Annotated in this window: 43 protein-coding genes and 4 pseudogenes; 18 read left to right on the forward strand and 29 right to left on the reverse strand. The window is 68.5% G+C overall.

Annotated features, from left to right (window positions below):
- Nucleotides 1-336: 336 nt before the first annotated feature.
- Nucleotides 337-1,767, forward strand: coding sequence for an MFS transporter (locus tag ACJQWM_RS12450; RefSeq protein ID WP_332706461.1), 1,431 nt, complete (start codon nt 337-339; stop codon nt 1,765-1,767).
- 183 nt (nt 1,768-1,950) lie between these two features.
- On the opposite strand, the gene ACJQWM_RS12455 is transcribed toward ACJQWM_RS12450, so the two are convergent.
- From ACJQWM_RS12455 to ACJQWM_RS12495, 9 genes and pseudogenes are all read right to left on the reverse strand, one after another.
- Nucleotides 1,951-2,682 carry a sensor histidine kinase gene (locus ACJQWM_RS12455; RefSeq protein ID WP_411306872.1) on the reverse strand — a complete coding sequence of 244 codons (732 nt, stop codon included), beginning with the start codon at nt 2,680-2,682 and terminating at the stop codon, nt 1,951-1,953.
- A gap of 30 nt (nt 2,683-2,712) precedes the next feature.
- Nucleotides 2,713-3,480: pseudogene (locus ACJQWM_RS12460) on the reverse strand (PAS domain-containing protein); the annotation flags it as partial.
- Between the two features lie 9 nt (nt 3,481-3,489).
- A pseudogene (locus tag ACJQWM_RS12465) lies at nt 3,490-3,885 on the reverse strand (PAS domain-containing protein); the annotation flags it as partial.
- A 42-nt stretch (nt 3,886-3,927) separates the two neighbouring features.
- Nucleotides 3,928-5,277, reverse strand: a pseudogene (locus ACJQWM_RS12470) (GAF domain-containing protein); the annotation flags it as partial.
- A gap of 374 nt (nt 5,278-5,651) precedes the next feature.
- Nucleotides 5,652-7,499 carry a DUF885 domain-containing protein gene (locus ACJQWM_RS12475; RefSeq protein ID WP_332706464.1) on the reverse strand — a complete coding sequence of 616 codons (1,848 nt, stop codon included), beginning with the start codon at nt 7,497-7,499 and terminating at the stop codon, nt 5,652-5,654.
- A gap of 308 nt (nt 7,500-7,807) precedes the next feature.
- Nucleotides 7,808-8,647, reverse strand: a complete 840-nt coding sequence (locus tag ACJQWM_RS12480; protein ID WP_332706467.1) for a DUF2382 domain-containing protein — start codon at nt 8,645-8,647, stop codon at nt 7,808-7,810.
- 248 nt (nt 8,648-8,895) lie between these two features.
- Nucleotides 8,896-9,480, reverse strand: a complete 585-nt coding sequence (locus ACJQWM_RS12485) for a hypothetical protein (protein ID WP_332706470.1) — start codon at nt 9,478-9,480, stop codon at nt 8,896-8,898.
- 132 nt (nt 9,481-9,612) lie between these two features.
- A complete protein-coding gene (locus ACJQWM_RS12490; protein WP_332706473.1) occupies nt 9,613-10,299 on the reverse strand; it encodes a DUF502 domain-containing protein in 687 nt (228 codons plus the stop codon).
- 160 nt (nt 10,300-10,459) lie between these two features.
- Nucleotides 10,460-11,416, reverse strand: a complete 957-nt coding sequence (locus ACJQWM_RS12495; protein ID WP_332706476.1) for a cytochrome c oxidase assembly protein — start codon at nt 11,414-11,416, stop codon at nt 10,460-10,462.
- 134 nt (nt 11,417-11,550) lie between these two features.
- Here ACJQWM_RS12495 and ACJQWM_RS12500 point away from each other — a divergent pair, with 134 nt between their 5' ends.
- The gene (locus tag ACJQWM_RS12500) at nt 11,551-12,012 is read left to right on the forward strand and encodes a CopD family protein (RefSeq protein ID WP_332706479.1); all 462 of its coding nucleotides are present in this window, start codon (nt 11,551-11,553) and stop codon (nt 12,010-12,012) included.
- A gap of 22 nt (nt 12,013-12,034) precedes the next feature.
- Here ACJQWM_RS12500 and ACJQWM_RS12505 read toward each other — a convergent pair whose 3' ends face one another.
- The 6 genes from ACJQWM_RS12505 to trxA all read right to left on the reverse strand — a co-directional run bounded on the left by ACJQWM_RS12505 (nt 12,035) and on the right by trxA (nt 20,419).
- On the reverse strand, nt 12,035-12,568 hold the full coding sequence (locus ACJQWM_RS12505) for a DUF2231 domain-containing protein (protein WP_332706482.1): 534 nt from the start codon (nt 12,566-12,568) through the stop codon (nt 12,035-12,037).
- An 8-nt stretch (nt 12,569-12,576) separates the two neighbouring features.
- Complete coding sequence (locus ACJQWM_RS12510) at nt 12,577-12,966, reverse strand: hypothetical protein (RefSeq protein ID WP_332706485.1); 390 nt, start codon at nt 12,964-12,966, stop codon at nt 12,577-12,579.
- Nucleotides 12,963-15,482, reverse strand: a complete 2,520-nt coding sequence (gene ctaD / locus ACJQWM_RS12515; protein WP_332706488.1) for a cytochrome c oxidase subunit I — start codon at nt 15,480-15,482, stop codon at nt 12,963-12,965. The genes ACJQWM_RS12510 and ctaD overlap by 4 nt, the downstream gene beginning before the upstream one ends.
- The gene (coxB, locus tag ACJQWM_RS12520) at nt 15,479-16,222 is read right to left on the reverse strand and encodes a cytochrome c oxidase subunit II (protein WP_332706491.1); all 744 of its coding nucleotides are present in this window, start codon (nt 16,220-16,222) and stop codon (nt 15,479-15,481) included. Before coxB ends, ctaD begins: the two co-directional genes overlap by 4 nt.
- Before the next feature lie 834 nt (nt 16,223-17,056).
- On the reverse strand, nt 17,057-19,075 hold the full coding sequence (locus tag ACJQWM_RS12525; protein WP_332706494.1) for a bifunctional serine/threonine-protein kinase/formylglycine-generating enzyme family protein: 2,019 nt from the start codon (nt 19,073-19,075) through the stop codon (nt 17,057-17,059).
- A gap of 468 nt (nt 19,076-19,543) precedes the next feature.
- The gene (trxA, locus tag ACJQWM_RS12530; RefSeq protein WP_332706497.1) at nt 19,544-20,419 is read right to left on the reverse strand and encodes a thioredoxin; all 876 of its coding nucleotides are present in this window, start codon (nt 20,417-20,419) and stop codon (nt 19,544-19,546) included.
- Nucleotides 20,420-20,520: 101 nt separating this feature from the next.
- Here trxA and ACJQWM_RS12535 point away from each other — a divergent pair, with 101 nt between their 5' ends.
- Nucleotides 20,521-21,144, forward strand: a complete 624-nt coding sequence (locus tag ACJQWM_RS12535) for a DUF998 domain-containing protein (RefSeq protein ID WP_332706500.1) — start codon at nt 20,521-20,523, stop codon at nt 21,142-21,144.
- A gap of 55 nt (nt 21,145-21,199) precedes the next feature.
- On the opposite strand, the gene ACJQWM_RS12540 is transcribed toward ACJQWM_RS12535, so the two are convergent.
- On the reverse strand, nt 21,200-21,451 hold the full coding sequence (locus ACJQWM_RS12540; protein ID WP_332706503.1) for a SemiSWEET transporter: 252 nt from the start codon (nt 21,449-21,451) through the stop codon (nt 21,200-21,202).
- A 7-nt stretch (nt 21,452-21,458) separates the two neighbouring features.
- Entirely contained in the window at nt 21,459-22,799 is a 1,341-nt protein-coding gene (locus ACJQWM_RS12545) for a metal-dependent hydrolase family protein (protein WP_332706506.1), read from the reverse strand.
- Nucleotides 22,800-23,077: 278 nt separating this feature from the next.
- On the opposite strand from ACJQWM_RS12545, the gene leuS reads away from it, so the two are divergent.
- The 6 genes from leuS (at nt 23,078) to rlmH (ending at nt 29,603) form a co-directional block, all read left to right on the forward strand.
- A complete protein-coding gene (gene leuS / locus ACJQWM_RS12550; protein WP_332706509.1) occupies nt 23,078-25,936 on the forward strand; it encodes a leucine--tRNA ligase in 2,859 nt (952 codons plus the stop codon).
- On the forward strand, nt 25,933-26,682 hold the full coding sequence (locus ACJQWM_RS12555) for an LPS-assembly lipoprotein LptE (RefSeq protein WP_332706512.1): 750 nt from the start codon (nt 25,933-25,935) through the stop codon (nt 26,680-26,682). The genes leuS and ACJQWM_RS12555 overlap by 4 nt, the downstream gene beginning before the upstream one ends.
- A gap of 2 nt (nt 26,683-26,684) precedes the next feature.
- Nucleotides 26,685-27,803, forward strand: a complete 1,119-nt coding sequence (gene holA, locus ACJQWM_RS12560; protein ID WP_332706515.1) for a DNA polymerase III subunit delta — start codon at nt 26,685-26,687, stop codon at nt 27,801-27,803.
- 15 nt (nt 27,804-27,818) lie between these two features.
- Nucleotides 27,819-28,523: a nicotinate-nucleotide adenylyltransferase gene (gene nadD / locus ACJQWM_RS12565; protein ID WP_411306868.1), complete on the forward strand. Its 705-nt coding sequence runs from the start codon at nt 27,819-27,821 to the stop codon at nt 28,521-28,523.
- A gap of 95 nt (nt 28,524-28,618) precedes the next feature.
- A complete protein-coding gene (rsfS, locus tag ACJQWM_RS12570) occupies nt 28,619-29,056 on the forward strand; it encodes a ribosome silencing factor (RefSeq protein WP_332706331.1) in 438 nt (145 codons plus the stop codon).
- 76 nt (nt 29,057-29,132) lie between these two features.
- A complete protein-coding gene (gene rlmH / locus ACJQWM_RS12575; protein WP_332706334.1) occupies nt 29,133-29,603 on the forward strand; it encodes a 23S rRNA (pseudouridine(1915)-N(3))-methyltransferase RlmH in 471 nt (156 codons plus the stop codon).
- Between the two features lie 124 nt (nt 29,604-29,727).
- Here rlmH and ACJQWM_RS12580 read toward each other — a convergent pair whose 3' ends face one another.
- A complete protein-coding gene (locus ACJQWM_RS12580) occupies nt 29,728-29,922 on the reverse strand; it encodes a hypothetical protein (protein WP_332706337.1) in 195 nt (64 codons plus the stop codon).
- Between the two features lie 187 nt (nt 29,923-30,109).
- Between ACJQWM_RS12580 and ACJQWM_RS12585 the strand changes: the two genes are divergently transcribed.
- The 4 genes from ACJQWM_RS12585 (at nt 30,110) to tldD (ending at nt 38,408) form a co-directional block, all read left to right on the forward strand.
- Nucleotides 30,110-30,724, forward strand: a complete 615-nt coding sequence (locus ACJQWM_RS12585; RefSeq protein ID WP_332706341.1) for a Maf family protein — start codon at nt 30,110-30,112, stop codon at nt 30,722-30,724.
- A 316-nt stretch (nt 30,725-31,040) separates the two neighbouring features.
- On the forward strand, nt 31,041-32,603 hold the full coding sequence (locus tag ACJQWM_RS12590; protein ID WP_332706344.1) for an Rne/Rng family ribonuclease: 1,563 nt from the start codon (nt 31,041-31,043) through the stop codon (nt 32,601-32,603).
- 186 nt (nt 32,604-32,789) lie between these two features.
- Complete coding sequence (locus ACJQWM_RS12595) at nt 32,790-36,839, forward strand: YhdP family protein (RefSeq protein ID WP_332706347.1); 4,050 nt, start codon at nt 32,790-32,792, stop codon at nt 36,837-36,839.
- 132 nt (nt 36,840-36,971) lie between these two features.
- The gene (tldD, locus tag ACJQWM_RS12600) at nt 36,972-38,408 is read left to right on the forward strand and encodes a metalloprotease TldD (protein WP_332706350.1); all 1,437 of its coding nucleotides are present in this window, start codon (nt 36,972-36,974) and stop codon (nt 38,406-38,408) included.
- A gap of 218 nt (nt 38,409-38,626) precedes the next feature.
- Here the strand turns inward: tldD and yjgA are convergent, their stop codons facing one another.
- Complete coding sequence (yjgA, locus tag ACJQWM_RS12605; RefSeq protein WP_332706386.1) at nt 38,627-39,178, reverse strand: ribosome biogenesis factor YjgA; 552 nt, start codon at nt 39,176-39,178, stop codon at nt 38,627-38,629.
- Between the two features lie 170 nt (nt 39,179-39,348).
- Here yjgA and pmbA point away from each other — a divergent pair, with 170 nt between their 5' ends.
- Both pmbA and ACJQWM_RS12615 read left to right on the forward strand, forming a co-directional pair.
- Complete coding sequence (gene pmbA / locus ACJQWM_RS12610) at nt 39,349-40,665, forward strand: metalloprotease PmbA (RefSeq protein WP_332706389.1); 1,317 nt, start codon at nt 39,349-39,351, stop codon at nt 40,663-40,665.
- A gap of 104 nt (nt 40,666-40,769) precedes the next feature.
- Nucleotides 40,770-41,192, forward strand: a complete 423-nt coding sequence (locus ACJQWM_RS12615; RefSeq protein ID WP_332706352.1) for a DUF4870 domain-containing protein — start codon at nt 40,770-40,772, stop codon at nt 41,190-41,192.
- Nucleotides 41,193-41,350: 158 nt separating this feature from the next.
- Here the strand turns inward: ACJQWM_RS12615 and ACJQWM_RS12620 are convergent, their stop codons facing one another.
- The 6 genes from ACJQWM_RS12620 to ACJQWM_RS12645 form a co-directional block, all read right to left on the reverse strand.
- Nucleotides 41,351-42,232 carry a polyprenyl synthetase family protein gene (locus ACJQWM_RS12620; RefSeq protein ID WP_332706355.1) on the reverse strand — a complete coding sequence of 294 codons (882 nt, stop codon included), beginning with the start codon at nt 42,230-42,232 and terminating at the stop codon, nt 41,351-41,353.
- The gene (locus ACJQWM_RS12625; RefSeq protein ID WP_411306869.1) at nt 42,225-42,494 is read right to left on the reverse strand and encodes an exodeoxyribonuclease VII small subunit; all 270 of its coding nucleotides are present in this window, start codon (nt 42,492-42,494) and stop codon (nt 42,225-42,227) included. The genes ACJQWM_RS12620 and ACJQWM_RS12625 overlap by 8 nt, the downstream gene beginning before the upstream one ends.
- A 273-nt stretch (nt 42,495-42,767) precedes the next feature.
- Nucleotides 42,768-44,162, reverse strand: coding sequence for a tRNA lysidine(34) synthetase TilS (gene tilS, locus ACJQWM_RS12630; protein ID WP_332706361.1), 1,395 nt, complete (start codon nt 44,160-44,162; stop codon nt 42,768-42,770).
- A gap of 62 nt (nt 44,163-44,224) precedes the next feature.
- Nucleotides 44,225-44,458, reverse strand: coding sequence for a hypothetical protein (locus ACJQWM_RS12635; RefSeq protein ID WP_330970754.1), 234 nt, complete (start codon nt 44,456-44,458; stop codon nt 44,225-44,227).
- Nucleotides 44,459-44,460: 2 nt separating this feature from the next.
- Nucleotides 44,461-45,420: an acetyl-CoA carboxylase carboxyltransferase subunit alpha gene (locus ACJQWM_RS12640; RefSeq protein ID WP_332706366.1), complete on the reverse strand. Its 960-nt coding sequence runs from the start codon at nt 45,418-45,420 to the stop codon at nt 44,461-44,463.
- Nucleotides 45,421-45,610: 190 nt separating this feature from the next.
- Nucleotides 45,611-46,819 carry an NRAMP family divalent metal transporter gene (locus tag ACJQWM_RS12645; RefSeq protein WP_332706369.1) on the reverse strand — a complete coding sequence of 403 codons (1,209 nt, stop codon included), beginning with the start codon at nt 46,817-46,819 and terminating at the stop codon, nt 45,611-45,613.
- A 439-nt stretch (nt 46,820-47,258) separates the two neighbouring features.
- On the opposite strand from ACJQWM_RS12645, the gene ACJQWM_RS12650 reads away from it, so the two are divergent.
- Nucleotides 47,259-47,465, forward strand: coding sequence for a DUF2795 domain-containing protein (locus ACJQWM_RS12650; RefSeq protein WP_332706372.1), 207 nt, complete (start codon nt 47,259-47,261; stop codon nt 47,463-47,465).
- A gap of 261 nt (nt 47,466-47,726) precedes the next feature.
- On the opposite strand, the pseudogene ACJQWM_RS12655 reads toward ACJQWM_RS12650, so the two are convergent.
- Nucleotides 47,727-48,142 (reverse strand): annotated as a pseudogene (locus ACJQWM_RS12655) (IS4 family transposase); the annotation flags it as partial.
- A 315-nt stretch (nt 48,143-48,457) separates the two neighbouring features.
- Here ACJQWM_RS12655 and ACJQWM_RS12660 point away from each other — a divergent pair.
- On the forward strand, nt 48,458-49,336 hold the full coding sequence (locus ACJQWM_RS12660; protein ID WP_332706375.1) for an ATP-grasp fold amidoligase family protein: 879 nt from the start codon (nt 48,458-48,460) through the stop codon (nt 49,334-49,336).
- A 421-nt stretch (nt 49,337-49,757) separates the two neighbouring features.
- On the opposite strand, the gene dnaE is transcribed toward ACJQWM_RS12660, so the two are convergent.
- The 3 genes from dnaE to ACJQWM_RS12675 form a co-directional block, all read right to left on the reverse strand.
- Nucleotides 49,758-53,417 (reverse strand): DNA polymerase III subunit alpha, encoded by a 3,660-nt coding sequence (gene dnaE / locus ACJQWM_RS12665; protein WP_411306870.1) that lies wholly within the window; start codon nt 53,415-53,417, stop codon nt 49,758-49,760.
- A 467-nt stretch (nt 53,418-53,884) separates the two neighbouring features.
- Nucleotides 53,885-54,514, reverse strand: a complete 630-nt coding sequence (locus ACJQWM_RS12670) for a hypothetical protein (RefSeq protein ID WP_332706377.1) — start codon at nt 54,512-54,514, stop codon at nt 53,885-53,887.
- Between the two features lie 465 nt (nt 54,515-54,979).
- Nucleotides 54,980-55,621 carry a YkvA family protein gene (locus ACJQWM_RS12675; protein ID WP_332706380.1) on the reverse strand — a complete coding sequence of 214 codons (642 nt, stop codon included), beginning with the start codon at nt 55,619-55,621 and terminating at the stop codon, nt 54,980-54,982.
- 141 nt (nt 55,622-55,762) lie between these two features.
- On the opposite strand from ACJQWM_RS12675, the gene ACJQWM_RS12680 reads away from it, so the two are divergent.
- A partial coding sequence (locus ACJQWM_RS12680) for a winged helix-turn-helix domain-containing protein (protein WP_411306871.1) occupies nt 55,763-56,407 on the forward strand: 645 nt, incomplete at its 3' end.

Consider the following 56,407-nt stretch of genomic DNA (forward strand, 5'->3'; position numbering starts at 1 on the left):
CCGCGCCATGCGCATGCCGGCCCGCAGCGCCGCGGCGGGCCGGGCGGGCGCACCGGCTCGGGTTCGCGCAGCGGCTCCACCGCCAGCTGATCGCACCTGGTCCGGGGTACAACGGAAGGGCCGGCATTGCCGGCCCTTCCTGTTTTTGCGAGCGCATCACCCGCCCACGTTGAGCTCGCCCGACCGCGCCGAGCTGTGTTCGCCGGCCTTGGCTCACACGACATGGCGGCGCCCATGCCGGCGGCCGCGGATGGCGCGCGGGTTCCGCTCACGCCGGCCAACGCACCGGCCAGCGAAAATGACGCCCTTGTTTCCTGACAGGACCCTGCACCAACGGTGAGACGCGAACGCCTGCTGCCGCTGATCGTCGCGACCGCGTTGTTCATCGAGAACATGGATTCCACCGCGATCACCACCTCGCTGCCGGTGATCGCACGCGACCTGGGGGTGGAGGCGGTGGCGCTGCAACTGGCGCTGATCACCTACATGCTGGCCCTGGCGGTGTTCATTCCGGTCAGCGGCTGGGTGGCGGATCGCTTCGGGGCGCGGCCGACGTTCATGGCCGCGATCGCGGTGTTCCTGCTCGGCTCGTTGGGCTGCGCGGCCGCCGGTTCGCTGGGCAGCCTCGTCGCCGCGCGCTTCCTGCAAGGCATGGGCGGGGCGATGATGGTGCCGGTGGGGCGGCTGGTGCTGCTGCGCACGGTACCCAAGTCGCAACTGGTGCAGGCCCTGAGCTGGCTGACCATTCCGGCGCTGCTGGGGCCGGTGCTAGGGCCGGTGCTGGGCGGTCTGATCACCACCTACGGCAACTGGCGTTTCATCTTCCTGATCAACCTGCCGATCGGGCTGCTCGGCATCTACCTGGCCTGGCGCCACATCCCGTTGCTGCGGCAGCCGGTGAAGCCGCTGGACTGGCGCGGCTTCGGGCTGTCGGCGAGCGGTCTGGCGCTGACGATCTTCGGATTCTCGACCCTCGGCCGACACCTGGTGAGCACGTCGCTGGCGCTGGTCTGTCTGCTGGTTGGCCTGGCGGCCCTGGGCCTATATGTCGGCCACGCGCGCCGCCACGCCCATCCGCTGATCGACCTGGGGCTGTTGAGGCTGTCGACCTTCCGCATCGGCGTGCTGGGCGGCTCGCTGTTCCGCATCGGTATCGGCGCGACCCCTTTCCTGCTGCCGCTGATGCTGCAATTGAGCTTCGGCCTGACGCCGCTGCAATCGGGCCTGCTGACCTTCACCTCCGCGGTCGGCGCGATGTTCATGAAGACTATCGCCGCGCGCGTTCTTCATCGGTTCGGGTTCCGGCCGGTGCTGGTGGCCAACGCCTTGCTCGCCTCGCTGCTGTTGTGCGGCTTCGGATTGTTCCGCGCGGAGACGCCGTATCCGCTGATCGTCGGGGTGCTGCTGGTCAGTGGCTGTTTCCGTTCGCTCCAGTTCACCAGCCTCAATGCGATCGTCTACGCCCAGGTCGAACCGGCGCGAATGGGCCAGGCCAGCGGCTTCGCGGCGATGGCGCAGCAGGTGTCGCTGGCGATCGGGGTGACGATCGGCGGTTATGCGCTGGGCGTGGCCAGCGCCGCCACCGGGCAGCCGATCGAGGCGGCGATCAACTTCGGGTTCGCCTTCCTCACTGTCGGACTGGTCTCGGCCAGCTCGGCCTGGATGATGGCGCGGCTGGCGCCGGATGCCGGCGCGGAGATGGCCGGCCGTGCCGAAGCCGGCAGGGAAGTCAGCGAGCCGAAGCCGGCGCAGCGGCCGGGCACGTGATGCCGGACATTGGGCTGGCAAGCGGAGCGTTTTCGGTGCGAGGCAGGCGTAGGGTGGGCACGTTTTTTTGTGCCCACCGTGCTGGCGATGGTGGGCACGGAAAGCGTGCCCACCCTACAGCTGGCAAGCCCCGCGCTTTCGGTGCGAATCCGCGGCGTTGGCAGCCCAGCCTACGAGTTCCGCCTACGAGGGGCAGTCAGGCGCGATCGGCAGGCGCAGGATGAATTCGCTGCCTTGCCCGGCGCCGGCGCTGTGGGCGTCCACCGTGCCGCCATGCAGTTCCACCAGGCGCTTGACCAGCGACAGGCCGATGCCCAGCCCGCTGACCGACCGCTCCAGTGAGGTGTCGAGCTGGGTGAAGGCCTCGAAGATGCGGGTGAGCTGCCCGGCAGCGATGCCGATGCCGTCGTCCCGCACCCGGATGACCGCCTGCCCTCCGTCGCGTTCCAGGGCCAAATTGATGTGACCGCCGCGATCGGTGAACTTGCACGCGTTGGTGAGCAGGTTGCCGAGGATCTGGGCCAGGCGGGTCGGGTCGGCATCCACGTGAAGCGGCTCGGGCGGCAGCGTGACGGTGAGTGTGTGGTCCATGCATTCGGTCAGCGGCCGGGAGGCATCGACCGCGCCGTTCATTGCGGCGGCCAGTTCGATCCGCTCGCGCCGCAGTTCGATCTTGCCGCGGCTGATGCGACTGACGTCGAGCAGGTCATCGACCAGGCGGACCAGTTGGCCGACCTGGCGTTCAAGCACCTGAAGCATCGACCCGGAGCCCTCGCCCGGACGGTCCTGCAGCCGCAGTACCTGCAAGGCGTTGCTGATCGGCGCCAGCGGATTGCGCAGCTCATGGGCCAGCATCGCGATGAACTCGTCCTTGCGCCGGTCGGCCTCGGACAACTCCGAAGCCACCTGGCGCATCTCGTTGGCGCTCTGCTGGAGCGCCTCCTCGTTGCGCTTGCGCTCGGTGATGTCGACCACGATGCCGAGCATCCGGGTCGGCGTGTCGGCCGGGTCGCCGCTGGGGCGATACAGGCTGCCGTGCGCGGCGATCCAGTGCACGCTGCCGTCCGGCCATACCACGCGGCACTCGAAGTGGCATTCCTTCAGCTCGGTCAGCGCTTCGCGGAACTCGCGCTCGATGTTCGCGCGGTCCTCCGGATGCACATGCCGGATGAACGCCTCGAAGCCCCACTGACCTTCCGGTATCGGTTGCCGGTAGCCGAAGCAGCGGTCATGGCGCAGCGAACGTCGCGAGGTGTCGGTGACCAGGTCCAGGTCCCAGTCGCCGACCTGTGCCGATTCGAGGGTGAACTCCAGCGCAGCGCGGCTCTTGCGCAGCGATTCCTCGGCCGTGACGCGCTCGGTGAGGTCGATGCCGTGCGCCAGCACGCCCGAGACGGTGCCGTCGGGCTCGCGCAGGGGCTCGTAAACGAAGTCCACCCAGCGCTCCTCCAGCGGCCCGCCGGAACGTTGCAGCAGCACACGCACCCCCGTGCCGCGGAACGCTTCGCCGGTCTCCATCACCCCGCGGAGAATCGACGGAAACGGCTGGTCCGCGATCTCGGGCAATGCTTCCAACAGTGGCTTGCCGACCATCGCGCGGCCTTCGCCGACCAGCTTGGAATAGGCCGGATTGGTTTTCTCGAATACCAGCTGCGGCCCGCGCAGCACCGCCATGAACGCCGGCGCCGCGTCGAACACCTCGGCCAATATCCGTTCGCTCTCCCGAAGCGCTTCTTCGGCGAGCTTGCGCTCGGTGGTGTCGCGGGTGGTGCCGGCGACGGCTTCGACCTCGCCGTCTGCGCCCAGGATCGGCACGAAAATGTAGTCGTAGACCCGGCGCCCCTGGGTGCCGGTGAACGGCACCTCGCCGCGAACCGGCTGTTTACTGGCGATCACCTGGTCGATCTCGCGGTCGTGCATCGCGGCATGCCACGGCTCATAGCCGAGTTCCAGGCAGGTCTTGCCCGCCGCGGCGTCCCACGACAAGCCCCACGTCGCGAGCAGCGCCTTGTTGGCGTAGGCGAACCGATGGTCGAGGTCGAACACGTAGACCAGGTCGGGCGTGTGCGACAGGATGGTGTCGTACAACCGCCGCTGCCGCTCGGATTCGGCGCTCATCCGCTCCAGCGCCTTGCGGCCCCGCACGATCTCCGAGATGTTCTGGAAGTAGCAGACCACGCCGTGCTCGCCGCCGCTTTGCTCGTCCCGGGCGTGCCCAACGTGGGTCAATCCGATGCGGCTGATCTGCCAGTGGTAATACTCGGTGGTGTCGTGGCGTTGCTCAGCGAATTCGGGCACCACGTACGATTCGCCGGTTTCCAGCGTGTGGTGGACACGCGCGACGACTTCGTCGGCCACCGCCTGCGGTTGCAGGATCCGGATCACCTCCTCGAGATCGCGGCCGACCGGGTCGGGGATCGCGCCGAACACCTGGAGCGCTTCGGGATTGATTTCGCGAATGCGCAGATCTCCGTCGACCAGGAACATCCCCAGCGGTGCTTCGTTGAGCAGGGTCTGGAACTGGCTGGTGCGTCGGCGCAGGGCCTGCGCGCCGCGGTCGCGCTCGATCGCGATCGCCGCGATGTGCGCGCCGAATTCGGCGATGCGTCGTTCCCATTCGCTCGGCTCGCGCGCCTCCTTGAAGCAAAGCATGACCGAGGCGAGCGGCCGGCCGTCAGTGCCAATGGCCGGCTCGCAATGGCACGCGCGGATGCCGTGGGCGATGCACAGCTCGCGCCATGGCTGCGACCAGTGTCGGTCCTTCTCGATATCGGGGCAGGCAATGGGTTTGCCGCAATAGACCGCATCGCCGCAGGTGCCGGTGGCCAGGTCACCGATTGGCGCGTCCTTCAGGCCGGCACAGAAGGACGGTGGGAGGTCGATGGCATGGCAACTGGTAAACCGCGTGTGCGCCTCGTCTGCCAGCAGGATGCAGGCGCGCGTGTTGGGCTGCAGTCGCCCCACCGCTTGGGCCACCGCGGCCAGGCAGTCGGGCAGCGATTTGGAGTCGCTGACCAGCTCCAGCAGACGGCCCTGCTCGGCCACCAGGGTCTGATCCTGTTTGCGCTCGCTGATGTCGTCGAAGGTGGTCATCACGCCCTCAACCTGTCCGTGCGCGTCCCTCAGCGGACAGAAGTTGGCGATGACCGGGAGCCGCGACCCGTCCGGCCGCTCTATCGAGACTTCGACGCTCCGGCACTCTTCGCCGGTGCGCAGGACCTCGACCATGGGGCTGCACGCATGCGGCAGATGGGTGCCGTCGGGCAGCCACAGCCTGATCGAGCCGCAGTGGCGCTCGACGCCGGTCTCCGGTTCACGCTGCCACAATTCAGCAGCGCGCTGATTGTAGTTCTGGATCACCGCATCGCGGTCACAGACGAACACCGCGACCGGGAGCGCCGCATACAGCGTGCGGTAGTGCGCGTCACCTTCTGGCGGGGCTTCGCGCTCCTGCCCGGAAACGGGGCGGGCATGATCCTGTTGTAAAGAAACCTTGCCGCGTCGAGTCATTTATTTTCCGTGTCCCCGGCCGCTTCCCCGCGCGCCTCTAGGTAGGTTATTCCAAGCGCGGTTAGGTCTACGTGATTCAAAGGCGCCCCGGGCCGGCCGAGCTGCCCCCGATTGCAGGCAATACTGTGACAGCCATCCCGGGATCAGCCCATCGGCTGCGCGGGGGCGGTGGCGGAGCATTCAGGCGCCTCCGGCGGTTTGCGTGACGCGGGCTGGGGCGAGGCCATGCGAGCTGCGCTCGCAGCGAGCGCCGGGTCGTCCGGGGCTCTTCACACCCTGGTAGAGCCGAGCTTGCTCGGCTGCTCTAGCCCAGGGACGAGGACGCAGCGGAGCAAGCTCCGCTCTACCCGCGCAGCGCCGCGGGGCCGCGCGGCTCAGGCCTTCTTCGCGTCGATCCAGCGCTCGATCTTGCCCTCGAGGATCTCCAGCGGCACCGAGCCGTCCTTGAGCACCTCGGCGTGGAACTCGCGGATGTCGAAATCGGCACCGAGTTCGCGCTCGGCCCGCTCGCGCAGCTCCTGGATCTTCAGCTCGCCGATCTTGTAGGCCAGCGCCTGGCCGGGGATCGCCATGTAGCGCTCGGTCTCGGAGATGGCCGAGGTTTCGCTGGTGGCGGAGTTCTCCAGCATGTAGGCGATCACCTGTTCGCGGGTCCAGCCCTTGCTGTGCAATCCGGTGTCGACCACCAGGCGGATCGCACGCCACAGCTCGTTCTGCAGGTAGCCAAAGTAGCTGTACGGGTCCTGGTACAGGCCCAGATCGCGGCCCAGCGACTCGGCATACAGCCCCCAGCCTTCGGTGAACGCCGTTTCGCCACCGAAGCGGCGGAACATCGGCAGGTCAGTCAGCTCCTGCTGCAGCGCGATCTGGAAGTGGTGGCCGGGGATCGCTTCGTGCAGGAACAGGTCCTCGGCATCCCAGGTGCTGCGGGTGGGCAGGTCGTAGGTGTTGACGTAGAAGATGCCGGGACGGCTGCCGTCCTCGCTGGGCCGCATGTACGAGCCGCCGGCGGCCGACTGTGCGCGGAACGCCTCCACCGGGCGGATCTCGAAGCCGGCGCGGGGCGTCAGCGAGAACAGCTCCGGCACCTTCTGGTTGACCTTGTCCTCCAGCGAACGGTAATAGGCCAGCAGGGCCTCTTCGGTTTCGAAGGTGAACTGCGGGTCGGTCTTCATGAACTCGAAGAACTCCTGCATCGTGCCTTCGAACCCGACGGTCTCCATCACGCCGCGGATCTCGCCGTGGATCCGTTCGACCTCGTCCAGGCCGATCTGGTGGATCTGCGCCGGCGTCAGGTCGGTGGTGGTCGAGTTGCGCGCATTGAACGCGTACCACGCCTCGCCGCCGGGCAGCGCCGCCATGCCGGAGCTCGCGCGCGTGGCCGGCAGGTATTCCTGCGCGATGAACTCGCGCATCTCGCGGTAGGCGGGCATCAGCTCGTCCTCGATCATCGTCCGGTACTCGGCGGTGATGCGCTGTTTCTCGGCGTCGGAGAAATCCTCGGGCAGGGTTTCGATCGGTCGCCAGAACAGGGTGTCCTCGGCGTCGTCCTTGATCAGCGCGTCGAGCTGCGGGATCACCTTCTCCATCAGTGCACGCGGCTGCACCACGCCGGTCTGCATGCCGATACGGCTGTTAGCGATGGCCTGGTCGAACAGCACCGGGATCCTGGAGGCGCGCTGGCGCCAGTTGTCGTAATCCTCGGCCGTGTCGAACGGCTGCGCACCGGTGCCGGAGCCGAGCTGCACTGCGGTGGAGGCGAAGTTGTAGAACTGGTTGATCGGCTGCTGCCAGCCGGGGTACTGGTCCGATTCCAACGAGTTCTTCGCATCGCGCACGAAGATCTGGTAGCTCAGCAGGTCCTGGCCCTCCAGTCCCTCCGGGCCGACGCTCTGGATGGTCTCCAGCCAGCGCTGGGTGAACGCGCGCGACTTGTCGCGGTGTTGCTCGGAGAGGAAATTCGGCAGGCGGTCGTTGTAGCGGTCATCGCCCTGGTAGGTGGCGGCCAGCGGGTTGAGCTCGAGCATCTCCTCCCAGTACTGCGCGTAAAGCGCGTCGAGCCGCTCGGCCTTGTCGTCGGCGACCTGGGCAGCGGTATCGGCGCCGGCCGCGGTTGCGGCGGTGCCGGTTCCGTTTCCGGCAGGCAGGGTCGAGGCGCAGCCGGCCAAAGCGGCCGCAAGCGCGAATGCGAGCAGGGAGCGATGTGCGTCACGGGTATTCATCACGATCTCCGGTTCCAGGGCTTGATGGGGTGAAAGCAGCATAGACCGAGGGCAGTGGGGTTTGCGGTGAACGATGTGCGGTGAAAGCGACGGCGTCGCGCTGCGGTCATCACGCCGCAGCGCTCAGGCAGGCGCCCGGAACTCTGCCACGCTGCCGCGCATGCAAAGCCGCGGAGGACGGTCGTAGGCCTCCGATTGTTCCGGCTGGCGGATGCTGTTTTCCCGCTGTCGGAAGCGCCGGATGCGCAGAAGGCCGACATCGCTGCCGGCCTTGCGCCCTGGATCGTATCGATTGGACCGATGTGGGGCTAGTGCCGTCGCTTGTCCTGGTCCTTGGCACCGCCGCTGCGGTCGACATCGACGCGTTCCTTCTTGAGGTCCGCTTCGACGTTCTGCTCGCCCTGTACCTGCTTCTTCCGGATCACGACTTCTTCCTTGGGTACGGTGCGCTTCTCGACCACGGCTTCCTCGGCGCTCACGGGTATGCGCACCTCGTCTTCGGCGATCCTGCTACCCGCCCGTGGGGTGTCGCCCGATACGGGCTGGCGTTCGACCGAGACCTCCTCGTGCGAGACCGGGACCCGCTTGGACACGTGCTCGGATTCGACCGACTTGTGGACGTCGACCTCGCCGGCTTGCTTCTCGCGCTTGCCGACCCTCATTTCCTCTTCGGAAAGTGTCATACGTTGCACGCCGCCGGTTCCACCACGCTTGCCATAGAACTGCTGGGTGTCCTCCGCGCGCGGCGGTGGCATCGCGCCGGAGGCGATCGCGTCGCCGGGTCGGTACGGCGGAAGGGCCGTCAGCTGGTCGGCGGTCATCGCCCCGAGCACGACTTCGTCTTCGTCGTCGTCGAGTCGGGCATCGCGGATCGGAAGCAGCACATGGCGATCTTCGTCGAGCTTGAAGGTCTTCTTGTCCAACTCGACGTCGAGGTAGCGCACCTGCATCGCCTCGGTGTCGACGATCAGGTCGTCGACCTTGCCGGCCTCCCGGCCATCCGCGGTCTTGACGTGCCAGCCGCGCACATGCGGCTCGCCATGAGCGACCTTGTAATCGTGGAGATCATGGAGACGCGCGAGGTGACCGATGGCGCTGGCGCCCGGATTCTGGTTTGTACCTTCTGGGTATGGCGTTTTCTGTTGCATGAAAAGTCTCCGAGGAGCCAAAAACTCCTGTTGTTCCCGGAGAAAAGGGGGTCTGGCTTCCGGGCCTGAAACCTTATCGGGCGGGACGTAAGCGCACTGTCCCGAGGGCGTGATCGAAATGTTGAGATGTCGTGTTCACAATTGGGTGTCGTGCTGCGAAGCGAACAGCTTTGGCTTCCAGGAAACAAGGAAGGCCGGGAATCCCGGCCTTCGAAGGCGCCGATCTGGGTCAGTCGGAATCCTGAATTTCAGCGGTCCATGATTTCGACGTTCCGCGCATCGACCAGCAGGAACGCCGGCTGGTCGGCGATGATCTGCGTCGTTTCGGAGTCCAGGCCGCCGGCGATCTGCGAGGCCAGCGCATTGTCGTAGACGATTCCGGCCAGACGCACCTGCTGACCAGCGTTGATGTTGATTTCGTCTTCCATGTTGGGTGACTGGGCGATCACCGCGAAAATGCGCTGCCCGGCCTGTTCGAGCCAGAAGCCACGGTCGGACGGAACATCCGCGACCTCGGCGGTGCCCACGACCGGCTGACCCAGGAATTCGCTCGGCCCGATGATGATCGCCCCGACCGGGATCGACGTGTTGTCGGCATCGGTAGGCGGTGGCGGCATCGGCGCTATGGAGACTGGCTGGTCCATCGGCGCGGCGGGTTCGGCCGGATCCACCGCCGGATCTGTCATTGGCGCGGTCGCCGCCGGCGGGACCATGGCCGGTTCGGCATCGTTGTCCAGCAACTCGAAAAGGCCCCAGATGACCAACAGCAGCACGATCAGGCCGACGATCCACGGCCACACGGTTTTCTTGCGTTCGATGTCGATCTTGGCCATGACCTGCTCCTGCTTGGGGATGGACCAAAAAATCTAACTCGCGCGACGTTGTTACGTGGTGAACGTGCGTAGGGCCTGCTCACGACGCATCGAGGCGTCGGAAGCGACGGCCGCTGCAACGGACGGTCGCGCCTAAATGGACCGCGCAGGGCCCGCGGCCGGCGGCGGCGAGAACGGAATCGACTCGGGCGACACCGCGCCGCCGGAGATGATGAAGCTCATCGCCTGGTCGACGGTCCAGTCGGTCGGGGTGATCTTCTCGACCGGCACGATTTCCAGGTAGCCCGACGTCGGATTGGGCGTGGTCGGCACGTACACCGCGGCGAGCTCACGGCCGGTGCCGTGCTCCTTGAGCACGCGGGTGACAAAACCAATCGACTTCATCTCGGTGTGCGGGAAGTCGACCAGCACCACGCGCTGGGTGCCGTCGGGCTTGGTCTGCAGGATGTCGAGCAGTTGCCGCGCGCTGCCGTAGATGGTGTTGGCGAACGGGATGCGCCGGATCAGCGACTCGAACCAGCGCAGCATGCGCTGGCCGAACACGCGCCGCGCCATCACCCCCGACAGCAGGATCACGCACAGGGTCGCGATCAACGCGATCGCGGTCTGCACCCACGGCTCGACCAGCCAGCCGAACGTGCCGGGGCTGATGGCCGCCAGTTGCACCAGCACCGGCGCGGTCCACGGACGGCTGGCATCCGACAGCAGCACGAACACGAACTTGACCACGACCCAGGTCAGCCACAGCGGCAACAGGGTCAGCAGGCCGGTCAGCAGGGTCGCCTTGAAGCTGGCGCGCGGGGCAGGGGAGCTGGACATGCGGCCAATTGTAGTGGCGGCGCGCGGTGTTGCGGCTCGTCCTCGTGATCGCAGAGCGAAAGCCAGATCCTTTGACGCGGATCAGAGCGAAAAAAAGGCGGATCAGAGCAGAAAAGTTTTTTTGTTTTTCTACTTACTACTTTCCGCTCTTATCTATGTCTTATCCGCTGTTTCCGCGTTGATCCGCGTCCAATGCCTTTGCCGCCTGCACGTCGGCGTCGGCCTGGCGCCGCTCCGCGCGCTGCAGGCCCTGTCGCATCAGCCAGAGCCCGCCGATCAGGTAGGGCACCGACGCTGGCACCCACATGATCAGCCCGGCCAGCTGCTGGTCGGCCAGCACCTCCAGTCCCAGCAAGGGCGCGCGTTCGGCATAGACTGGGTAGAGCGCGCGGCGCGAGAACGTCAGCAGCGCGCCGACAAACCCCATCTGCATCATCACCACCACGATCGCGACCAGTGCCGGGCCGACTCCGGCCGCCGGCTCGCGTATGCGGTGCCATAGCGCCGCCCAGAACCACAGTCCGGCCAGCAGGAAGCTGCCGTGCATGATCCAGTGCACGCCGTCGTCGGCAAGCGCGGCGGCGGTCGCGGCTGGCAGGTGCCACAGACCCATCACCGCGACATGCACGCCGGTGGCGAGCGCCAGTCCGGCGACGATGGGTGCATGCAATCGCTCGATCCACCGGTGCAGCGGCCGAGCCCAGCGCCGCGGCAATGCGTGCGCGATCACCGCCATTGGCCGGCCGGCCAGCAGCAGGGGCGGGACCAAGGCCAGCAGCAGCATGTGCTGTCCCATGTGCGCCGCCAGCGACCATTCGCCGTAGGCATCCAGCGGCCACACCGCCGCGAGGAACAGCGCCAGCACGCCGGCGGCGAATGTGGCCGCCTCCACCGCGGACACCCCGTGGCCCGGGCCGGCGCGCTGCCACAGGCGGCCGAGGCCGAGCAGGTAAAGCGCCAGCAGCGCGAATGCCGGGACCAGGAACCACGGCGACAGCGACCAGGCGGTCGCGAGGGTGGGGGCCTCGTCGGGGCCGTGTGCGAGCGCGGCATTCGGCACCGCCGCCAGTGTGGCGAGGCTCGCGACGATGCAACTCCGGGGCGGACGCGGGCGCATCGGCGAACCGTAGCAAACCGCGGGAAGCGTCGATGCGATTGCATAGGATGGCTCGCGCCGCCTAGTCCGGGCGTCACGATGCCTTGCGGCGTGCGTGAATACGGTGGCAGGTCACGGCGTCCGCGGAGCAGCGCGTGTACTTCTGGCTGAAGTTCTTCCACATCGCGGCGATGACCGTGTGGTTCACCGGCCTGTTTTTCCTGCCGCGCCTGCTGGCAGCGCGACACCGCGCCGAAGCCGATGCCGACCGCGCGCATTTCGTGCCGATCGCCGGGATGCTGTTCTTCCGGATCATGTCACCGGCCGGGTTGGTCACCATCGCGCTGGGCATGGTGCTGATCGCCTATGGTCCGATCGGCGCGTGGCTGATACTGAAGCTGACCGTGGTCGCGCTGGCCGTGGCCATCCACCTGTATCTGGGGGTGGCGATGTTTGAGCTCGAGCAGGGCCGCGATCGCCATAACGCTGGCTTCTACCACGTACTCGGGTGGGTTCCGTTGCTGCTGCTGCTGATGCTGGTCGCGCTGACCGCGGCCAAGCCCGAAACCGTGCCGCCATTGCCGCCACCGCCGCTGCATGCTCCGTCGGCGCGGTGATCTTCGCGGCAATCGACCTGGGCTATTCGGCCGCCGGGGTGTTGCCTTCGGCATCGGGCGGCGGCGGCTTTTCTCCGTAGACGCCGACCCCGTGGCGGAAACTCAGGGTGCCGCCGAGCCATCCGACCACCATCACCGCCGCCGCGGTCACCGCCGACAGCAGCAGGCCCCATGGCCAGATCGCCGCGACCGGGTCGGGCCAGCGCAGCCACACCCCGGCGGCCGCCAGCGCCAGCAGCATCACCGCGGCGATGAAGTGGCTCCAGGCCGAGACGTGGTTGCGCACCTCGCGCAGGATCATGAAATCGCCCATGCCGATCGCACCGGCGATCACGCCCATCACCAGGCCGCCGAGATTGAGCCAGAACGACACCAGCGCCCAGAACTCGTCACCCCGCAGCACGTAGGCCATGTCGGTCAGGAACATCGTGCCCAGGAACGCGATCGGGAATACCACCAGCATCGGATGGATCGGATGCTTGTGCAGCGCCATCACGCTGGGCACCTTGCGGGTGTACTTCTTGGGCGGAGCGTTTTTTTTGGAGCGACCGAACATGAATCTCCTCAGGTGCACGAAGGCAGCATGAAAATGGGCGTGGCGGTGAACACCACCGCGATGAACCCCAGCAGCGCCGACAGCAGCGTGGCCAGGCCCAGGAACCGCTGGCGCCGCTGCAGCGTCTCGGCCGCCTCGCCGGCAGAAGGCGATCGGCCGGAAACCCGTCGCCAAGCCTGCCATGACCACCAGCCCAGCCACCCGATCGCGCCCAGCGCCGCGGCCGTGGCCAGCAGCAGCGTCCACGTCAGCAGTTCCAGCCCGGCGATCCGCCGCAGATGCCAGCCTTGCTCGCAGCCCAGCCCGACCAGGCTGTAGACGACGACGAAATGCAGCGCCCACACCGCCAGCGGCGCGGCCGCGACAGTCAGGCGATACGGGTCCAGTCGGTCGGTCATTCGAGCATCCTCGGAAACAGCTGCACCACCGCCCACATGACCAGGCCCTGCGCCACTACGTAGCGCCAGAACGCCGCGGCGATGCGAGCCTCCAGCCGGCGCTGCGCATCGACATGGCCGCGGCGCGAGCGCGCCCAGACCAGCGCCGCCACCAGCACCCCGACCAGCAGGTGCACGCCGTGGAAGCCCGCCAGCGTCCACACCACCGAGGCATAGGCGTGTGTCTGCGGCGCGCCAACCGAGCCTGACAGCGCCAGCACATGGGTCGCGAGGAAACCCAGGCCCAGCGCTGCAGCGATCGCCAGCCCCAGCCGCAGGTGCCCCTGACGGTTACCGTCATTGCTCCGCAGCGCCCAGCGCATCACCGGTTCGCTGGCGCCGAGCATGAGCACGGCGATCACCGGCAGCGTCCAGCCGCCGATGGCGCTGGACGGGGGCGGCCACACCGGCGCGCCCAGCCACAAATAGAAGTAGGAGAACACCAACGAGGCGAACAGCGAACCGTCGATCAGCAGCGCGATCACCAGCGCCCACCAGCCCGGCGCGTTGCGCGCGAGCGTCTGCGTCGGCAGACGCAGGTCCGCGGCCGCGTCGCGATGGGACGGGGCATGGCGGTCGCCGGTAGTCCACAGCCACCACCCGAACATGGCGATGATCGGCAGCAGTGCCAGTGCCGCCAGCGGGTAGAGCTTGGCAATGAAACAGGTCAGCAGCGCGGCGATCGACAAGGCGCTCAGCAGCGGTAGCCAGGTCGAACCCGAGATCCGGATCACCTGCTCCGGCGCCGCCGACAGCAGGTTGGTGCCGAGGATCTCGCGCCTGCCCTGATGCCCGCGCGCCAGCAGCCCATCGGCGCGCGCACTCTGCTCGGCCAATTCGGGCCGGTCCCACAGCGGATAGCCGCTGGCGACGGTCGGCACCGAGGCGAAGTTGTACGGCGGCACCGGCACCGGCACCGCCCACTCCAGCGAGCCGGCGCGCCAGGGATTGCGCTCGGCGCGCCGGCCGTGGCGCAGGCAAAGCACTACATCGACCAGCACCGCGATGATCCCGATCGCCAGCACGAAGCTCGCCGCGGTCGAGAACAGGTTCAGCCACGACACGCCCAGCTCGGCCGAGTAGGTGTAGACCCGGCGCGGCAGGCCGAGCAGGCCGGTGAGGTGCATCGGCAGGAAGGTCAAATTGAAGCCGAGGAACACCAGCCAGAAGCCGGTGCGGCTGATGCTCTCCGACGGCATCCGCCCGGTCATCAGAGGCAGCCAGTAATACAGCCCGGCGAACAGCGGGAACATCATCCCGCCGATCAGCACGTAATGCAGGTGCGCGACGACGAAGTGGGTGTCGTGCACCTGCCAGTCGAACGGCACCAGCGCCAGCATCACCCCGGTGAGCCCGCCGAGCACGAAGATGAAGAAGAACCCGACCAGGTACAGCATCGGGATGCGCAGCCACGGTTTGCCGGTCCACAGCGTCGCCAGCCATGCGAACACCTGGATGCCGGTCGGGATCGCCACCGCCATGCTCGCCGCACTGAAGAAACTCAGCGACAGCAGCGGTATGCCGACCGCGAACATGTGGTGCACCCACAGTCCGAAACTCAGGAAGCCCGTCGCGATCACCGCCAGCACAATCCAGCTGTAGCCGACCATCGGGCGCCGCGCGAAGGTCGGGATGAGGCTCGACACCACGCCGGCGGCCGGCAGGAAGATGATGTAGACCTCCGGATGCCCGAACAGCCAGAACAGGTGCTGCCACAGCAGCGGATCGCCGCCGCGGGCGACCTCGAAGAACGCGAAACCGAACGCGCGCTCGATCTCCAGCAGCACGCTGGCCAGGATCAGCGGCGGAAAGCCGAACGCGATCATGAAGGCGGTGACCAGGATGTACCAGGCGAACAGCGGCATGCGCTGGATGCTCATGCCCGGCGCGCGCGTCAGCAGGATCGCGACGATCAGCTCGACCGCCGCGGTGACCGCCGCGATCTCGGCAAAGGTGACCCCGATCAGCCAGAAGTCCGCGCTCAGCCCCGGCGTGTAGGTCGGCCCGGTCAACGGCACGTACATGAACCAGCCGCCATTGGGCGCGCCGCCGAAGAAGAAGCTCGAATACAGGAACAGCCCGCCGAACAGATAGCACCAATAGCCGAACGCGCTCAGGCGCGGGAACGGCAGGTCGCGCGCGCCGAGCATCTTCGGGATCAGGTACATCGCGAAGCCTTCCATGATCGGCACCGCGAACAGGAACATCATCGTGGTGCCGTGCATCGTCACGAACTGGTTGTAGCGTTCCGGGTCGAGCACCTGGTTGCCGGGCCATGCGAGCTGCAGCCGGATGAACATCGCCAGCATCCCGCCGACCAGCAGGAAGGCGAAGCCGGTAGCGATGAAGCGCAGCCCGACGGTGCTGTGGTTGACCGCGGTGAGCTGGCCGACCAGGCCGGAGGCATTGCTCCAGACGCGGTGCAGCGCCGCCAGGGGGCCGCCGTCGTCGCGGGCAGCGGCGTGCGCCGGCGTCATTGTCGTGTCTCGGCGTCGGGAGAGGTAGGGACGGGGGCGGCGGGGGTGACCGCGGAGCGCGGCAGCGGCGCGGCACCGCCGGCGGCGAGCCAGCGCTCGAACTCGGCGGCCGGTAACGTCACCACCTCAAAGCTCATGTGCGCGTGCTGCAATCCACAAAACTCCGCGCACTGCCCGCGCATCGGTTCGGCGACGTCCGCGCGCAGCCGCAGCGTGTTGACCCGGCCGGGGATCACGTCGATCTTGCCGCCCAGGCGCGGGATCCAGAAGCTGTGGATCACATCGGCGCTGCTCACGCGGAACTCGACCATCGCATCCAGCGGCAGCGCGAGCACGTCGCGGGTCGCCGCCGCGGGTCGGCCGTCGGCGTCGAGGTAGCGGAAGGTCCAGAACCACTGCCGACCCTCGACCTCGACCACCAGATCGACCGGCTGGTCCATCGCCATCACCGAGCGACCGGCCGCGGTGCCGTAGACCAGCAACGCGATCAGCACCAGCGACGGAAACACCAACCCGCCGGCGACGATCAAGCCGGTGCCATGGGCGAACTCGGGGCCGTCCTGGCGCCGCGCCAGGGTGTACCACAGCAGCACCATCACCAGCGCCCAGATCAGCGTCGCGCCGATGGCCATCAACCACCAGGTGTCGGCGATCGCGGCCGCCGCCGGGCCGGCCGGGTCCAGCGCCGACTGCACGCCGCCGCAGCCACCAGTCGCCAGCACGGATGCTGCGAAAAACATGCGCGCTGCGCCCCATCGCAGTCGCCCCGACCCGGCAGCCCTTGCCTGCAAGCCGCTCCTGCCTGCCCGACCGGGTCGGGTTCGCTCTTTGCGGTGCATCATCGAGCGGAGGCTTGGCGACTGGCGCGGGACCGCAGGTGGGCGAGCGGGCTCATCGGTGACCTTCCCTCGTAAAGGTGAAGCGTCGTCGGTGTCTCGGTGATTGGCACGCGTGGTCGCGCCGACGCTGGTGCGCAGCGCTTATTCGGTCACACCCGTGGAGAACGGGTGGTGAAAACGCAGGATGCCCCGCAAAGGCGCGACGTAGAGCGGAGCTCGCTCCACTGCACCGCACGAAGCCGAGCAAGCTCGGCTCTACGGACGGCTCGCAACCCTTGTAGGAGCGGCCCATGGCCGCGATGCTGTTCGACCCGAGGCCGGCGAACCGCAATCGCGGCGCTGGGTTCCTGCTGCATCGGACCAGGCTGTTCCGTGACCTGCGCGAAGAGCTCGCGGCCATGGGCCGCTCCTACGAAAGCCAGCGGCAGTGTAGAGCGGAGCTTGCTCCGCTGCACCTCACGAAGCCGAGCAAGTTCGGCTCTACGGACCGCGTCGCAACCCCTGTAGGAGCGGCCCATGGCCGCGATGCTTTTCGACCCGAGGCCGGCGAACCGCAGTCGCGGCGCTGGGGTCCTGTTGCATCGGACCAGGCTGTTTTGCGACCTGCGCGAAGAGCTCGCGGCCATGGGCCGCTCCTACGAAAGCCCAGCGGCAATGTAGAGCGGAGCTTGCTCCGCTGCACCGCAGGAAGATGAGCAAGCACGGCTCTACGCGACCGCGCCGACGCGGGCGCTGCTAAAGCTCGCGCACCAGGCGGAAGCCGACGTCGTCGTAACCACGCGACGCGCTCAGCGCGCGCTGGTCCTGTTCGCTGCGCCAGGAGCTGCCGCGCACCTGGCGCTGCTGGCAATCCTCGCCGCAGTCGCGCAGCCACAGCGAGATTTCTCGGCCGCTGATGGCCGCCGCGATCTGGCGAGATTCGGCCGCGCTCGGCAGGCGGTAGTCGTTGCCGGTCAGCTCGCTGTACCACTGCGCGTAGGCTTCCGCGTCGGCCATCGATACACACACCACCGGGTCGCTTTCGTCCTGCTCGAAGCCCGGCGCGCGCCAGTCCCGCGGGTCGATCACGCGCAGCAGCGAGACGCGTTCGCGGCACAGTGCACCTTCGCGGCCGGTGGCGGTGGCGAAGCGGGTGTACTCGGCACGGCTGATCGGGCTGCGGCTCAGCGCGACATCGCCGCTGCCCATGACCGCGCCCATCGGATCGCCCGGCAGCTGTTCCCCGCGGCGCGGGATGCCTTCGGTAACCGCCGCCAGCCGCTTGGCGGCATCGCCGGTCACCCCGAACTCCTGCGCCAGCGCCGCGGTGGCCTGTGCGGTCTCGCGGTCGAACACGCGCGCGGCGGCCTCGGCGCGCGCCTGCAGGGCCTCGCCGGCCTGCTCACGCAGGGCCCAGTGCGCGTCGGAGTCGGCCGTGCCGGTCTGATGCGCCAGCTGCCTGGCGTGCCCGAGGTATTCGCGGGCACGGCCGATGTTGCCAGTGCGCAGGTGCCGCACCATTTCGCCGGTGAAGGCGTTGGTGAGCTGGCCGATCATCTGCTGGACGTGCGAATTGTCCGGGTCCGCTTCCCACGCCGCCAGCACGCTGGCGTAGGCGTTGTCGCCCTGCGGCGCGGTGAGGTTGCGCGCGGCGATCTGCCGGCGCGCGTTCTCCAGCGCGACCTGCAGTGGTGCCTCGGGCAGCGGGCGCATCATCGATTCGGTCGGATCGACCCTGGTGACGGCGGGCGGTTCATCGCTGCCGGCCATGCGGAAGAAGCCGTCGCGGCCGCCGTCGCCGCGTGCGAGCAGCACGATGGTGATCGCCACCGCGACCGCCCCGACGCCGATCAGCAGCGGCAGTGCACGCGGCCGCATGGCCGCCAGCAGCCCCTGGAGCGGGGGAATCACCGCCGAGATCGGGCGCCGCTTCTCGACCTGCCCGGCCGCCTCGCGCATCTGCGCGACGTCGTGGAAGCGCTCGCCGGGCTGCTTGGCCAGCGCCCGGTTCATGAAGCGCTGCCAGTGGCGCAGCGCCGGCGGCAGTTTAGGAATCGGGTCTTGCGCGTGCATGACCGCCATCGACAGCGCATCTGAGGCGCGATAGGGCAGTTCACCGGTCAGCATTTCCCAGACCAGCACGCCCAGGCTGTACAAATCGACGCGGCCGTCCACGCTTTCGCCGCGGGCCTGTTCCGGCGCCATGTAGGCGGTGCTGCCGACCGCCAGGCCGCTGGCGGTGACGCGCGGGCCGAAGCCGCGGCGCAGCGCGATGCCGAAGTCGGCCAGCATCGGCCGCTCGGAGTCGTTGAACAGCACGTTCTCGGCCTTGACGTCGCGGTGCACCACGCCACGTGCGTGCGCGTATTCCAGCGCCGACAGCAGTGCCCGCATGATCGCGAGTACGCGGCTCTCGTCGCCGGCCATCACCTCCTGGTGGAACGAGCGCTGGCCGAGGTGGCCGCGCGACATGTGCGGCATCGAGTAGTACGGCAGGCCCTCGTGGGTGCGGCCGACCTCGTAGATGGTGACCACGTGCGGGTGTTCGAGCCGCGCGATGGTGCGCACCTCGTTCTCGAAGCGGCGGCGGCTGACCTCGTCCGACAGCGCCTGCGGCGCCATGACCTTGACCGCGACCTCGCGCGACAACGCCAGTTGCTCGGCCAGGTACACCGTCGACATGCCGCCGTGGTTTATCACGCGCAGCAGCCGGTAGCCGGAGACTTCCGGCAGCGGCGGTGCGGTGTGTTGTTCGTCCGGCACGGTCAAAGACATTCCCGCCCCCTGTCGCGGATGTTGAGCATACCCCTGTGGCTGCTTGGCTGTGAACGCCGTTTGCCTCGGCTACTCCCAACCGCCGATACTCGACCGGTCACCGCGTGAGTACGGTGTGAGGGCGCCGGACGGCGTGCCGGAGGATGACTCTCGACGCGACTTTTCTGCCGTCGAGGCGCAAACCAGGGGACGGGACATGAAGCGTAGGTCAGCGAGAACGGCACCGCGCTGCGCGTCGCGCTGTTCGACGACACCCGCGGCGTCCACTGGCAGGTGTCGCTGCCGCCTGAGCTGCGGGACGAGTAATGCGGTTGGTCCGCAAAGGACGCGAAAGGCGCAAAAAAGGGCGAAGAGAAATCCAGCGGGCCGGCGATGCTCCCGGAATTCATGCCACCTCTTGCCTTGAACGAAGTCTTTTCGCTTTTTTTGCGTCCTTTGCGGACCACAAAGCTCCATAGCTTCTGAGCTCTAGAACAGCAGCGAGGACATCCTGCGGCGATAGCGACCCACCAGTGCCGCGTCGTCGACGATGCGGAACGCGTCGATCAGTGCCTTGCGTGGCAGGCCGTCCTCGAATCCGCGGTCGCGGCTCAGCATCTCGATGAACTGCTCGAGCCCGGCCTCGGGCCGGCCGCCGACGATGTGATGCACGCCCAGCAGGTGGCGCGCGCGCAGGTCGTCGGAATTTGCCGCCAGCGCCTGTTCCAGCACTTCGGCCGGCGGCGCGCCTTCGAGCAGCGCCGCGAACACCAGCCGCGCCCGCGCCCGCTGCGCGCGATCGTCGACTGCAAGGTTGGCCGGCAGGCTGTCGAGCAGCTGCTCGGCTTCGCCCGTCGCGCCGGTCTGCACCAGCGCCAGTGCCAGGTCGAGCTTGAGCTCGTCCTGGTCCGGCGCCGCGGCGAGCTCCGCGCGCAGCCGCGCCGCCTCGGCATGTGGATCCAGCGGCGCGGCCTCGGCCGGTGCGGCATCTTCGGGCTCGGCCGGCGGGGCCGGCTCGATGCCGTGGTGCTTCAGGAACTCGCGGATCTGGCCCTCGGGCAGCACGCCGGGGAAGCCGTCCAGCAGTTGCCCGTCCTTGACCAGGAACACAGTGGGGATCGAGCGCACCTGGAAGGCCGCGCCCAGTTGCGGTTCCTTGTCGACGTCGACTTTGGCCAGCTCGAACGCGCCGTGGTACTCGCCGGCGAGCTTTTCCAGGATCGGCCCGAGCTGCTTGCACGGCCCGCACCACTCGGCCCAGAAGTCGACCAGCACCGGGGTCTGCAGTGATTTCTGCAGCACCGTGCTCTCGAAGCTGTCGGTGGTCGCGTCGAAGACGTGGGTCGTGGCGGTTTCGGAGATCATCGTTTTCAACATCCGGTCGGTCGCAGGTGTGCGCAAGATGGGGGCATCCGTCGGTCGGGGCAACCCGCCGCGCGTGGTGCCGGGCACGCTAGCATTGAGCGATGAACCGACCGCCCCTTTCCATCCCGCGCCATGCCGCTTGGATCGGCGCGCTGCTGTGCGCCAGCGCCGTGCTCGGCTTCGCCGCGATGCTCGACGGCTACCTGCACGCGCAGCATCCGCTCGGGCTGCTCGGCGCCAGCGGCATCCCGCGGGCGCTGGCATTCAACCTGCTCGGTTTCGTGCTGCCGGGGGTGTTGCTGGCGATCACGGCGGTGGCGCTGCGCGCGCGGCTGCCGGACATGGCGCGGCGCAGTGCCGGCGTCGGGGTCTGGCTGTTGGTGTGGTCGGCGCTGGCGTTTGCCGCGCAAGGCTTGCTGCCGCTGGACCCGAGCGACCTCGACGGCGCGCAGAGTCGCGGCCATGCGACGGCCTGGACGCTGTGGTGGATCGGGTTCGTGCCCGGTGCGCTGCTGCTCGCGGCGGGCCTGGGGCGGGTGGCGGCGTGGCGCATGCTGGCCATGCTGATGGCGGTATGCGCGATCGTGGTGCTGTTGCTGGCCGCGTTGCCGCCGGTGCTGGTGCCGGGTCCGATCGCGCAGCGCATCGCATTGGGCGCGTGGCTGCTGGCCTATATCGCTGTCAGCCGCGGGCGTGGCTCGGTGACAGAAGATCTGCCCTCGTAGGGTGGGCACAAGGCACAAAAGGCGTGCCCACCCTACGACTGCGGCTCGACGACGTTCAGCCGTAGCGGAGCTTCATCCCGAGGATCGCGCCGGCCAGCAGCAACGTGACGCTGTTGCAGCCGATCATCGGCCACGACTCCAGCCAGATGCCGTAGCCCAGCCAGAAGCCGATGCCGGCGGTGAACACCACGTACATGCTCAGCGAGATATCGCGCGTGTTGCGGCTGCGCAGGGTCTTTAGCGCCTGCGGCACGAACGCCACCGTGGTCAGCGTCGCGGCGACGTAGCCCATCCACTCGCCGCTCATGCGCAGCTCACGCGTCCGGGCCGGCCGGCTCGCGCTCGGCGTCCGGCATCCGGTAGACCTGGCCGTCCTTCATCACGAAATCCACGTCCATCACCGCATTGATGTCGGCCACCGGATTGCCCGGCATCGCGATGATGTCGGCACGCTTGCCGGCCTCGACCACGCCCTGGTCGTCGACACCGAGTACCTCGGCGGCGCGGATGGTCGCCGCCTGCAGCGCGGTAGCCGCGGGAATGCCGGCCTCGACCATGTAGAGGAACTCGCGGGCGTTGTCGCCGTGCGGGCCCACGCCCATGTCGGTGCCGAAGCCGATCTTGACCCCGGCATCGAACGCACGCGCCGCGGTGTCCTGGATCAACGCACCGATGCGCGCCGCCTTGGGCCGCACGACATCGGGGAAGTAACCGTCGATCTTCGCCTTTTCAGCGACGAAGCGGCCGGCATAGATGGTCGGCACGTACCAGGTGCCGCGCTCCTTCATCAGCGACATCACTTCGTCGCTCATGTACGTGCCGTGCTCGATCGTGTCGACGCCGCCGAGCACCGCGCGCTTCATGCCTTCCTCGCCGTGCGCATGCGCGGCGACCTTGTAGCCGTAGTCGCGCGCGGTGTCGACCACCGACTCGATCTCCTCGACGGTGAACTGCGGCGCGTCGCCGGACCTGGCATACGACAGCACGCCGCCGGTCGCGGTGATCTTGATCACGTCGCTGCCTTCCTTGTAGCGCTGGCGCACGGCCTGGCGCGCGTCGGCGACCGAGTTGATCACGCCCTCGGTCGGGCCCGGCGGGCCGATCAAGTGCGAGAGCGCGTCGTTGAGGCCGTTGGTCGGATCGGCGTGGCCACCGGTGGTGGCGATCGACTTGCCGGCGGCCCAGATGCGCGGGCCCTCGACCAGGCCCTGATTGATCGCATCGCGCAGGTGCGGGGTGACCTCGCCGCCGAGATCGCGCACGCTGGTGAAACCGGCCTGCAGCGTCTTGCCGGCGAAATCGGCGGCGCGGAACGCGTAATCGACGTCGCTGAGGCGGAAGCCCTCCGAGTAGCTTTGCGGACTGGACTGGCTGCCCATGTGCACGTGCAGGTCGGTCCAGCCGGGCGAGCAGGTGTGGCCGGACAGGTCGACCACCTGCGCGCCGGGCACGGCGACGAGGCCCTCGCGCACTTCGGCGACCTTGCCCTCGCGCACGACCACGGTGCGCGCGTCGAGCACCCGGCCGCTGCGCGCGTCGAACAACTGCCCGCACTGCAACGCGACCGGGCCGCCGTCAGCAGCGGCAGCCGGGGCGGCGGGACTGGCGAGCACCGCGGCGAACGCGGTCAGGGCGAGCAGGGTCGGCTTGGACATGGGGCGGCTTCCAGCAAGGACGAAGGGCCCGATTGAAGCACACCGCGAGCGGCGCGCGATGTGCCGGTTTCCACCGATGGCGGCATAGAGAGCGATTTCTTTGTAGGAGCGACGTGGGTCGCGATGACGTCGCTTCGATTGCTGGCGTTATCGCGACTCACGTCGCTCCTACAGGGGCGCGCTTACGTCGGCGGGAAGGCCGGGCAACCGCCACCCTCATGGCGGCCTTTTGTGCGCTGCGGTAGGCTTCCCGGTTCCCCTCCCGCAGTGCCGACGCCGTGTCCTCCGAAGCCGCCACCGACCCCACCGCCGCCGACCCGCGGGCATTCGACCCGTCCGCCGTGGAGGCCGCCGCCCAGCGCTACTGGGACGACACCCGGGCATTCGAGGTCGACGAGTCCTCGCCCAGGCCCAAGTACTTCTGCCTGTCGATGCTGCCGTATCCCTCCGGCGCGCTGCACATGGGCCATGTGCGCAACTACACGATCAGCGACGTGATCAGCCGCTACAAGAGGATGACCGGCCACAACGTGCTGCAGCCGATGGCCTGGGATGCGTTCGGACTGCCGGCCGAGAACGCCGCGATCAAGCACAAGACCGCGCCGGCCAAGTGGACCTACGCCAACATCGCGCACATGAAGCAGCAGTTGCGGGCGATGGGCTATGCGATCGACTGGTCGCGCGAGTTCGCCACCTGCGAGCCGTCCTACTACGTGCACGAGCAGCGCATGTTCGTGCGGCTGATGAAGCAGGGCCTGGCGTACCGCAAGAATTCGGTGGTGAACTGGGACCCGGTCGACCAGACCGTGCTGGCCAACGAGCAGGTGATCGACGGCCGCGGCTGGCGCACCGGTGCACCTGTGGAGAAGCGCGAGATCCCGCAGTGGTTCCTCAAGATCACCGCCTACGCGCAGGAGCTGCTCGACGGCCTCGACGCGCTGCCGGGCTGGCCGGATGCGGTCAAGACCATGCAGCGCAACTGGATCGGTCGCTCCGAAGGGCTGGAGATCCGCTTCGAGGTGGTCGATGGCGACGGCCAGCCGGTCGATTCGGTCACGGTCTACACCACCCGCCCCGACACGTTGATGGGCGCGACGTTCGTGTCGATTGCCGCCGAGCATCCGCTGGCGGCGCATGCCGCGCGCGACAATGAAGAGCTTGCCGCCTTCATCGCCGAGCTGCGCCAGGGCGGCGTCAGCGAGGCCGAGCTGGAGACCCAGGAAAAGCGCGGCATGTTCGCCGGCCTGCGCGCGGTGCATCCGCTCACCGGCGAGGAAATCCCGCTGTACGTCGCCAACTTCGTGCTGATGAACTACGGCACCGGCGCGGTGATGGCGGTGCCCGGCCACGACCAGCGCGACTGGGAATTCGCCACCCGCTACGGGCTGCCGATCAAGACCGTGATCGTGCCCGACGGGGTGCGCGACGCCCTGCGCGAGATGGAGCACGACATCGGCCAGCACGCCGACGCGATGAGTGCAGCGCTGGGCGAAGCACGCCCGGGCGATGTCTACGACACCGGCGCGGCGGTGCAGGTGGTGCAGCAGTTCGTGCGCGCGGTGGAAGAGCAGGGCGCCCATACCGAACGCGGCTGGCTGGTGAACTCGGGCGAGTACGACGGCATGGACTTCCAGCAGGCGTTCGATGCGCTGGCGGCCAGGCTGGAGGCGGACGGCCGTGGCGGGCGCCGGGTCAACTACCGGCTGCGCGACTGGGGCGTCAGCCGCCAGCGCTATTGGGGTTGCCCGATCCCGGTGATCATCTGCTCGAAATGCGGCGATGTGCCGGTGCCGGAAGACCAGTTGCCGGTGCTGCTGCCGGAGGACGTCGAGTTCATGGGCACCGGCTCGCCGCTCAAGGCCGATCCCGATTGGCGCAGGACCACGTGTCCGACCTGCGGTGGCGATGCCGAGCGCGAGACCGACACCTTCGACACCTTCATGGAATCGAGCTGGTATTCGGCGCGCTACACCTCGCCGGGTGCGAGCACGCAGGTCGATGAGCGCGCCAACTACTGGCTGCCGATCGACCAGTACATCGGCGGCATCGAGCACGCGATCCTGCACCTGCTGTATTTCCGCTTCTACCACAAGCTGCTGCGCGACCAGGGTCTGGTCGACAGCGACGAGCCGGCGGCCAACCTGCTGACCCAGGGCATGGTGATCGCCGAGACTTTCTACCGCGACAACGCCGACGGCTCCAGGGACTGGATCAACCCGGCCGAGGTCGAGATCGCGCGCGACGAGCGCGGCCGCATCACCGGCGCGAGCCTGGTCGCGGACGGCGAGCCGGTGGTGATCGGCGGCACCGAGAAGATGTCCAAATCCAAGAACAACGGCGTCGATCCGCAGCTGATGATCGGCAGGTACGGCGTCGACACGGTGCGGTTGTTCTCGATGTTCGCCGCGCCGCCGGAACAGTCGCTCGAGTGGAACGAGGCCGGCGTGGAAGGCATGGCGCGGTTCCTGCGCCGGTTCTGGCGCGAGGTGCTGACCCACGTGTCGCAGCCGGATCATCCCCATATTGGACGTGCGGCCGCAGGCCGGTCCAATTCCCTTCCCCCGCTTGCGGGGGAAGGTGCCGAAGGCGGATGGGGGCACGCGGAAGGCGTGATCGACGCAAGCACCCTCAACGCCGAGCAGAAGACCCTGCGCCGGTACCTGCACGAGACCATCCAGAAAGTCGGCGACGACTACGGCCGCCGCCACAGCTTCAACACCGCGATCGCGGCGCTGATGGAACTGCTCAACCATGTCTCCAGGTTCGACGACATGAGCGACCACGGTCGCGCGTTGCGGCACGAGGCGCTGGAGGCGATGGTGTTGCTGCTCAATCCGGTCACCCCGCACGTGAGCCATGCGTTGTGGCAGGCGCTGGGCCATGCGGAGACGCTGATCGAGGATGTGCCGTTCCCGCAGGCCGACCCGGCCGCGCTGGTGCGCGATGCGGTCACCCTGGCGGTGCAGGTCAACGGCAAGTTGCGCGGCACGATCGAGGTGCCGGTCAACGTCGGCAAGGCCGAGGCCGAGCGCCTGGCGCTGGCCGAGCCCCACGTGGCCAGGTTCATCGGCGAACAGCCGGTGCGCAAGGTGATCGTGGTACCGGGCAAGATCGTGAACATCGTGATCGCCGGTTGAACCCGGCGCTTGCCGGCCTGACGGCCCTCCTCCAGACTCCCCGCATGGTTGCTCGCCGCATGATTGTTCGCCTCGTTCCCCGCACCCTCGCGCTGGCCCTCGTGCTGGCGCTTGCGGCCTGCGGTTTCAGCCTGCGTGACGCGTTGGTGCTGCCGCCTGATCTCGGGCCGGTGCAGGTCGTCTCGGTCGACCGCTACAGCCCGCTGGCCGATTCCCTGGCACAGTCGCTGACCCGCGCCGGCGCCGTGCCGGCCACCTCGCGGACGGAAAACCCGGCGGTGCTGGAGGTACTGGCCGAGGAGTGGGGCGATACCCCGATCAGCGTCGACACCTTCGGCCGCGCGCAGGAGTTCAGCCTTCGCTACGCGGTGATCTTCGAGTTGCGCAAGGCCGACGGCTCGATGCTGGTGCCGCGCCAGACCATCGAGCTTTCGCGCGACTACATCTCGGTGCCGACCCAGTCCCAGGGCGCCGAAGGCGAACGCGACATCCTGGTGCGTGAGCTGCAGCGGGAAATGGCGGCGTCGGTCCTGCGCCGGATCGATGCGGTGGCCCGGCGCGGTGAGCTGCTCGTGGATGGGCAGGCGTCCGCCGGCTCCACGGCGCCGTTGGACGCGGATGCCGGGGTCGAAGCCGATGCAGACACCGAGGTCGACGCAGATGCCGACATCGAATCGGACGCCCATGCCGACGAGGCGGCCGTGGACGGCGACGGCGACGGCCCTGTGCAAGTCCCACATTCCTGAGCATGGACGTCAAGCCGGAGCAGCTGGTCACCCGACTCGCCTCCGAACCGCTGCGTCCGGCCTACCTGATTGCTGGCCCCGAGACCCTGCGCGTACTGGAGGCCGCCGACGCGGTGCGCGCCGCCGCGCGCGACCAGGGCATCGCCGAGCGTGAGGTGTTCGAGGCCGAAGGCAACCCGCGCGAGCCCGACTGGAACGCCTTGCAGGCGAGTTTCCGGGCGCCGAGCCTGTTTGCCAGCCGCCGCCTGCTGGAAGTGCGCCTGCCGACCGGCAAGCCCGGCAAGGACGGCGCAAAGCTGATCACTGAGTTCTGCGACGAGCCGCCCGCGGACGTGGTGCTGCTGATCACCGCCGGCGAATGGAGCCTCAAGCAGCATGGTGGCAAGTGGAGCGAGGCGATCGGGCGCATCGGCCATGTCGCGGTGGCCTGGGCGATCAAGCCGCACGAACTGCCCGACTGGATCGAGCGCCGCCTGCGCGGGCATGGCCTGCGGGCCGATCGCAGCGGGGTGCAGCGCCTGGCCGATCGGGTCGAGGGCAATTTGCTGGCGGCCGCGCAGGAGATCGACAAGCTCGCGCTGCTGTCCGGCGGTGGCGGTGAGCACGGCTCCGGAACCGACACTCCCGCGAACGGCAGCCGCGATGACCGGGTGCTCGATGCCGACCGCATCGATGCGCTGGTCGCCGATGCCGCGCGCTTCGACGTGTTCCGGGTGATCGATGCGGCGATGAACGGCCAGGCCGGGCAGGTCTCGCGCATGCTGGCCGGCCTGCGCGCCGAGGGCGAGGCGGTGCCGGCGCTGCTGGGCATGGTGACGATGGAACTGCAGCGCGGCGCCGCGCTGGCGCGCATCCAGGCACGCGGCGGCAATCTGTCGGCCGGGTTCAAGGCGCAGCGCATCTGGGACTCCAAACAGCCGATGTACCGCCGCGCGCTGCAGCGGCACGAGCACGATCCGCGGCGCTGGGACCTGTTCGTGGCCCAGGTCGGGCGCGTCGATCGGATGGCCAAGGGGCGCGAGGCCGGCGATCCCTGGCGTGCCCTCGAACGGCTGCTGCTGGCGCTGGCCGAGCCGCGCGCCGCGCGCCTGCTCGCCGGCACGCTGGCAGCCCCGCGCTGAGGGATGCGAAGGCGAATGGACCTGCTGGTATTCCAGGGCGGCACCTTCGATCCGGTGCACGAGGGCCACCTCGGCATCGCGCGGGCGGCGCGCGATGCGCTCGACGCCGAGGTCCGACTGATGCCCGCCGCCGACCCGCCGCACCGGCCCGCGCCCGGGGCGGCCGCGGTGCATCGCGCGCGCATGCTGGACCTTGCGGTCGCGGGGGAGCCGCGGCTCAAGGTCGACCGCCGCGAACTGCGGCGCGCGGGCCGCTCGTACTCGGTGGAGACCTTGCGCGAGATACGCAGCGAGACCGGCGAGGCGCAGCCGCTCGCGCTGCTGCTGGGCGCCGACAGTTTTCTCGGCTTGCCGCAGTGGCATTGCTGGCAGGCGCTGTTCGAACTGGCGCACTTCGTGGTGGCCGACCGCCCCGGCGCTTCGCTGGAGCAGGACCTGCCCGAACCCCTGGCCGCGGCCATCCACGGGCGCCGCTGCGATTCAGCCGCCGGGCTGCACGCAGCGCCGGCAGGCCGCCTGCTGCGCCTGCACCAGCCGCTGCAGGCGCAGTCGGCAACCGCCGTGCGCCAGCGCATCGCCAGCGGTGATGCGGGCTGGCGCGAACTGGTGCCGGCCGCGGTGGCCAGCTACATCGATCGTCACGAGCTGTATCGCACGCCGGAGGACGATGGCGTGGCGGAATTGCCCGACGACCCGGGCTCGCCACCGGCTTCGCTATAATCACGCTCAGCATTCATCCCGGGATTCACCCCAGGTTTCCGCGTCGGAAGGTCCAGGCCTTCAACACCCCCAACTCCCCCAGAGTCGATTCCGTTTTGTCCAGCCAAGCCCACGTCATCAAGACCCGTCTACCCAATCCCCCGCCGCCGATCGATGCGTTGCTGAAGACCGTGCATGACGCGATCGGGGAACTGAAAGCCAAGGATATCGTCGAGATCGACGTGCGCGGCAAGAGCAGCGTCACCGACTACATGGTCGTTGTCTCCGGCACCTCGACCCGCCACGTCAAGTCGATCGCCGACGAGGTGATCAAGTTCGCCAAGAACCTCGACGTCATGCCGCTGGGCGTGGAAGGCGAGCGCGAAGCCGAATGGGTGCTGGTCGACCTGGGCGACGTGGTGGTCCACGTGATGCTGCCGCGGGTGCGCGAGTTCTATGCGCTGGAGCGGCTGTGGACGGTCGGCGACGAGCCGCCGGAGGATGAGGACGCGCTCGAGGACGACCAGGACGATGCCGGCAGCGACTATCGGTAGTCGTTTCGGAGATCTGCGGATATAGAGAAGGCGCCTACGGGCGCCTTCTTTCTGGGCGGGCGTTACCATCGGGTTGATGAAAGCGAAACTGATCGCCGTGGGCGAACGCGCGCCGCGCTGGGTCGCCGAGGGCTTTGGCGAATACCGCAAGCGGCTCTCGCACTGGTTGCCGCTGGACCTGGTGGAAGTCGAGCCCGGCGTGCGCGGCAAGGGCCGCGACGCGGCGCGGGCGATGCAGGACGAGGGCGCCCGGGTGCTGGCGGCGATACCGAAGCAGGCTTGGGTGGTCGCACTGGACGGGGGCGGGCGCAGATGGTCCTCGGAGGAACTGGCGCAACGGCTGGAGCACTGGCGTGGCCAGGGGCGCGACCTGGCGTTCCTGATCGGCGGCCCCGAAGGGCATGCGCAGGAGGTGCTCACGCGTGCCGAGGAGTCCTGGTCGCTGGGTCCGCTGACCCTGCCGCACATGCTGGTGCGGCTGGTGGCCGCCGAGCAGCTCTACCGCGCCGCGGCGTTGCTGGCGAACCATCCCTACCACCGCGCGTAGACGTCGAGCGTCCAGATGTAGGAGCGGGCCATGCCCGCAATGGCGCCATCCGTGGCGGCATGCGTAGAGCCGAACTTGCTCGGCTGCTCTTGGCCGGGCATCTCGCAGCGGAGCAAGCTCCGCTCTACGACCGGTGCGAGGCGGGATCGGTGTCGTCCTCCGGTTCCCGGTCGATGCCGCCGGCGTCGGGATTGGGCCGCCGGCGTGGCTCCGGCTGCTGGGCATCGTCGCGGTCGCGCGGCTCGGCTTCGGCATAGCCGGGGTTGTGCTCCGGCTCCGGGTCGGGCGCCGGCGGCGCGGTTTTGTCGCGGGCAGTCATGCTGGATCTCCCGGTGCGGACACGGACTCGAGGTTGACCGACCAAGTGTCTTGGCCGGGTGACAGACTCGCGTGCCTGCCGATCCGGTGAACGATTCGTGAGCCAGGTCGTGATCGGCCACGTTTGGCGCGGTTTTCACGGGTTCTTGGGGGCTGGCGCTCAGCCATCGCGGGTTATCCTTGCCGCGATGCTCTATCTCGCCTCGAAATCCCCCCGCCGCCGCGAACTCCTGGCCCGTCTCGGTCTCGAATTCGGCGCCATCGATCTGGACCTCCCCGAACACCGACAGCCCGGCGAGCCGGCCGAGGTGTACGTGCGCCGTGTCGCGCGCGAGAAGGCGGTCGCCGGTCTGGCACAGGTCGTGGGCGACAGGTCGGCGCTGGTGCTGGGTTCGGATACCGAAGTGGTGCTCGATGACGCCGATGGCGTCGAGCAGGTGCTCGGCAAGCCCCGCGATGCCGACGGTGCCACCGCGATGCTGCGCCGCTTGTCGGGGCGCACCCACCGGGTAATCTCGGCGGTGTCGCTGGTGTCGTCCTCGCGCGAGTCGCAGGCGGTGTCGGTCTCCGAGGTGACGTTCGCCGAACTCGGTGAGGCGCAGATCGCGACATACGTCGCCAGCGGCGAGCCGTTCGGCAAGGCCGGCGGGTATGCGATCCAGGGCGGTGCGGAGGTGTTCGTGACCCGGCTCGACGGCAGCTATTCCGGCGTGATGGGCCTGCCACTGCACCAGACTGCCCGGCTGCTGGGCGAATTTGGCCTGGGGCCGATCGCCAAAGCTTTTGACACAGATCAAATCTGATGAACACGGATAGAGCACTATCAAATACATGCTTTATCCGTGTCTTTCCGTGTCGATCTGTGTCAGGAGCCGTTGCCTTGGTTGAGCAAATGCTCAGGGTTTGGTCGCGGTCCGGCTTTCGCGTGCCCTCACCCCGGCCCCGCTCCGCGCCCCAGCCCGCGCCAGCGGCGCGGGCGTTCAGCCGCACGCGCGCCAATGGCGCGCAAGCCGTGCGTCTTTACCCCGCGAGCGGGAGAGGGGGAGTAGGTGCCGCGCACGAGTCGCAAGCCCACGCATGCGCATGCCCGGTAGTCGCGCCGGGCAGCGGGGCTCCGATATGACGGAAGAGATCCTGGTCAACGTCACCCCGCGCGAAACCCGCGTGGCGGTGGTGGAGAACGGCATGCTGCAGGAGCTGCACATCGAGCGCGGCGGCGCGCGCGGGGTGGTCGGCAACATCTACAAGGGCCGGGTGCAGCGGGTGATGCCGGGCATGCAGGCGGCGTTCGTCGATATCGGGCTGGATCGCGCGGCGTTCCTGCACGCGGCCGACATCGTCAAGCCGGCCCCGGTCGGCAATGGCGAAGCCGACGAGGCGCCGCTGCCACCGACCCCGACCCGGCCGATCGCCGAGCTGCTGCGCGACGGCCAGGAAATCATCGTGCAGGTGGTCAAGGACCCGATCGGCAGCAAGGGCGCGCGCCTGACCACCCAGCTCAGCATTCCCTCGCGTTATCTGGTGCTGCTGCCGCGCACCCGGGTGGTCGGCGTGTCGGCGCGGATCGAGGACGAGGCCGAGCGCCTGCGCCTGAAGTCGCACGTCACCCTGCTGTCGAACGGCACGCTGTCGAACAGCATGCCGTCGACGAGCACGCCGTCCGGCGCCGAGCCAGCGATACCGGGCGAGCCGCCCGACGGCGACCGACACGGCTACATCGTGCGGACCAACGCCGAAAGCCAGCCCGAGGAGGCGCTCGCCGAGGACATCGGCTACCTGGGTCGGGTGTGGGCGCTGATCGCCGAGAAGGCGCAGGGCGCCCGGGTCGGCGAGTGCGTCTACGAGGACCTGACCCTGCCGCTGCGCGCGGTGCGCGACCTGATGCGGCGCGACGTGGAGAAGGTCAAGGTCGACTCGCGCGAGACCTGCGAGCGTTTGCGGGTATTCGCCGCGCAGTACATGCCCGGGCTCGATGAGAAGATCGAGCACTACGCCGGCGCGCGGCCGATCTTCGACCTCTACGGCGTCGAGGACGAGATCCAGCGTGCGCTCTCCAAGCAGGTGCCGCTCAAGTCCGGGGGGTATCTGGTGATCGACCAGACCGAGGCGATGACCACGGTCGACATCAACACCGGCTCGTTCCTCGGCCAGCGCAACCTGGAGGAGACCGTCTACCGCACCAACCTGGAGGCGGCGCAATCGGTCGCGCGGCAACTGCGGCTGCGCAACCTGGGCGGCATCATCATTATCGATTTCATCGACATGACCGACGCCGAACACAAGCGCCAGGTGCTGCGCCAGCTCGAGAAGGCGCTGGCCCGCGATCATGCCAAGACCACCGTCTACGACTTCTCGCCGCTGGGGCTGGTCGAGATGACCCGCAAGCGCACTACCGAAAGTCTCGAACGGCAACTGAGCGAGCCCTGCCACGAGTGCGGCGGCCGCGGCATGTTGAAAACCCCCGACACGGTCACCTACGAAATCTTCCGCGACATCGTCCGTCAGGTCCGCCAGTTCGACGCCCAGCGCATGCTGGTGATCGCCTCGCCCAAGGTGGTCGCGCGCATCACCGAGGAAGAGTCGGCGGCGGTGGCGGAGTTGGAGGAGTTCCTCGCCAAGTCGATCCGGTTCCAGGCCGACGAGCAGTATGCGCAGGAGCAGTTCGATGTCGTTCTTCTATAGCGCCGGGGCTCGGGACTGGGGACTCGGGATTCGGTCGAGCCGGGACTCGGGGAAGTCAAGAACAACTGCGAAAGCAAAAGCCGCGACGCCTGTCGTAGTCGCACGGTCGCGGCGTGACCGCTGTTCCCGAGTCCCGAGCCCCGGGTCCCGAGTCCCGCCGCCGCCGACGCCGAGCGCCCCGAGCTGATGCCCACCCCCCTGCGCCGCCGCCTGCGTCTGGCCCGCCGTGGCCTCGGCTACACCATCGCGATCGCGGTGGTGCTGGTCGCGGTGCTGCTGGGCATCGCCAGCCAGTTGTTGCCGCTGGCCGAGCGCAACCCCGGGCAGATCGCCGGGTGGCTCAGCGAGCGCGCCGGGCGCACGGTCGCGTTCGACCGGGTCGATACCCAGTGGACCCGGCGCGGGCCGCTGCTGCAGCTCGACAACCTGCGCATCGGTGATGGCGCCGGGGCGTTCACCGTCGGCGATGCCGAGATGCTGGTGTCGGTCTACGCCGGGCTGCTGCCGGGCCGGGCGTTTTCGGAGCTGCGGCTGCGCGGGCTCGACCTGACCCTGGAGCGCGCGCCCGACGGCCGCTGGCAGGTGCGCGGCCTGCCGGGGCAGCAGCAGTCCGGCGAGGACCCGCTGGAGGCGCTGGAAGGACTCGGCGAGCTGCAGGTGATCGATGGAAAGCTGGCGGTGATCGCGCCTTCGCTGGGAATCGATGCGCGCATCCCGCGGATCGACCTGCGTGTGCGGGTCGATGGTGAGCGCGTGCTGGCCGGGGTGCGGGCGTGGCCGCAGCTCGATGCGATGCCGCTGGACGCGGTGCTCGAGCTCGACCGCGCCAGCGGCGACGGCCGCGCCTACGGCGGCGCCCGGCGCGCCGACCTGTCCGCGTGGTCGCCGCTGCTGCGGGTGGCCGGCGTCGCGGTGGGCTCCGGTCGGGGCCGCGCCGAAGCCTGGGCCGAACTGCACGGTTACCGGCTGGCGCGGGTCACCGTGGAGGCTGCGCTAGACGATGTCGGCCTGCACGGCACTGCCACCCCCGAAGACGGCAGGGCGGCCACCCAGGCGCAACTCGGCCGGGTCGAAGGGCGTGCGCACTGGGCCTTGGGCGCGGGCGGCTGGCGCCTGGATGCACCGGTGTTGCGCGTGCGCGCCGCCGGGCACCTGCAGACGCTCGACGGGCTGGTCCTGACCGGCGGACGGCGTCATACCTTGCGCGCCGAGCGGATCGACGTGGCGCCGCTGCTGGCGGTGGCGTCCTTGAGCGATCGCGTGCCACCGGCATGGCGGCGCTGGCTGCAAGCCACCCAGCCGCAGGCGACCATGCACGAGGTCGAGATCCACAGCGAGCATGGCGGTCCGATGCACGCCAGCGCGCGCATCTCGGGCCTGGGCTTCGACGCGGTGGGCGACGCCGCCGGGGTGCAGGGGCTGGCTGGCGCACTGGACAGCGATGCGGACGGCTTCAGCCTGCGGCTGGACCCGGCCTCGCCGCTGCGCCTGGACTGGCCCGGCGGGTTCGGCGCCGCGCGCAGCGTGCGCCTGGCCGGCGACGTGAGCGGCTGGCGCGAGGGCGGTGGCTGGCGCGTCGGCACGTCCGGATTGCGCATCGAGGCTGCAGACGCGGGAGGCCTCGGCAACGACGGCACCGACGACGGCGTGCTTGGCCTGGTGGCCCGCGGCAGCCTGTGGTGGCAGGGCGACGGTACGCGCCCGTGGCTGGAGCTGGCGGCCCAGTTCGACGAGTTCCAGTTGCCGCTCGCCAGGGATTTCCTGGTGCGCCACCGCATGTCCGAATCGGTGGTGGCGTGGCTCGATGCGGCGCTGCTCGGCGGTAGCCTGCAGGACGGGCGTGCGCTGGTCTCCGGCGATCTGGACCACTGGCCGTTCAGCGCCGGCGAGGGCCGGTTCGAAGCGAGCGCGCATATCAGCCAGGGCGAGTTGAAATTCCATCCGGAGTGGCCCGCCGCCGAGGCTGTCGAGACGGATGTGCGGTTTGTCGGCGACGGGTTCGAGCTCGCCGGCACCGGCGCGCTGGCTGGCATCGACATCGGGTCGTTGCGCGCCGGGATCGACGCCTACCGTGGTGGCCGCCTGCGCGTGCAGGCGCGGGGCAGCGGCGACGCCTCCAAGTTGCTGTCGCTGCTGCGCGATAGTCCGCTGCATGCGAGCCATGCCGACACGCTCGACAACCTGAGCGCGCGCGGCGCGGCGGCGCTGGGCTTCGGGCTGGTCCTGCCGCTGCGGCGCGGCAGTCGACCGCACGTCGCCGGCACCATCGAGCTCGCCAATGCCGAACTGGCCGACGCGCGCTGGCAGCTCGGCTTCGACCGGGTCAGCGGCCGCGCCGAATACTCGCGCACCGGCTTCCGCGCCGAACAGCTCCGGGTGCGCCACGAAGGTGCACCGGGCCGCTTGTCGCTGCGCGCCGGCAAGGACTACGTGGAGGTGCCGGGGCAGGCCTTCGAGGCCGAGCTGGACGTCGAGCTGGCGGCCGACCGACTGCTCGAGCGCGCCCCGCAACTGGCCTGGCTCCAGCCGCACCTGGACGGACGCTCGGCCTGGAACATTGCCGTGGCCGTGCACGCCTCGCGCCCGCGCGGCTGGCCGGCCGCGCGGCTGCGGTTGCGCTCGGACCTGGTCGGCACCGGATTGGCGCTGCCGGCGCCGCTGCGCAAGCCCGCTGGTGAGGCGCTGGCGGCCACCGTGGAGGCACCGCTGCCGCTGGGCAGCGGCGACATCCTGGTCGGGCTGGGCGAACGCATGGCGTTGCGCGCCCGCACCGACAATGGGCCCACCGGGGTGCGCGTGGTGCTGGGCGCGGGCAGCGTCGGCACCGCGGCACCACCGGCCGGCCTGGTCGCGACCGGCACGGCGGCCGACCTGGACGCGATGGAGTGGGTCGCGCTGGCGCGTGGTGCTGGACAGGACGACGACCGCGGCGTCGGCGATGCCGGCGCGTCCGCCTCGCAGCTGCCGTTGCAGCAGATCGATGTCCGCGCACAGCGGCTGCACCTGCTCGGCGGCGTGTTCCCTGACACCCGGTTGGTGGCGGCGCCGGCGGCGCCGGCGGCGCCGGCGGCGCAGGGCGCGATCACGCTGCACACCACCGGCGCGGCGCTGCAGGGGGCGATGCGGATCACCACGGGCGATCGCGCCAGCGGCGAGCCCCCGGCGATCGATGGCGAATTCGAGCGGGCACACTGGCGTAGCGCCGCCGCGACGGCTCCGCTACAGACCGATGCCACGCCCGCTGCCGGGTCCGATGCCGCGCCACAGCAAGCCTCCCAACTCACTTCACAATCCGCTTCTCAACCAGATGCAGCCTCGCCCGCGACCGCGATGTCGACGCTGGCCGATCCGCCTCGCGCAAACTCAGGCGCCAGCGGGCTCCACCCTGCGCGCATTCCGGCGCTGGACCTCGTCGTCGGGGATCTGCGCGTCGGCGAGGCGCGCTTCGGCAAGGCGAGCCTGCGCAGCCGTCCCAGCGCCGACGGAATGCGCATCGAACAACTGCAGACGCGCTCGGACAAGCAGGCGATCGATCTGACCGGCGAATGGAGCGGGCAGGGCCCGGCGGCACGCACGCACATGAACGTCGCGGTGGACAGCGAAGACCTCGGTGCGCTGCTGACCGGTCTCGGATTTGCCGACCGCCTTGGCGGCGGCCACGGCAAGCTCGCCTTCGACGCGGCCTGGCCCGGCAGCCCGGCGGCGTTCGGGCTGGATTCGCTGGACGGCAGCCTGACGCTGGCGGCGCGCGAAGGCCGCCTGCTCGAAGTCGAACCCGGCGCCGGGCGCGTGCTCGGCCTGCTGAGCATCGCCGAGCTGCCGCGCCGGCTGAGCCTGGATTTCGGTGACTTCTTCTCGAAGGGGTTCGCCTTCAACCGGATCGACGGCACCGTGCGGTTCGCCGGAGGCACCGCGCGCAGTGAGGACCTGGTGATGGACGGGCCGGCTGCGGCGATCGACATCCGCGGCAGCGCCGACCTGCGCGAGCAGACTTACGACCAGACCGTCGAGGTGCGGGTCAAGGCCGGCAACCTGCTGACAGCGGTCGGCGCGATCGCCGGCGGCCCGGTCGGCGCGGCGCTGGGCGCGGCCGCCAACGCGGTGCTGGAGAAGCCGTTGGGGCAGATCGTGGCCAGGACCTACAAGGTCACCGGACCGTGGAAGGAGCCGAAGGTCGAGGTGGTCACCCGTGAACAGACCCGGGTGTCGGCCGCGGCGCCGGAGCCGGCTGGTTGAAGGTGCCTTCGCGGGGCCGCATGTAGTCTCTGGCGCTGCCGGCCACCCGCGCCGCGTTTGCAGTGTCACCTCTGCCCGGGACCACGCCGTCCCCGGCAAGATCCCGCAAGATCCCACCGACCGGACCTGTCCATGACCCTACAACTCGCCGAATCACGCCTGCTGCTGCCCGCCGGCCTCGATGCCGGTGGCCTCGAACGCACCTTCGGCACGCTGCTCGGCCCCGGCGTGGACTTCGGCGATCTGTACTTTCAGCATGCACGGCGCGAGAGCTGGACGGTTGAGGACGGTATCGTCAAGGACGGCGCGCACTCGATCGAGCAGGGCGTCGGCGTGCGCGCGATCAGCGGTGAGAAGACCGGCTTCGCCTACTCCGAAGAGATCAACAGCGAGGCCCTGCTGACCGCCTCCAGGTCGGCCCGGGCGATTGCCCGCGACGGCTCCACCGTAACCACGCAGTCGCTGATCCGCGGCAACAGCCACGCCTTATATCCGAGCGAGGACCCGGTCGATTCGCTCGGCAACGAGGAAAAAGTCGAAGCGCTGCGCCGTATCGACCAGTTGCTGCGGGCCGCCGACCCGCGCGTCAACCAGGTGGTGGTGAGCCTGTCGGGCGGCGTCGACACCGTGCTGATCGCGCGCAGCGATGGCGTGCTCGCCGCCGACGTGCGGCCGCTGGTGCGCTTCAGCGTGCGGGTGATCGTCGAGCAGAACGGCCGCCGCGAGAGTGGCTACGCCGGCGGCGGCGGCCGCTACACCTATGCCGAGCTGCTCGGCGACGGCAAGCCCGAGCATTGGGCCCGCGAAGCGCTGCGGCAGGCGCTGGTGAACCTCGAAGCGGTCGATGCACCGGCCGGGGTGATGCCGGTGGTGCTCGGCAGCGGCTGGCCCGGTGTGCTGCTGCACGAAGCGGTCGGCCACGGTCTGGAAGGCGACTTCAACCGCAAAGGCACCTCGACCTATGCCGGGCGCATGGGCCAGCGCGTGGCATCCCCGGGCGTCACCATCGTCGACGACGGCACCCTGCCGGGCCGCCGCGGCTCCCTCAACATAGACGACGAGGGCACCCCGACCCAGTGCACCACGCTGATCGAGGACGGCGTGCTGGTCGGCTTCATGCAGGACACCCTCAACGCCCGGCTGATGGGGGTCGCCCCGACCGGCAACGGCCGGCGCGAGTCGTTCGCGCACCTGACGATGCCGCGCATGACCAACACCTACATGCGCGCCGGCACGCACGACCCGCAGGAAATGATCGGCTCGATCAAGCGGGGCCTGTACGCGGTCAACTTCGGCGGCGGCCAGGTCGACATCACCAGCGGCAAGTACGTGTTCTCGGCGACCGAGGCGTACCTGATCGAGGACGGCAAGGTCACCGCGCCGGTCAAGGGCGCGACCCTGATCGGCAATGGCCCCGAGACGATGCAGAAGGTCCGCATGATCGGCCACGACCTCGCGTTGGATGAGGGCGTCGGTGTGTGCGGCAAGGACGGCCAGAGCGTGCCGGTCGGCGTCGGCCAGCCGTCGCTGCTGATCGAGGGGCTGACGGTGGGCGGGACGCAGGCGTGAGTGTGGCGGTGGCGCGGGGCTCGCTGACTGTTTCCTTCTCCCCTCGGGAGAAGGTGCCCGGAGGGCGGATGAGGGTTCGGCGAAGCGACGACAATGATGCAGCTGCTGTCAGTTGTCAGCTTCTGTGCGACAACGCGAACGCGGTACTTCCGCAGCGATTCGCGGCTTCACCGCTCCGCCGGACCCTCACCCCAGCCCTCTCCCGAGGGGAGAGGGAGCTAAAGGGCGGTATCGCTGTCGTCGGCCGCCTCGCCGTCCAGCATCAACCCCCGCAACTCCCGGAACAACTCCCGATACGCCCGCGGCGGCTTGTTGCGCTTGCGCTCCTCCAGCGCATTGCGCACCAGCTGGCGCAGGCCCTGGCGGTCGGCTTCAGGATGCTGGTCCAGCAGCTCGGCGAGGGCCACGTCGCCCTCGGCCAGCAGCCGGTCGCGCCAGGCTTCGACCCGGTGCAACGCCGCCGCCTCGCGCCGCGCGGTCTCGCCCTTGTCGTCGAGCGCGTCGCGGATCGCGTTCAGGGTCTCGTCGTCCTCGCGCCGCAACTGCTTGGCCAGGAACGCCAGTTGCCGTTTGCGGGCGATGTGCGAGCTGATGCGGCGGGCATCGTGGATGTGCGGCAACAGCGCCTCGGGCACCGGCAGCTTCGCCAGCTGGGCCTCGGTCAGCGCGACCAGTTGCTCGCCCAGCGCCAGCACCTCCAGGGCCTCGCGCCGGTTGTGGCTGCGGCTCTCGCCCCGGTATTCGCCGGTTTCCTCGTCTATGCCACGCATCATGCACCGCCGTTCCGTCGTGCCGGGCCTGCTCGGCACAGTCGTGAAAGGTTGCCGGGCAAGCCCGGCACTACGTACGCAAGGATAAGCCATTGAACCAGTCCACCTCCGCTTCCGCCCCGGCCAGCACGCCCGGCCACGCGCCCACCCACGTCGACAGCGAGGCCCGCCTGGATGCGCTGGCCGAGCTCTCGCAGCGCCTGCTCGCCAGCGCCCGCGGCCGCGGCGCCGACCAGGCCGAGGTGTCGTGCTCGGAGGAGACCGGGCTCAACGTCAACGTCCGCATGGGCGAGGTCGAGACGGTCGAGTCCAGCCGCGACCGCGGCATCTCGGTCACCGTCTACTTCGGCCAGCGCAAGGGCAGCGCCAGTACCGCCGACCTGCGCGAGGACAGCCTGGAGGCGACGGTCGAGCAGGCCTGCGCGATCGCCCGTCACACCGAGCACGACCCGGCATCCGGCCTGGCCGATGCCGGGCTGATGGCGACCGACCTGCGCGAGTTCGACAGCTGGCACCCTTGGGCGCTGGAGGCCGACCACGCGATCGACCTCGCCCTGGCCTGCGAGCAGGCCGGACGCGAGACCGATGCGCTGATCGAGAACTCCGATGGCGCCTCGGTCGGCAGTGGCAGCAGCGTCGGGGTGTACGCCAATTCACACGGTTTCATCGGCCGTGAGCGCAGCACCCAGCACAGCCTCGGCTGCGCCCTGATCGCGGGTCGCGGCGAGGGCATGCAACGCGACGGCTGGTACAGCATCGCGCTGGCCGCCGACGAGTTGCAGGGCGCGGCGGCGATCGGGCGCAAGGCCGCCGAGCGTGCGGTGTCGCGGCTGGCGCCGCGGCAGATCGCCACCGGAAGCTACCCGGTGCTGTTCGCCGCGGAGGTCGCACGCTCGCTGATCGGACACCTGCTCGGCGCGGTGTCGGGCGGGGCGGTGTACCGGCGCGCGAGCTTCCTGGTCGACAGCGTCGGCACCCGGTTGTTTCCGGAGTGGTTCTCGCTGCAGGAGCAACCCTTCCTGCCGCGCGGCTTCCGCTCGGCGTCCTTCGATGCCGAGGGCGTAGCCACGCGCGAGTCGCCGCTGGTCAGCGCCGGCGTATTGCAGCGCTACCTGCTGAGCAGCTACTCGGCCCGCAGGCTGGGCCTGCAGAGCACCGGCAACGCCGGAGGCGTGCACAACCTCAGCATCGGCTCCAACGCCGGCGATTTCGAGGCGATGCTGCGCGGCATGGGCCGCGGGCTGCTGGTCACCGAACTGATGGGGCAGGGCGTCAACACCATCACCGGCGACTACTCGCGCGGCGCCGCCGGGTTCTGGGTCGATGACGGGCGCATCCAGCATCCGGTCGACGGCATCACCATCGCCGGCAATCTCAAGTCGATGTTTGCCGCGATCGAGGCGGTCGGCAGCGACATCGATACGCGTTCGCACGTCCGTACCGGATCGATCCTGGTCGGCCGCATGACGGTCGCCGGCGAAGGTTGAGGCGGCTCCGCCCGGAGCCTCGGGGCCGGGCGCGGTGACCTCTGGCGCTTGACCTGCCACGCATGTGCGCCGACAGTGGCCGCACTGACCTGGAGGGATTCGCGATGAACGAGCAAGACAATGAACCGGCAATCGAAGCGACCGCAACCGGCGTTCCCGCGGACGAGCGGCAATGGGCGATGTTCGCGCACCTCTCGGCGCTGGTCGGCGGCATCCTGACCGGCGGCTGGGCCTTCAGCATCGGCTGCTTCATCGGGCCGCTGATCATCTGGCTGGTCAAGAAGGATTCGATGCGTTTCGTCGATGACCAGGGCAAGGAAGCATTGAACTTCAACATCACCGTGGCGCTGGTCTTCCTAGCGCTGCTGATCCTGTCGGTGGTGACCCTGGGCATCGGCCTGGTGATCGCGATCCCGGTGGCTGTCGTCGTCGGCATCACCTGGCTGGTGTTCACCATCATCGCCGCGATCAAGGCCAACGAAGGTGTGGCGTACCGCTACCCACTGACCCTGCGCCTGATCAAGTAGCGCACGGGCTTTCGTTACCGGAAAACGCCCGCATCCGCGGGCGTTTTTCGTAGAGCCGAGCTTGCTCGGCTGCGCCGGGTCGGCGCGGGGAAATGCAGCCGAGCAAGCTCGGCTCTACGCCAGAAACGCAGGACGGGTTTTCAACCCGCCATCGCGTCCTATCGATCCCGCTCCGCCGCCATCCGCCCCAACGCCGCCAACGCATCGCCGCGCTCGTCGAACGGCGCCAACGCCTCGGCCATAGCGCTGCTTAGTGCTTCCAACCGCTCGCGCGACGCCTGCATTCCCAGCAGTCCCGGGAAGGTCGCCTTGTCCTGCGCCGCGTCCTTGCCGGCTGTCTTGCCCAGCGTGGCGCTGTCGCCTTCGACATCCAGGATGTCGTCGCGGACCTGGAATGCCAGCCCCAGCGCATCGGCGTAGCGGTCCAACTGCGCGAGCTGCGCTGTCGTCGCGCCGCCGCACAGCGCACCCATGCGCACCGCGGCCCGGATCAGCGCGCCGGTCTTCAGTGCGTGCAGGCGCTCGAGCTCGGCGACGGTCAGCGCGGCGGGCGTGCCGGTCGCCTCGATGTCCAGCGCCTGGCCACCGCACATGCCCGCCGCGCCGGCGGCGCCGGCAAGCGTGTCGATCAGTTCGACGGCGATGGCCGGCGCGGCCTGGCTGCGAGCCAGCGCCGAGAATGCGAGCGACTGCAGCGCGTCGCCGGCGAGGATCGCGGTGGCCTCGTCATAGGCGACGTGCACGGTCGGCCGGCCGCGGCGCAGGGGGTCATCGTCCATCGCCGGCAGGTCGTCGTGCACCAACGAATAGGCGTGGATCAGCTCGACCGCGACCGCCGGTGCATCGAGGATGTCCTCGTCGGCCTCGAACAATGCACCGGCGGCGTAGACCAGCAGCGGCCGCATGCGCTTGCCACCGCCCAGCACCGCATGTTGCATCGCCGCGTGCAGGCGGGTCGGCGCGCTCGCCGGGTCGGGCAGGGCATGTGCCAGCGCGGCGTCGGCGCGCGCGCGCCAGCCGGCCAGGCGCGTATCAGGCATCGGACGCAGGCGAGCCGGGCGGCAGGAAGGGCTCTGCGCCGGCCGGGTCCTGCGGGTCGCTGAGCAGCCGTACGCGCAGTTCGGCCTGTTCCAGCGCGGTCTGGCAACGGCGATACAGCCCGACGCCGCGCTCGTAGGCGGCGAGCGAGTCCTCCAGACTCATCTCGCCATGCTCCATCTTCTCGACCAGCTGCTCGAGCGCGTCCAGGGACTGCTCGAAATCGGCAACGGGGGTGGTTTCGGTGGCAGGTTTGCGAGGCATCTGGAGAGTTTAAGCCATGCAGCTGCACAGGTCGTGCCCCTGTAGGAGCGCCTCATAGGCGCGACCGTGCAATCCATTCACTGCGTCGCCTGCCTGAAAAGCATCGCGCCCATGGGGCGCTCCTACAGAGGTCAGAGCGATTCGTTCTTGCAGGAGCGGCTTCAGCCGCGAGCTCTTGGAGCCGTTCGCGCGGAATGCAGGCGCCGTGGCGGGGTTCGTGGCGGTCGGGACTTGGCATCAACGGACGATTGCGGTTCGCGGCTGAAGCCGCTCCTACAGGGGCTGCGTCCAGAGCAGGCGCGCGTCGTGTGCCCGTAGCCAGTCGTCGAAGGCCCCCGAGCAGACCACGTCCCCGGCCGCCAGCAGCTCGCCATCGGCCGAGGACAGCAGCGGCAGCCGCTCGCGCTGCCAAGGCGGCACCTCACGCTCCTGCAGCAGCTTCTTTAGCGCGTGCGAATGGGTGCGGCCAGCCAGCTGGATGCGCTCGCCACCTCGCCGCTCATGCACGCGCAGCGGCGGGTCGAAAGCAAGGCTGCGGTTGTTCGTAGGAGCGGCTTCAGCCGCGAAAGCCAGATGCGACGCAGCCGCCGGTTTATTCGCGGCTGAAGCCGCCCCTACAGTGTTTTTCTCCAGCCAGAGGACATCCCCGGTCGGCAAGCGCAGCGGCTCCCGCCCATCCCACGCCACCTCGAACTCCGCCGGCAGCGGTCCTCGCACCAGGTCCGCATGCAGCAGCCCGCGCCAGCGCCGGATCACCGCGCCGCTCCAGGCGAATGCGGCGTCGGCATCGGCTCGGGCAACGAGCAGGTCGGACTCGATGCGGGCGCTGCCTGCCGCGGGCAAGGGCGGTAGCCCGAGCTCCTCGATCCAGCGACGCAGCACCCTTGCGCGTCGTGCCGCCGGCAGGCCGGACAGCACGTCGACACCGAGCACCCGCGGATCGTCCCCGCGCGCGCTGGCCAGCGCCGCCGCATCCTCGGCCGCGAGCAGGTCGGCACCCTCGCCGCACAGGGCCGCACTGCGAGCCCATGCGGCACCGGCCTGTGGCCAGCGCTCGCGCAGCAACGGCATCACGCGGTGGCGCAGGAAGTTGCGGTCGAAACCGGTATCGGCATTGCCGGGGTCGTCGATCCAGTGCAGGCCGTGCCGCTGCGCATAGGCGAGCAGCGCATCGCGCGGGATCCCCAGCAGCGGCCGCCACAGCCACCCGCGGGCAAAGCGTCGCCACGGCTGCATGGCCGCCAGCCCGTCCGGCCCGGACGCGCGCAACGCACGTAGCAGGAAGGTCTCGGCCTGGTCATCGAGATGGTGGGCGAGGGTGAGCACTTCGTCCCCGCCCAGATCGCGTGCAAATGCATCGCGCCGGGCCTTGCGCGCCGCGGCCTCTAGGCCTTCTCCAGCGCGGCTCACCGAAACGTGCGAGATCCGCAGCGGCACTTCGAGGCCTTCGCAGATCGCGCGGCAATGCTCGGCCCAGTCGTCGGCATGCGCATGCAGGCCGTGATGCACATGCCAGGCGCGCAAGCCCTGCGCGCGCGCCGCAGGCATGGTCGCCAAGGCATGCAGCAATACGCTCGAATCGATGCCGCCGCTGAACCCCACGCAAAGCGCTTGCTGCGGCAGGGCGCTCAGTGCGGCTGCGATGGCGTCGATGGGGTCTGGCGGCATTCGGTGATGGTGCCACGCCGACGCGCTGGGCTCGCGTCGTCCGATTGGGCGCCGCAGCGCCGCTACGGGCGCCAGTTGCGCCGATGGCGCGGCAGGCGCTCGCGCTCGGCCGCTTCGGTCTGGTCGGGTGCGGCCTTGGGCCTGAGCAGGCAGGCGCCGGCCAGCGCGAAGCACGCGGCGCTCAGGCTCAGCGACATCAGCGCGAAGATCAGGTTGACCTCGTTGAGCGCGACCGCGCCGATCACGAACGCGGCGCCGACCACGGCCCAGCCGATCGCATACATCCTGCTGCCCATGCTCAGAGCGCCTCGTACGCGCCGTAGCCGCGCAGGCGCTGGTAGCGACGCTCCAGCAGTTCCGGCAGCGGCAACGCCTGCAGCGCGTCGAGCTCGTTGAGGAGTACGGCCTTCAACCGCGTGGCGGTCTGCTTGGGATTGCGGTGCGCGCCGCCGATCGGCTCGCGCACGACCTTGTCGATCAGGCCCAGCCCGTGCAGGCGCTTGGCGGTCAGGCCCAGTTGCTCGGCCGCGTCCTTGGCCTTGTCCGCGGATTTCCACAGGATCGAGGCGCAGCCCTCCGGCGAGATCACCGAATAGGTGCTGTATTCCAGCATCAGCGTGCGGTCGCCGACGCCGATCGCCAGCGCGCCTCCGGAGCCGCCTTCGCCGATCACGGTGCAGATCACCGGAATCTTCAGTTCGGCCATTTCCAGCAGGTTGCGCGCGATCGCTTCCGATTGCCCGCGCTCCTCGGCGCCGATGCCCGGATAGGCGCCGGGGGTATCGATGAAGGTCAGCAGCGGCAGGCCGAAACGCTCGGCCAGCTTCATCAGCCGCAGCGCCTTGCGGTAGCCCTCCGGCCGCGGCATGCCGAAGTTGCGCTTGATCTTGCTCTTGGTGTCGCGGCCCTTCTGGTGGCCGATGATCACCACGCTGCGCCCGTCGATGCGGCCCAGACCGCCAATGATCGCGGCGTCGTCACCATAGGCGCGGTCGCCAGCGAGCTCCTGGAACTCGTCGCAGATCGTGCGGATGTAGTCGTTGGTGTACGGCCGCGCCGGATGCCGGGCGAGCTGCGAGACCTGCCACGGGCTGAGGTCGCGAAAAATCTGGGCGGTGCGCTGGCGCAGCTTGTTCTGCAGCGCGTGGACCTCGGCATCGGCATCGACCGCCGAGCCGTGGCTGGCGTGGCGGAGTTCCTGGATCTTGGCTTCCAGGTCGGCGATGGGCTGTTCGAAGTCGAGGTAATTCGGGTTCATGCGTGGGCAGGCTCTTGAGCAGCAGTGCTTCCGGTGACGGCGCACAGTCTAGCCGACCGGCCCATGCCGTACCGGGGCGGGTGGGCCTGTGGTGCCAGACTGGGACCCGGCCGAATAAGACCCCCTTCGCATGTTCGCAGAACAATGCGTGGATGCCGAGGCTTGAGTGGACCACCACACCAAACCCCGCTCATCCCCACAGCCGACCCAGGCCGCCGAGCGACTGATAGCCCAGAAACAGGGTCAGCAGCCAGGCCAGGACACCCAGCACGAGCAGCCACGTCGGGTACACGTAGCCGCCGAGCAGGTCGCGGCGGCGCCATGCCACCCACAGGATGATCGCGAAACCGATCGGCAGGATCAGCCCGTTGATGCCGCCGGCCATGATCAGCAGCGTGGTCGGCGCCTGGCCGAGCAGCAGGAACACGCACGCGGAGACCGCGATGAACCCGCAGGTGTAGAGGTTTCGCCGGCGCTCGGAGGTCGCGCTGCTGGTCACGAACGAGATCGAGGTGTAGGCCGCGCCGATCACCGAGGTGATCGAGGCGGCCCACAGGATGATGCCGAACACGCGCAGGCCCAGTTCACCGGCGGCGATCCGGAAAGCGTCCGCGGCCTGGTTCTCCTCGGCCAGCACCGCACCGCCGGCGACCACGCCGAAGATCGCCAGGAACAGCAGCACCCGGATCACGCCGGTGACCAGGATGCCCAGCACGGAGCTCCTGGAAATCTCCCCGACGCGCTTCGGTCCGGTAACGCCGGAGTCCAGCATGCGGTGCGCGCCGGCATAGGTGATGTAACCACCGATGGTGCCGCCGATCAGCGTGGTGATGATCAGGAAATCGACCTGCTCGGGGATGACCGCGTTGCGGATGGCCAGCCCGACTGGCGGTTGCGAAACGATGGCCACGTAGCCGGTCAGCACGATCATGACCGCGCCCAGCACCACCACGATCCGGTCCAGCGCGGCGCCTGCCCGCCTGATCAGGAAGACCGCGATGGCGACGAGCGCCGAGACGATGCCGCCGAGCTTCGGATCGGCGCCGAACATCGCGTTGGCACCGAGCCCGCTGCCGGCCACATTGCCGATGTTGAACACCATGCCGCCGAAGAAGATCAGCACCGCAAGCAACCATCCGATGCCCGGGAACACCGCGTTGCCGAGCTCCTGCGCGCGCCGCCCGCTGACCCCGATCACCCGCCACACGTTCAGCTGGATCGCGATGTCCACCAGGATGGAGACCAGGATCGCGAACGCTAAGGCCGCGCCCAGCTGCACGGTGAAGCTGGTGGTCTGGACGATGAAGCCCGGTCCGACGGCGCTCGTCGCCATCAGGAACATGGCCCCGAGCAGCGCGCCGCGGCGCTTGTCGCCAAGCGGTTCTAACGTGCCTGCCATGCTGGTATCGCAACCTCCCCATTGAACGCATGCGATCGACGCACCCGCCACCCGATTGTAGGGGAACCTTGAACAACCCCGCTTTTGCTCGTCATTCCGCGAAGGCGGGAACCCAGCGACTTTTCTTTCAATCACTTACAACGCACTGGACCCCTCGCCTACGTGAGCGGCGAGACTGGTAGAGGTTCCCTGTAGTAGGGCGGGTTTCAACCCGCCTCCCAGCATCGGTGTCAGCTGTTAAGCCCCTCCCACTGTCGAACCAGCACGCAGTTGTTGCGCCTACCGGCAGCTTTTTCAGGGTCCCGCGTCCCCCGTAGCCACCACGCGTGCGCTGCCTGCCTTCCGCGGCCGGTCCGTGGCACGGCCTTTGCGACCTTTCCCTCGCGGCACTCATCGAACGTGCCCGCAACCCACCCGTTGCAGCAAAGGAGACACAGCCATGACCCGAGGCGTAGGCGGCGAATCACCGGCCAACATCCAGACGTATCTCAAGGGCGTCGACTATCCGAGCGACAAACAGGCCCTGCTCAAGCAGGCGCAACAGAACGGCGCGCCCGACGAGGTGATAAGAACGATCGACAGCTTCGAAGATCAGGAATACGGCGGACCGCAGGATGTGATGAAGGCGTACGGCCAGACGCACTGACCAGACGGCCGATGCGGGCGAATTCCGCTTGCCGACAACTCAAGGTAATTCAGAAAGCTGCCGGAGGTCCTTGAGACCCCCGGCCGCCTGTTAGGCAGATTTTGACCTTTTCCGCGCGTTGGTGGCGTAAGTGTCTCTGAAACATATCTTTCGACAGATCGCCCAAGCTGCGCTGTGTTCCCCTTGCTACGGATTTACCGATCGGCAACTAATTGAACCTGACCCCGTTTTCACCCCGTTTTCTGACCCCGTTTTCGGTTCCTCCACGCGTGGGCAGGTCAGTTGCCGTTCCGGCAAAACCCACCCCAGCAACGTCAGGGTGCGTCCACCCACGGGCACCGCCGCCCGCAGCAGATGCCATCGGCCATCCGTCTTCAGCCGGCACCAATCCACCACGATTACCGGCTCGGCGCTGCGCACCAGCCAGCGCACCATGCCGCCATAAATACGCTCACGTTCGGCATGCAGGTGGGGGTTTCCCAGCAGGCGATCCAAGCGCTTCAACGGTGCCCGGATGCGCTCGGCGCCCAGCCAACTGCGTGCCAAGTCGCGATCAGCACCAGCCGGCGTCCGGCCAACAACGATTCCACTGCCAACAGCAGCGTCGCGCTACGCAGCGCGTGCATCGGCGTCAGTGCCGGAACCAGGCATCTTTGCAATACTGTCGTTGCGCGCATGGCTTGCGGTCCTCATCGGTTTAGTCACCTCGAAGACTGCGCCATGCGCGCACTTTTGCAACCTTCGATCAGCGCAAGTTGCTGATCGTGCTATGCAAAAGGTGGGGAAACCTCAGACTCTGACCCCTGTTTCGGACTCCTGATTCCGTGACCCCTGTTTCCGCCTGTTTCGGCTTTCTATGGCGCTTACGAGCGGCCTTTCTGTACTCGTGGCTTGCCTTGCCTGGCCTTGCCGTGCCTTGCTTTGCGTGTTTCTTGTGTAGGCTTGTTACGCATAGATATGGATCCCGTACCTGCACCTGCGATGGAGTAGTGATGATTGAGTTTAGTAAGACTATAAAGCGCCTCGCAACCCGTGCGGTCCCACGAGGGCGCTCTGGCGATCGCGTTCTGGCGCTGTTGAAATTCGTCGCGACGCACCGCAGGTTGCCATCGAAGAAGCTGTCTTTTTCTGATGAGCTCTATCGAATAAAGGTCGAGAAGTTATCAGATCCGCTTCGGACATTTGTGTCTGACAAGGAGTATCTAAAGATCTACGTAACGGCAGAAGTAGGTGCAAATTATGCGGTTCCTACGGTTGCTGTTCTTAGATCCCCGCGCGAGGTTTATGAGTACAGTTTTCCGGAGTTCTGCTGCATAAAGCCAACGCACGCTAGCGGAAAGGTGCTCTTTCGTCAGCACGGCGAGAGCTTAGACCTGGACGAAATCGCTTCTTGGTTCGACTACGACTATTACAGAGTGTCGAGAGAGGCGAATTACGAGAAGCTACAGCGAAAAGTCATCGTTGAACCCCTGATATTCAATGGCGTAGATATAACGGACTATCGGTTCTTCTGCTACGGTGGAGAGCCTAGGCTGATAACATTGGATATTGGTAAGTACAGTGGTTATATGCGTGCTTTCTTTGACGCGGAGTGGAATGAGCAAAATTTCTCTTTGCACTATCCGCAAGCGCCGCGAGGAACGCCTAGGCCTGCTAACCTGGAAGAGATGCTCGTAGTAGCTAGGAAGCTCAGTTCGGGATTTGATTTTGTTCGAGTCGACATATATTCAAACGGTGTCAGTTGCTTGGTGGGCGAGATCACTAATTGCCACGCTTCAGTGCGACAAAGATTCAGCTCGCCCGATGCAGAGGAGCTGGCATCGCGAATTATCTTTGGCTCCCCAAGCGGTGAGTGCGAGCAGGCCTCATGACCACATCCTTTCTAATCGAAAAGCCGCGGGCCCTGGTTAGCGGCGGGAGTGGTTTTATCGGGAGCAACGCTTGTGCAGCGCCTGGCTGAGCTCGGCTGTGAAACGGATTAAGTTGACAGATGCTTGCCACGAAACAGCGCTCTGGTATCGCACCATGTGTCGCTGGATCTATTGAATAGGTCGGCGACTGTTGATCTGGTCAGAGACTTCGAACCGCAGTACGTCTTTCATCTCGCGGCTCACAGATATGGACGGCAACTGGAGTAGTGACTATTTGGATAACACCGTTGGGACCGTCTAGTCTTATTGGGGCACTCGCGGGAGGAACGTACGTTCAATACGCTGCAGGGCACCTCGACCTTGAAACCGCCATCCAAAAAAGTGGGCTATGAAGCATTTATCACCGCTCTTGCGCCGCATATCAACCCCAAGGCCGCCCCAGCGCCAGTTTCACTGCCTTCACCCCCGGAACCGCGCGCAGCTTTCCCGCCAACTCCGCATCGACACGTACCCCTTGGCTGCCGTTGAGGTCAAGCATGCCCGCCGCGCCGGACCGCAGCAAATCCAGTCGCAGCGGGGTCGCGCCGGGGCGGTGCCTGGCTAGCAGTTCGTCGACGCGACCCCAGGTGCCGGGCACCCGAAGGTCCAGCCGCAGCGACAGGCGCCGGGCGTGCTCCGCGCAGATCTGGTCGTAGCCCCAGCAGCGCTGGGCTTTCAGCGCAAAGCCCCCGCTGAAGGCGTCTTCGCGCAGGCCGCCCTGGATCACCAGCAGGCGGTCGCGGGTGAGGAGTTGGGAGAACTCGCTGTAGGTCTCTGAGAAGAAGGCGCATTCGAGGCGGCCGCGGCCGTCTTCGATCTGCACGAACATCTGGGCGTCGCCTTTCTTGCGGATCGCGACGACTTGGCCGGCGACGACCGTGTCGAGTTCGGGGCGCCAGCCGCTGCGGGCGGACTCGGGGCGCGATTCCCAGATTTTCTCGAGGTCGCCGAGGTTGTGGCCGGTCAGGGTGTGCAGTTCTTCGCGGTAGGGGTCGAACGGGTGGCCGCTGAGGTAGTGGCCGAGGGTGTCGCGCTCGCCGTTGAGCAGTTGGGTCAGCGGGTATTCGTCGGTTTCGGGCAGGTCGAGTTGCAGTTCCGGCGTGGCGGCCGCGCCGCCGCCGAACAGTGACACTTGGCCGGCCTCACGTTCTCGGGCGAGTTGCTCGGTGGCCTTGACCACTTCGGGCAGCTGCAGCATCAGGCTGGCGCGGTTTTTCCCGAGCTTGTCGAGCGCGCCGGCCTGGGTCAGGGCTTCCAGTGCGCGGCGGTTGAGCTTGCCGCTGTCGACGCGCTTGCAGAAGTCGAGCAGATCGGCGAACGGGCCCGCGCGCCGCGCCGCGACAATCGCTTCGCAGGCGCCGTGGCCGACGCCCTTCACTGCGCCCAGACCATAGCGGATGGTGTGGGCGGCGGCGGGGCCGTCGGCCTGCACGGCGGAGTCGGTCTTCAGGGCATCCGGCGCCGCTGCCGGCGCATCGATCGCCTCGAACATGTAGCCCGACGCATCGACGTCCGGCGGCAGCACCGTGAGTCCCATAACCCGGCACTCGTCGAGGAAGCTGGTGACCTTGTCGGTGTTGTCCATGTCGCTCGACAGCACCGCGGCCATGAACTCGGCCGGGTAGTGCACCTTGAGCCAGGCGGTCTGGTAGGCGACCAGCGCGTAGGCGGCCGAGTGCGACTTGTTGAAGCCGTACTCGGCGAACTTCTCCATCAGGTCGAAGATCTGCGAGGCGACGCGCGGGTTGACGTCGCGGGCGGCGGCGCCGGCTTCGAACTTGACGCGCTCCTTGGCCATCTCCTCGGCTTTCTTCTTGCCCATCGCGCGGCGCAGCAGGTCGGCGCCGCCGAGCGAGTAGCCCGCCAGCTCCTGGGCGATCTGCATCACCTGTTCCTGGTACACGATCACGCCGTAGGTCGGCTTAAGCACCGTCTCCAGCGCCGGATGCGGGTAGCTGACCTCGGCGCGGCCGTGCTTGCGGTCGACCCAGTCCTTGTCCATGCCCGAGTTCAGCGGGCCGGGGCGGAACAGGGCGGCCAGCGCGATGATGTCCTCGAAGGTGTCGGGCTTGGCGCGCTTGAGCAACTCGCGCATGCCGCGTGATTCGAACTGGAACACGGCGACGCCTTCGCCGCGGGCGAAGAGGTCGTAGGTGGCTTTGTCGTCCAGGGGGAGGGTGGTTATGTCGAGTGGTGGAGCCGGGACCGGGGACCCGGGACCGGGGACCCGGGAAGTCAAAGGCGGCGACGTTTCTGCTGTTCCGGGTCCCTGGTCCCGGGTCCCCGGTCCCCGCTTGTTGATCGCCTTCACCGCCCAATCGATGATCGTCAGGGTGCGCAGGCCGAGGAAGTCGAACTTGACCAGGCCGACCGCTTCGACGTCGTCCTTGTCGAACTGGGTCACCGGACTCTTGCCGCGGCCTTCGCCGTCGTGCTCGGCGAACAGCGGGCAGAAGTCGCTCAGGGGGCTTGGCGCGATGACGACGCCGCCGGCGTGCTTGCCGGCGTTGCGGGTCAAGTCCTCCAGGCTGCGCGCCAGGTCGAGCAGGTCGCGCACGTCGTCTTCGCTGCGGTAGCGCTCGATCAGCTCGCTGGATGCGAGCGTGGAGTTCTTGCGTGCGGCCTCGGATTCGCCTAACGCGTCGTCGAGGGTCACGCCCAGGGTCAGCGGGATCAGCTTGGCGAGGCCGTCGACGAAGCCGTACGGGTGGCCGAGCACGCGGCCGCAGTCGCGCACCACCGCTTTTGCCGCCATCGTCCCGTAGGTGATGATCTGGCTGACCCGGTCGCGGCCGTACTTGCGCGCGACGTAGTCGATCACCTCGTCGCGGCGGTCCATGCAGAAGTCGATGTCGAAGTCGGGCATCGACACGCGTTCGGGGTTGAGGAAGCGCTCGAACAGCAGATCGTAGGGCAGCGGGTCCAGGTCGGTGATGCCCAGCGCCCAGGCGACCAGCGAACCCGCGCCGGAACCGCGCCCGGGGCCGACCGGGATGCCCTGCGCCTTGCCCCAGTTGATGAAGTCCGCAACGATCAGGAAGTAGCCGGGGAACCCCATCTGGATGATGACGTCGAGCTCGGTGTCCAGGCGCGCGTCGTAGTCGGCGCGGGTCTTGCCCGGCGCCAGCGGCGCCTTCTCCAGGCGCACGTCCAGGCCACGGCGCGACTCGCTGCGCAGCCAGCTTTCGATGGTGTGGTCGCTGGGCACCGGGAAGGCCGGCAGCGCGTACTCGCCGAGCTTCATCTCGACGTTGCAGCGCGTCGCCAGCGCCAGCGCGTTGTCGATCGCGTCGGGCGCGTCGGTGAACAGCTCGGCCATCTGCTGCGATGACTTCAGGTACTGCTCGGCGGTGTAGGGCTTGGGCCGCTTGGGATCGTCGAGCACCCGGCCCGAGGCGATGCATACGCGCGCCTCGTGCGCCTCGAAACCGTCGGCGTCGAGGAAGCGTGCGTCATTGCTGGCGATCACCGGCAGCCCGCGCTTGGCCGAGGCGTGCAGCGCGAACGCGTTGAACGCCTGCTCGCCGTCGCGGCCGCTGCGGGTCAGCTCCAGGTGCAGGCGATCGCCGAAGGTGCCCTGCCAGTCGGCCAGCCAGGCTTCGGCGAGTTCGTGGCGCTGCCCGCCCGCGAGTTGCCCGGCGAGGCTGTGCACCCCGGCCAGCGCGAACAGCCCGGCGTTGTCCTCGCGCAGCCACTCGGGACGCAGCGCCACGCTGTCGGTGCGGTGGCCTTCCATCCACATGCGGCTGAGCAGCCGCGACAGGGTCAGGTAGCCCTCGCGGTCGCGGCACAGCAGGGTCAGCTTCGATGCGGCCTCGTTGCCGTCCGCGATGCCGATGTCGGCCCCGAGGATCGGCTTGATGCCGGCGCCCTCGGCGGCCTTGTAGAACTTGACCGCGGCGAAGAGGTTGTTGGTGTCGGTCAGCGCGACCGCCGGCTGGTCGAGCGCCACGCAGCGCTTGACCAGCTCGTCGATGCGGATCGTCGAGTCGGCGAGCGAATATTCGCTGTGCAGGTGAAGGTGTGCGAAACGTGCGGCCATGCCTGCCTTGCGCGGAGGTCCCCAGCCGGGTGCCGGGCCTTTCCGGGCGGCGTGCGGCGTGCGGCGTGCCTGTCTACTTCGAGTTGTCTACCGCGGGCAGGTTAGCAGGCCCGCCGGGCGGCACAAGGCTTGACGTGCGGGTTTCGCTGCGACCTTGCAGCGGAGCAGGCTCCGCTCTACGGCTGCTTGCGGCGGCGGGTGTGGGGCGGGGCATGCCCGCGATCGGAGCCGGGGTTGCGTCGCGTCGGGCTTCGCGCCCATGGGGCGCTCCTACAGAAACACGATGCGCTCTTGTCGGAGCGGGCCATGCCCGCGATCGGAACCGGAATTGCGTCGCGGCGGGCATCGCGCCCATGGGGCGCTCCTACGGAAACGTGCGGCCTGTAGAGCCGAGCTTGCTCGGCTGCTGTTGTCGCCGCGACCATGCAGCGGAGCAAGCTCCGCTCTACGGCCGCTTGCGGCGATTCTCAGCCGCTGATGCGGAACACCGTGTCGGGGATGCGTCCGTTGGCGTAGTGGGTGTCGTTGACGCGCGCGTTGTGCTGCAGCAGCGCGAGCTCGGCGAGCCGGTCGCGCAGCCAGGCCGCGCGCTGGCGGGCGCCATCCCCGTCGGGATGCTCGTCGAGCCGGTAGTGGCAGAAGTCGCGATACTCCTCGGCTTCGGCCTCGAACGCCGGCCAGGCGAGCTCGAACAGCAGCACGTCATCGAGCAGCCCGAGCAACGGCGTGCTGTCGGGGATGACGTCGTCGTCGAGATCGATGTAGCCGAGCAGCTTGGCCAGGCGCGCGCGCATGGCGTCGTCGGGATCCCACTGGGGGTCATCCAGCATTGCCCGCAGTTGCTCGATTCGCCTGAGGCGCAGGTCGAGCACGGCGCGGGCATCCTCCAGCGACATCGATGCCAGCCAACCCGCCAGCGCCTGCAGGCGGGGCGCGTCGACGCGCAGGGCGTCGGGGTGAATCTCGTGCAGCAGCGCGTCGAAGTGGGCGACTGCTTCAGGGCTCATGGTGAGGGAGGTACCGCTAACGGATCCGGCAGCGGGGTGGGTGCCGAACGGCAGCGGCGCGTAGGTCGGGGTCAGGGCGGAAGCGCGCATGACAGTCCTCGCGGTGCCGGCCGTGCGGGGGATCGGGGCGAGGCGGGCCGGCGTGGCGCGGCGCCCCAGCGGTGGTTCGGGCTCGGCATCGTGGCGGGCGCTTCAAACGGCTGCGACACGGTGCTGCCTGCTTGCAAGTGTACGCCTGGAGTGGGGAAAGAGCGGTGTCGGGCGGCGTTGAAAATGCTGAACGGCGGGGCTGACTGAGCACGCTCCCGCCGCTGGTCATGGCTGTTTGCAGGGGAGCCTCAGCTGCGTCCTTTGCCGGCATTCCCCGAAGGCCAAAAACGCAGGCTCGGTAGGCTGGGCTGCGAGCCCAGCGCTCCGAGGTCCGGGCCATTCCGGTGGCGCAAAACGCTGGGCTTGTCAGCCCAGCCTACGATCCGCCGGATGTTGCTGTGCATCATCCCCGCCTCCCGCGGGGATAACGGGCTGATGGTTGCTGATGCTCCTCAAGGCACACGATCAATGCACCCGGAACAATGCCGCTGCTGCCGGCAGGTAGGAGTGTTCCCGCACCTGGCGCTGGTGGGCGGACAAGGCGGCCTCGGCCAGGCGGGCCTCCTGCCAGTCGGCGCGGGTGAAGCCGAATGTCGCCAGCGCGCTGCAGTTGCGCAGGGCGGCCTCGATCCGGCGCAGGCGGCGGAAGTCCATGTAGCTTTGGACCTCGGTCGACAGGCGCGGCCAGGCCAGGTCGACCACGATGGCATCGTCGAGCCGGCCGATGCCGGGCAGGCGGTCCGGAATCAGATCGTCCGGGCGCCGGACGTAGTCGAGCATCAGGCGGGCGGCATCGGCCGCGTCGTTGGCCGCGGCCCAGCCGGCGTCGCGGACCATGCGAGCGGTCGCGGCGGCGCGCCGCATCCGCTGGTGGATGCTGGCTGCCACTTCAAGGGTGGTGCGGCCACGCAGTTTGCGGCCGGCGGTGGCCAGCTGGTCGCAATCGACCGCCTGCGCCCCGCCCAGCTGCGAGAGCAGACCGTTGAACAGCACGATGCCGCTCTCGCCGGGGCAGAAGGTGTCGATACGGCGGCGGCGGTGCGGGCCCGGCATCGAGGATTCGAGGATCGACGGCAGCGGGTAGTCATTGGCTAGCAGGGCGTTCATGGCAACTCTCCGGGATAGTGGGGGACCGCGCTTTTCGGTCGCGCCCAGAGTCCCGCCTTCACCCGGCATGAGTCATGATGTCGCCACGAGCGTTCCGTCTCCCTTGACACAGGTTGATGGGGCCGCCATGAGGTTTTTCTGATGGAACCGCGAGGGGCCACCGGGGAAGGGGCTCATCCCGCCGAGCGTTACCGCTTCGGCGGCGTCCTCGTGGACGCCACCGCGCACACGATCACCCGCGGCGGCCAGCCGCACCCGGTCGAGCCCAAGGCGTTCGCGGTACTGCTGGTGCTGCTGCACCACCCCGGCGAGCTGGTCCTTCGCGACGATCTGCTCGATGCGGTGTGGGGGCACCGGCATGTCACCCCGGGAGTGCTGACCCGCGCAATCGCGCAGTTGCGCGGGGCGCTGGACGACCACGCCCACGAGCCGCGCTACATCCAGACCCAGCATGCGCTCGGCTACCGGTTCATCGGTGAACTAGCGCCTGCACCCGCACCCGTAATCGATCCTGTGCCCGCGCCTGCGCAAGCCAGCTTGCCTGCGCCGATCCCGACGTTGGAATCCTCGCCAGCGGCTCCGGTGGCGCGTTCGACCGATGCGGGCGCAAGACCCATCGCGGCAGCGGTGCCGCCGGCGGACGCCCGACGCGCCTCGCCGGCGGGGGCGCGGGTCGGGCAACCGGTCCTGCCGGTCGTGCCGGCGGCGCCGGCGCGGACCCCGGCGGGGGGGGGGGCGGGGGCCCCCCGCCGGCGGGGGGGGGTGGCCGGGGGGGGGGGGGCCGCG

The organism is Novilysobacter longmucuonensis (assembly GCF_046600735.1).
GTDB lineage: Bacteria > Pseudomonadota > Gammaproteobacteria > Xanthomonadales > Xanthomonadaceae > Novilysobacter_A > Novilysobacter_A longmucuonensis.

Bases quoted from the DNA above. Each gene is read 5' to 3' on its own strand.
- ACJQWM_RS12455 (WP_411306872.1), bottom strand. From the start codon at position 2,682: ATGCGCCAGGTGGCTTCGGAGTTGTCCGAGGCCGACCGGCGCAAGGAC.
- ACJQWM_RS12475 (WP_332706464.1), bottom strand. From the start codon at position 7,499: ATGAATACCCGTGACGCACATCGCTCCCTGCTCGCATTCGCGCTTGCG.
- ACJQWM_RS12480 (WP_332706467.1), bottom strand. From the start codon at position 8,647: ATGCAACAGAAAACGCCATACCCAGAAGGTACAAACCAGAATCCGGGC.
- ACJQWM_RS12485 (WP_332706470.1), bottom strand. From the start codon at position 9,480: ATGGCCAAGATCGACATCGAACGCAAGAAAACCGTGTGGCCGTGGATC.
- ACJQWM_RS12490 (WP_332706473.1), bottom strand. From the start codon at position 10,299: ATGTCCAGCTCCCCTGCCCCGCGCGCCAGCTTCAAGGCGACCCTGCTG.
- ACJQWM_RS12495 (WP_332706476.1), bottom strand. From the start codon at position 11,416: ATGCGCCCGCGTCCGCCCCGGAGTTGCATCGTCGCGAGCCTCGCCACA.
- ACJQWM_RS12505 (WP_332706482.1), bottom strand. From the start codon at position 12,568: ATGTTCGGTCGCTCCAAAAAAAACGCTCCGCCCAAGAAGTACACCCGC.
- ACJQWM_RS12510 (WP_332706485.1), bottom strand. From the start codon at position 12,966: ATGACCGACCGACTGGACCCGTATCGCCTGACTGTCGCGGCCGCGCCG.
- ctaD (WP_332706488.1), bottom strand. From the start codon at position 15,482: ATGACGCCGGCGCACGCCGCTGCCCGCGACGACGGCGGCCCCCTGGCG.
- coxB (WP_332706491.1), bottom strand. From the start codon at position 16,222: ATGTTTTTCGCAGCATCCGTGCTGGCGACTGGTGGCTGCGGCGGCGTG.
- ACJQWM_RS12525 (WP_332706494.1), bottom strand. From the start codon at position 19,075: ATGTCTTTGACCGTGCCGGACGAACAACACACCGCACCGCCGCTGCCG.
- trxA (WP_332706497.1), bottom strand. From the start codon at position 20,419: ATGATCTCCGAAACCGCCACGACCCACGTCTTCGACGCGACCACCGAC.
- ACJQWM_RS12535 (WP_332706500.1), top strand. From the start codon at position 20,521: ATGAACCGACCGCCCCTTTCCATCCCGCGCCATGCCGCTTGGATCGGC.
- ACJQWM_RS12540 (WP_332706503.1), bottom strand. From the start codon at position 21,451: ATGAGCGGCGAGTGGATGGGCTACGTCGCCGCGACGCTGACCACGGTG.
- ACJQWM_RS12545 (WP_332706506.1), bottom strand. From the start codon at position 22,799: ATGTCCAAGCCGACCCTGCTCGCCCTGACCGCGTTCGCCGCGGTGCTC.
- holA (WP_332706515.1), top strand. From the start codon at position 26,685: ATGGACGTCAAGCCGGAGCAGCTGGTCACCCGACTCGCCTCCGAACCG.
- nadD (WP_411306868.1), top strand. From the start codon at position 27,819: ATGGACCTGCTGGTATTCCAGGGCGGCACCTTCGATCCGGTGCACGAG.
- rlmH (WP_332706334.1), top strand. From the start codon at position 29,133: ATGAAAGCGAAACTGATCGCCGTGGGCGAACGCGCGCCGCGCTGGGTC.
- ACJQWM_RS12580 (WP_332706337.1), bottom strand. From the start codon at position 29,922: ATGACTGCCCGCGACAAAACCGCGCCGCCGGCGCCCGACCCGGAGCCG.
- ACJQWM_RS12585 (WP_332706341.1), top strand. From the start codon at position 30,110: ATGCTCTATCTCGCCTCGAAATCCCCCCGCCGCCGCGAACTCCTGGCC.
- ACJQWM_RS12590 (WP_332706344.1), top strand. From the start codon at position 31,041: ATGACGGAAGAGATCCTGGTCAACGTCACCCCGCGCGAAACCCGCGTG.
- ACJQWM_RS12595 (WP_332706347.1), top strand. From the start codon at position 32,790: ATGCCCACCCCCCTGCGCCGCCGCCTGCGTCTGGCCCGCCGTGGCCTC.
- tldD (WP_332706350.1), top strand. From the start codon at position 36,972: ATGACCCTACAACTCGCCGAATCACGCCTGCTGCTGCCCGCCGGCCTC.
- yjgA (WP_332706386.1), bottom strand. From the start codon at position 39,178: ATGCGTGGCATAGACGAGGAAACCGGCGAATACCGGGGCGAGAGCCGC.
- ACJQWM_RS12615 (WP_332706352.1), top strand. From the start codon at position 40,770: ATGAACGAGCAAGACAATGAACCGGCAATCGAAGCGACCGCAACCGGC.
- ACJQWM_RS12620 (WP_332706355.1), bottom strand. From the start codon at position 42,232: ATGCCTGATACGCGCCTGGCCGGCTGGCGCGCGCGCGCCGACGCCGCG.
- ACJQWM_RS12625 (WP_411306869.1), bottom strand. From the start codon at position 42,494: ATGCCTCGCAAACCTGCCACCGAAACCACCCCCGTTGCCGATTTCGAG.
- tilS (WP_332706361.1), bottom strand. From the start codon at position 44,162: ATGCCGCCAGACCCCATCGACGCCATCGCAGCCGCACTGAGCGCCCTG.
- ACJQWM_RS12635 (WP_330970754.1), bottom strand. From the start codon at position 44,458: ATGGGCAGCAGGATGTATGCGATCGGCTGGGCCGTGGTCGGCGCCGCG.
- ACJQWM_RS12640 (WP_332706366.1), bottom strand. From the start codon at position 45,420: ATGAACCCGAATTACCTCGACTTCGAACAGCCCATCGCCGACCTGGAA.
- ACJQWM_RS12645 (WP_332706369.1), bottom strand. From the start codon at position 46,819: ATGGCAGGCACGTTAGAACCGCTTGGCGACAAGCGCCGCGGCGCGCTG.
- ACJQWM_RS12650 (WP_332706372.1), top strand. From the start codon at position 47,259: ATGACCCGAGGCGTAGGCGGCGAATCACCGGCCAACATCCAGACGTAT.
- ACJQWM_RS12660 (WP_332706375.1), top strand. From the start codon at position 48,458: ATGATTGAGTTTAGTAAGACTATAAAGCGCCTCGCAACCCGTGCGGTC.
- dnaE (WP_411306870.1), bottom strand. From the start codon at position 53,417: ATGGCCGCACGTTTCGCACACCTTCACCTGCACAGCGAATATTCGCTC.
- ACJQWM_RS12670 (WP_332706377.1), bottom strand. From the start codon at position 54,514: ATGCGCGCTTCCGCCCTGACCCCGACCTACGCGCCGCTGCCGTTCGGC.
- ACJQWM_RS12675 (WP_332706380.1), bottom strand. From the start codon at position 55,621: ATGAACGCCCTGCTAGCCAATGACTACCCGCTGCCGTCGATCCTCGAA.